The sequence below is a fragment of the Bradyrhizobium murdochi genome, assembly GCF_000472965.1.
Classification (GTDB): Bacteria; Pseudomonadota; Alphaproteobacteria; order Rhizobiales; family Xanthobacteraceae; genus Bradyrhizobium; species Bradyrhizobium murdochi.
The window spans coordinates 1-54653 of record NZ_AXAU01000010.1 but is presented as its reverse complement, the minus strand read 5'-3'; the positions used below and the strand labels follow the sequence as shown (position 1 = coordinate 54653).

Below are 54653 nucleotides of genomic sequence, written 5' to 3'. Positions count from 1 at the left end.
GGGCTGCAGGAAGCGGCGATTGTCGGCCACTCGATGGGCGGCATGGTCGCGTTGGCCTATGCCGGCACCTATCCGGAAACGGTCTCGCGCCTCGTCGTGCTGGATGGCGCGTTCCTGTCGGACTCGCAGCCTGCGCCAATCGCCGAGCAGATGTCGCGCTGGATCGACCAGCTCGATCGCATCTCGGAGCATCAAGAGAGCACGTTCCTGACGATCGAGGGGGCGGCGAAGCGGTTGTCCGCGCGCAACAAGCGGCTGACGCCGGCACTGGCGCTGCATCTTGCCCGCCACGGCGTCCGCCAGGGCTCCGACGGCCTCTATCGCTGGAAGTTCGATCATCATCAGCGGGCGAGGGCACCATACCGGCTGTCGCCGGAGGACTACGTCGCTCTGTGGTCGCGCATCACCCGTCCGACCCTGTTGATGTGGGGCGACGAAAGCTTTCTGCCCGATCCCGCAGGCCTGCTCGCGCATTTCAAGAGCGCCGAACTGGAGAAGATCGCGGGCGCCGGCCACTGGCTGCACCATGATCGGCTCGAGGTGGTTCTGGCATCGCTGCGACGGTTTCTCGGGGCACCAGAGGCTGCGCTGGCGGTCGATAGCGGAATCACCGGGCTCTGAGGTCAGAATCGGCGGAGAAAATTTCATCCGCGGCCGGGATGAATGCGGCAATAATTCCACTGCCGGGCGGCCTCCTGACGAAGCGGGCGTTGCTATTTTCCCCGACATCTCGACTGGTTTGCCGCTTGAGACCATTTTCCCCGTGCGCCTTGCCCCCCGGCGCATGGAAGACGAAGAGATGCGACAAGTTCGTACATTGCTGAGCAGGGCGTCCTCCCGGATCGGGCGCCGGCTTTCCCAGATCGTGGCCATCGCCGCCGCCAGCCTGCCGTCCGCCGGCGCCTGAGGCGCGGGCGTCCTATCACTGCTCCGAAATCACGTCTAACGCTGTTAGCGCCTGATGGAGGCGCTCGACGAGCAGGTCCTCAATAGCCCCGTTCACGGTCGATCGAGTGCGGTGGACGCCGACCGGCCCGTATCGCTTCCGCCGTCGCGCGGAACGTCGCGCCGATCGCTTCCACGCTCACCTCGCAGGCATCGTGCGGTGTGACGACGATGCGAGGATACCGCCAGAACGGATGCCCCGGCGCGAGTGGCTCGGTTGCGAAGACATCGAGCGCAGCGCCGGCCAATTGCCCGTCCTCCAGCGCGGCGAGCAGGTCAGCGTCAACCAGATGTTCACCGCGTCCGACCTGTATCAGGTAGCCGCCGCGATACATTCGGGCGAATGTCGTGCGGTTCAGAATGCCTTTGGTCTCCGGCGTCAGTGGCAGCAGGTTCACGAGGACCTCGGTCTGGCCGAGCATGGCATCGAGGCCCGCCGTGCCATGGAAGCTGCACACGCCCTGCGGCGTCTGCTTCGCAGTCCGGCTCCACGCCATCACCGGAAAACCGAGTAAAGCGAGATCGGCGGCGACCCGACGGCCGATTTCGCCAAAGCCCAAAATGCCGACCGGCACGTCCTGCGCCCGGCGCTGGCCGAGGCGCTGCCAGCGTTCCTCGCGCTGCTGCGCCTGATAGGTTGCAAAGCGCCGCTGATGGCCGATCACGTGCCAGGCAACAAAGCCCGACATCATCTGCGCCTGCGCCGGATCGACGACACGGATCACGTCCACGTCGGGCCGCAGGCTAGGACAGGCCAAAATGTTGTCGACGCCGGCGCCGATCGAGCACACGGCCTGCAGGTTGGGGTAGCGCTCGAAGGCGTCGTCCGGCGGATGCCAGGCCACCGCCAGCCGGACATCCGTTGCCGGACCGTCGTGGGGGTGGCTGACGATTTCGATGCAGTCGGCCGCGCGCATGAATTGCGGGCCGAGATAGAAGCGGAGATCGAGGCTCCTGCTGACGAGAACACAACGCATCGTTCAAGCGGCCTTGTTCACGCAGCCTTGTTCATGCAGCCTTAGACGATGACGTTTGCCCGGGTACCGCGGAAAGCAGCTCGCGCGTGTAGGCATGCTCGGGGGCCGCGAACAGGAGCGATGCGGATTTCAGCTCGACGATCGCGCCTTGCTGCATGACGGCGATGCGGTCGCAAATCTGCGCGGCCACGCGCAGATCGTGAGTAATGAACAGCATCGACAGGCCAAGGCGGGCCTTTAGATCTTCCAGGAGGTCCAGAACCTGCGCTTGCACGGAGACGTCGAGCGCGGAGACGGCTTCGTCGGCGACCAGGATTTCCGGGTCGAGCGCGAGCGCCCGCGCAATTCCGATGCGCTGGCGTTGCCCGCCGGAGAATTCATGCGGAAAGCGTTCCATCGCGCTCGCATTGAGGCCGACGAGGCTGAGCAACTCGCCGGCGCGTTTTCGCGCTGTCGCCGGTTTGACGCCATGCGCAATCGGCCCGTCGGTGATGATGTTGCCGACTTTCCGGCGCGGATTGAGCGAGGCGAACGGATCCTGAAATACCATCTGGATGCGACGGCGCTGCTCGCGCAAAGCCTTGCCGCCGATCCGGGTGAGATCGACGTCGCCAATACGCACGGTGCCAGCGTCGGCCTCGATCAGGCGCATCACGAGGCGGGCGACCGACGATTTTCCCGAACCGGATTCGCCGACCAGCCCAAGCGTCTCGCCGCGAAAAATGTCGAAGCTGACGTCCTTGGCCGCTTGTACGCGGCGCTCGCTGCGGAACCAGCCGCCGCCGCTGACATACGTCTTGCCAAGCCCGATCACTTCCACCGCCTTGCTGCGGTCGGGCAGAGGCGTCCGCGGCGGCGGCTGCAGGGTGGGAACGGCGGCGAGCAGCGCACGGGTATAGGGATGTTGCGCGCGGAGCAGCACGTCGTCGGCCGTGCCTTGTTCGACGACCTTGCCGTGCTGAAGCACGACGACGCGATCGGCAATCTCGGCGACGACGCCAAAGTCATGGGTGATGAACATGACCGCCATGTTGCGGCGGCGCTGCAGGTCGCGGATCAGCTTGAGAATCTGCGCCTGCGTTGTGACGTCGAGCGCCGTCGTCGGCTCGTCGGCCACCAGCACGGTCGGCTCTAGTGCCAATGCCATAGCAATCATGGCACGCTGGCGCTGGCCGCCGGACAGTTGATGGGGATAGGCGCGCACCGCGCGCTCGGGATCGGGCAGGCCGACTTCGCGGATCAAAGCGAGGGCTTTCTGCTGCCGCTCCTTCGGCGTCAATAGGCCATGCGCCTCGAACATTTCGGCGATCTGCTCGCCGATGCGCATCAATGGATTGAGCGCCGTCATCGGCTCCTGGAACACCATCGCGATGCCGCGGCCGCGAAACGCCAGCCATTCCGCCGGGCTGAGCGACAAGAGGTTCTTTCCCTCGAACAGAATCTCTCCGGATTCTGCCGTCACCGTATCCGGCAGCAGCCCCATCAGCGCGTGGGCGCACATCGATTTGCCAGAGCCGGATTCACCGACCACGCAGAGGATTTTTCCGGCGGTGAGATCGAACGAAACGTCGTCCACGGCGTGGGCACGGTCACCGCCCGGCGGCAGCGCCAGCTTCAGGTTCTTGACGACGACGGTCATGCTCAGCGCCCTCCCTTGGCGAGGCGAGGGTTGAGCGCGTCGTTGAGGCCTTCGCCGATCAGGTTCAGCGCCAGCACCGAAACCAGAATGGCGATGCCGGGGAATACCGTGATCCACCAGGCCTGACGGATCACGGTGCGGCCGGCGCCCACCATGTAGCCCCACGACATCAGGTTGGGATCGCCGAGACCGAGGAAGGAGAGCGAGGACTCCAGAAGGATCGCGGTTGCAACCATCAGCGAGGCAAGCACGATGACGGGCGACAGCGCGTTGGGCAGGATCTCGCGCCAGATGATCCACCAGTTGGTCTGGCCGGTCACCACCGCCGCCTGGACATATTCGCGGGTGCGCAGCGACAGCACCTCGCCGCGCACCAGTCGTGCTACCGGCGGCCAGCTCACGATGGCGATGGCGGCCACGATCGAGACGATGGACGGTTGCATGATCGCGACGAGCACGATCGCCAGCGCGAAACTCGGAACGGTCTGGAAAAATTCGGTGAACCGCATCAGGGCATCGTCGATCTTGCCGCCGAAATATCCAGCCACCGCGCCCAGCGGAATGCCGACCGCGAGCGAGGCCAGCGTCGAAATGAGGCCGACCAGCAGCGAGACGCGCGCGCCATAGATGATGCCGGCCATCACGTCGCGGCCGAGCGCGTCGGTGCCGAGCGGAAAGCCGGCCAGCGTGAACGGCGGCAGGAACGGCCGTTGCACCATGCGCCACGGCGAGGTCGGAAACAGAAGGGGACCGAACAGCGCGACGGCGACGGCGACGATGAGGATCGTGATGCCGATCATGCTGCCGGGATTGCGCAACAGCATTCGCGAAACCTGTTTCATGCGGCGAACTCGATGCGGGGATCGACGGAGCGATAGACGAGGTCCGTGATCAGGTTGAAGGCCAGCACCATGGCCGAGCAGACGACGAAAACGCCGAGCAATAGATTGTAGTCGCGCTGCAGCAGCGCCTCGTACATCAGTCGGCCGATGCCGGGCCAGGCGAACACGGTTTCGGTCAGCACGGCGCCGCCGACCAGCGTCCCGGCCTGCAGGCCGGCCAGGGTGACGACCGGCAACAGCGCGTTGCGCAGCACGTGACGGCGCTGGATCACGGCATCCGACAGGCCCTTGGCGCGCGCGGTCTTGACGAAGTCGAGCCGGCTAACCTCCAGCATCGAGGCGCGCGTCATGCGGGCGTAGGTCGCCATGAAGAACAGCCCGATCGTCGTCGCCGGCAGGATCAGATGGGCGGCGACGTCGAGGACATGCGCAAGGCCGGTGTAGCCTGCGCCGACCGTTTCGTAACCAAAACTCGGTAGCCAATCCATCGTGACCGAAAACAACAGAATCGCCATCAACGCGACCCAGAACAGCGGCGTGGCGTAGAAGATCAGCGCCGCGATCGTAATTGCGGTGTCGGCCCAGGTGCCGGCAAAGCGCGCGGCCAATGCGCCGAACAGGATGCCGAAGGCGAGCGAGATCGCAAACGCGGTGCCCGTCAGCAACAGCGTCGCCGGCAGGCGATCGAGGATCAGCTTCGAGACCGGCATCTGCTGGCGAAACGAAAATCCGAGATCGAGGCTGACGATGCCTTTGACATAGAGGAACAGTTGCACCGGCAGCGGCTGGTCGAGGCCGAATTTCTCTCGGAGTTGGGCGATGAAGAGCTGGTCGCCCGCGCCGGCTTCGCCCGCCATCACCACCGCCGGATCGCCCGGCGCCATCCGGATAAGGAAGAAGTTCATGACGACAAGCGCGAGAAGAACGACGATAGCTTTCGCGATCCGCTGGGCTATGAAGGAGATCATGGGCTGTCGCTGGCGTTGGAGGCGCGGTGTTCGGGCGTCAGGATTGAACCCTGACACCCGACGAGGCGGCGATTACTTCTCGATCCAGGCGTCGCGGAAACCGTCGTTGACGCCGATGCCGGTCGTGATCAGGTTCTTGACGCTGCAGCGGGTGATGGTCGGGAATTGCAGTTCGAGCATCCACGCCACCGGCACGTCCTCCACAAGGATCTTCTGCGCCTTGGCGTAGATTTCCTCGCGCGCCGCATCGGGGAAGGCGACCGCGCCGTCGGCGAACAGCTTATCGATCTCCGGATTCGAATAGCCTTCGACGTTATTGAACGGCGAGCCCTTGGCGATCTGGCTCGAGACATAGTTGCGGCCGACGCCGAGCGCGGGATCGCCGTACTGGTAGAGATAAGTGAACGCGATGTCGTAGTCCCACTCGCTGACCTTCTGATTCCAGCCGGGGACGTCGGTTGCGATCATCTCGACATTGATCCCGACATCCTGCAGGTTCTGACGAACCATCTCGGCCCAGCGCTGCCACGTCTCGCCGTAAGGTAGCGGCAGCATGCGGAGCTTCTCACCCTTGTAGCCGGCTTCCTTGAGCAAGGCCTTCGCCTTGGCCGGATCGTAGTCGTATTTCGGCACCGCGCTGGTGTAGTACTTGATCGCCGAGCCGGATGGACCCGTTGCGATCTTGCCGAGGCCGTTCCAGACCACGTCCTTGGCCATGTTGCGATCGATTGCAAACATCAGCGCCTGGCGGAATTTCTTGTTCGCCGTGGGACCTGAGCGGTTGTTGAGCCAGAGCCAGGAATGCGGGCTAAAGAATTCCCAGCCCGCCCCGGTGACGCAGGTGTTCTTCAGCTTGCTCAAGCGCGGCACGTCGAAATTCTCCACCGAGCCGCCCGGCAGCACGTCGACCTTGCCGGTCTCATAGGCGACCGAGCGCGCGGCGGCATCCGGGATGACGTGCCAATAGATCTCGTCGATGTTGGGCTTGCCCTTGACGTGGTAGTTCGGATTCTTGACGAGGCGGATGAACGAACCCTTCTGCCATTCCCTAAACATGAAGGGGCCGGTACCAACAGGCGTGTTGTTGGCGGGGTTGGTCTTGAAGTCAGTGCCTTCGTAGAGGTGCTTCGGGATCATCGGCAGCGAGCCGACTTCGAAGATGCCGATGAACGGGCCGAACGGCTGCTTCAGCGTGAAGACGACGGTGGATTCATCCGGCGCTTCCACCTTTTCGAGCTGCGCAAGATTGCCGCGCGCACGCGCATGGGTCTGCTTCAAGAACTCGATCGAGAACAGAACGTCGGCCGAGGTGAACGGCTTGCCGTCATGCCAGGTCACGCCCTTCACGAGCTTGAACGTGTAGATCTTGCCGTCCTCACTGACTGACCAGCTTTCGGCGAGGCCGGGCAGGGGATCGAGCTTGGGGCTGTAGCGCAGCAGGCCTTCATAGATATTGCCGGCCACCATCTGCGTTGGGCCGTTCTGCACCAGGCCCATCATCAGGCTCGGCGGCTCGGGCTGGATCACGGCATTGACGACGCCGCCTGCTTTCGGCCCCTCGGCCACCGCCGCGGTGCTCAGCATGCACATCGTGGCGAAGCTCATCAAAATCTTGCGCTTGGACATCGCATACCTCGTTTAAAGAAAGGGTTTTTTTGGCGCTCTCACTTCGGCGAGGGCGGGTCTGTCAGTTGGCAAAGTCGGGATCGGTCCGCTCGAGCATCCGCTTGAAGGCCGCCCATTCGCTGTCGGGCACGCCATTTGTTTCGATCGCGTCGTAGAAGCTTGCGTATTGGCCGGCCGTCTTGCGGGCGACGGCTGCGGATAGCTCGACGACCTCAGCACCCGATGACTGGATTGCCAGTTGGGCGCGGCAGGAGCGCTCTAGATTGTGCATCAGCTTGAAGGCCTCGGCGACGGAGCGCCCGCAGGTCAGCATGCCGTGATTGCGCAAGACCAGCACGAACTTGTCGCCGAGATCGGCGACCAGGCGCGACCGTTCGTCGAGATCGAGCGCGATGCCTTCATAGTCGTGATAGGCGAGGCAATCAGTAAACTGCAGCGACCATTGATTGAGCGGCAGCAGCCCCTGCTTCTGGCAGGCAACGGCTATGCCCGCGACCGTGTGCGTGTGCAGGACGCAGATCGCGTCATGGCGCGCCGCGTGGATCGCACTGTGAATCGTAAAACCCGCCGGGTTGATGCCGAGCCCCGTGGGATCGTCGATGACGTTTCCGTCGAGATCGACCGTCACCAGGTTGGACGCCGTGACTTCCTCGAAACGCAAACCGTAGGAGTTGATGAGAAAGAGGTCTTGCCGGCCCGGAAGGCGGACGGAGATGTGGGTGTAGATGCTGTCGTCGAGACCGAGCCGGTGAATCAGCCGGTAGGCCGCCGCGAGGTCGATCCGGATTTGCAGGGTCTGGTCGTCCACCGCCGGCCAGGCCTTCGCGGTGTGGTGGGCTACGCTTGTCATTTCCGCCTTATCCATTTTCAACTTTTTCAGCTTGCGTGCCGCGCAGCATCTGGGCAAGATTAAAGTGTCGACAATCGACGATTAAAAAATAACCACGGACTGGCGCGGGTTTAGCCGATGCGGCCTATGTCTCTTCCGGTTGGATTACCGGCACTTGCGGATAGCGATCTGGTCGGCCAGATCGCTCGAATCCTGATGCAGGCCATTGTTCAGGGGCGGTTGCCTCCTGGCTCTAAGGTGGTGGAGGCAGGGGTTGCCCGGGAATTAGGCGTCAGCCGTGCGCCGGTGCGCGAAGCGGCGCGCCTTCTGGAGAAACAGGGGCTGCTGGTCGCGAGCCCGCGCCGCGGCTTTTTCGTCCGCAAACTCGAAATCAGAAATATCGACGAGATCTACGATCTGCGTCTGTGCATCGAACGCCATGCCAGCGTGCTGGCGGCGAAGCGCCTCTCTTCGGAGTCGCGAGATTTGCTACGGCGGCAAATCGACGTTCTGCACCGGACCGCCGATCTCGACGACCCGGCCCGGCAGGTGGAAGAGGACTATCGCTTTCACCGGCTGATTTTTGAAATCGCGGATAACCGCCGCCTTTTGCGATTGTTCGATGATCTCGCAGCAGAGCTGCGCATGGTCATCGGCCTGATCGGCCGCCTTTACGACGACCCGCATGAGATCGCGAGGACCCACGAGCCGCTGCTGGCGGCGATCGAAGCCGGTTATCCGGAGCGCATCACCGCGCATGTCGACTACCATATCGGCCACGCCTGGCGCGAAGTCGGCAGGCTGGTGCGAGAACTCTCGCCGCCGCTCGGCAATCCCACTGAGCCGAGCAGCATCCTGTTTCCAACCGTCGGAGTGTCCGTGTGAAGGCCGTCTACACCGAACTGCATCGAAGCCACGATCCGCAATTCTTCCTGGTGCGCGGCGTGATCAAACGCACCACCGAGCAGCCCGAGCGTGCCGACCGGTTGCTGGCCGGACTTAAGGCCGGCAAGCACAGCCTCGTCGAGCCGACGGTGTTCGGCCAAGGCCCGCGGGCGCGCGTTCACAGCGCGGAATATCTGCGTTTTCTGGAGGAAGCCTGGGACGCCTGGGTCGCGCTCGGCGATTCCGGTTCGGAGATGATCGCCAACATCCACCCGGTTCGCTACGGCGCCACATACCCAACCCATATCGTCGGCCGCCTCGGCTGGCACGCGGCGGATACGGCAGCTCCGATCGGCAAGGGCACTTACGCCGCCGCCTGTGCCGCCACCGATGTTGCCACGACCGCGGCGCAACTCGTCATGGATGGCGAAGACGCTGTCTATGCGCTGTGCCGGCCGCCGGGCCATCACGCCTATGCCGACATGTCGGGTGGCTTCTGTTTCTTCAACAACAGCGCGGTGGCAGCGGCGCAGCTTCGGCTGCAGCATGAGCGCGTCGCAATCCTCGATATCGACGTGCATCACGGCAACGGCACACAGGGCATCTTCTACGAGCGCTCCGACGTGCTGACGGTATCGATCCATGCCGATCCCGTCTTCTTCTATCCGTTCGTGTGGGGATATGCGCATGAGCGCGGCGCCGGTCCGGGCCTTGGCGCCAATCTGAACATCCCGCTGCCGAAGGGCACCGGGGATGATGATTACATCAAGGCGCTCGGCGACGCCGAAAAAACCATCCGCGCGTTTGCGCCCGGCGCGCTGGTGGTGGCGCTCGGCCTCGATGCCTCGGAGCACGATCCGCTCGCCGGTCTTGCGGTGACCACGGCCGGCTTCCGGCGCATCGGCGCCGCGATCGCGCGGCTCGGCTTGCCGACGGTTTTCGTCCAGGAAGGCGGTTATCTCTCGGATATTCTCGGCGCCAATCTCACCGCTGTGCTCGGCGGCTTCGAGGAGGCACGTTAGTCAGCACATGCGTCTCCCGCCACACCTGCTTGCAGGCGATCTCCTGCCGGACAATTATCGACATTGGCCTGCGGCCGGTTTACGCTTCGGAAGCGCGACGCAGAGAGGAGAGATCGCAATGCTCTATGCCTTGCTGGCTCTCATGGCACCGCTTTGGAGCAGATCTCGGGATCGGACGGCCGAAGGCGAGGCGCCTGATACATTGGTCTCGCGGCTTCTGGTGTTGGTTGCCACCGTTCTTTTCGCGGTCCTGTCGATTCTCATCATCGATCTGTATCGTGACGAATTGCATGCGCTCGGCCTTGCCGGCGGCGCAGAGCGGATCGACGCGATCTTTATGAGCCCGTGAGCTGCCGGGCTGCGACTATTCGATGACGATGCGCGGCGGTGGCCGGTGCGCCGCGCCGGTTACGATCGCGGTCCAGACTTCACGCGCAATACTCACATATTGCTTGGCGTGAACGCCGTCGGGCTCGACGGCGACGATCGGCCGGCCATCGTCGGAGGTCTGGCGAATCTGCATATCCAGCGGTATCTCGCCGAGATAGGGAACGCCGCGGCGTTCGGCTTCCGTTCGCGCGCCGCCGTGGCCGAAGATCGGCGTGACGTGGTTGCAGGTCGGGCAGCAGAAGCTCGACATGTTCTCGATCAGGCCCAGGATCGGAATGCTCACCTTCTGAAACATGGCGATGCCGCGCCGCGCGTCGATCAGCGCGAGGTCCTGTGGCGTCGAGACGATGATCGCGCCGGCGAGCGGCGCCTGTTGCGCCATGGTGAGCTGCGCGTCGCCGGTGCCGGGCGGCAGGTCGACGACGAGGATATCGAGGTCGCCCCATGCGACTTCGCGCAGCATCTGCGTGATCGCCGAGATCACCATCGGCCCGCGCCAGATCATGGCGTTGTCTTCCTCGACCAGAAAGCCGATCGACATCACCTTGACGCCGAACCGCTCCAGCGGCTCCAGCATGCGCGGGCCGAGTTGGCGCGGCTTGCCGCGCAGTCCGAACAGTTTTTGTTGTGACGGACCGTAGATGTCGGCATCGAGAATGCCGGTCTTCAGTCCGAGCGCCGCGAAGCCGAGCGCGAGATTGCACGAGGTGGTGGATTTGCCGACGCCGCCCTTGCCGGAGGCGACGGCGATGACGTGCTTGACGCCGGGAATACCGGCGGCCTTCGACGTCGCGCGGGCCTTGAGATCCAGAGGGGTGGCGGACACTTGCTGCTCACGATCCAAGCGGATCGTCCTTCTTCACTTCGCGCGCGCGCAGATAATCTTCGGTCGACATGACCGGCGGGCGCTGCGGCGCCGCATGCGGGTCGAAGCTTTCGTTCACCACCGCTTCGACGCGGCAATCCGCGCACATCTTGATGACGTCGAGGCGCTTCGCGTTGGCGCCCTGGAACATCCAGTGCCGCTCGCCGCCGAGCTTGGCCAGCACGCGATCGATCGAGCTCTTGGTGCCGAACGGTTTGCCGCAAGCGATGCAGTTGAACGGCTCTTCCTCCTTCAGCACGCGCTGCGGCGTGTTCCAGGCCTGGAAGTCGAGACGCGGTTCGATGCTGATGACCTTTTCCGGGCAGGTGGATTGGCAAAGCCCGCACTGCACGCAGAGGCTTTCGGTGAAGCGCAGCATCGCGCGATCGGGGTTATCTGATAGCGCGCCAGTCGGGCAGGCGGTAACGCAGGCATGGCAGAGCGTGCAGCCGTCGACATTCAGCTTCACGGTGCCGAAGGGAGCGCCCGGCGCCAGCGGCACGACCTCGACGGGCGTGGGCGCCGCGAGGTGCAGCTCGCGAAATGTCGTTTCGAGCACGCCGCGCTTCGCCCCGCGCGGCACAAAGCCGGCTGGCTTTTGCGTTGCTATCCCGCGGGGGGCAGCATCCAGCGTGGCGCGCAGTTGGTCCGGATCGTCGGTTTCGATGATCTGGACGATCCCGGCACCGAAGCCGAGCGCGCTAACGATCCGATCCGACGTCTCGACCGCGCGGCGAAGTGCCGTGATATCGTGGCGAGGTTTTGCGCGCGTTAGCAGCGCGACGCCGCTGCCGCCATAGGCGAAGACGGAAGCGATGATCTCCGGTCCGACCTGCGTTACTTCGTTGACGCGCAGCGGCAGTATGTTGGCCGGCAAGCCCTCGCCGAACCGCGCCAGGGCATCGATGATGTCCTCGCCATGCTCGCCGTCATGAAACAAGACCACGGCATCGCCGCCGCCCGCCTTGCGGTAAGTCTGCAGCAGCGTGCGCAGCCGCCGCATCAGCGCGTCTGCGCTCGGCAATGCATAGGACGCCGCGCCGGTCGGACATACCGACGCGCAGGAGCCGCAGCCGGCGCAGACATTGGCGTCGATTGCGACGGCGTTCCCGTTCGGCGTGATCGCACCGGTCGGACAGAGGTCGAGGCAACGCGTGCATCCGGTAATGGACGAGCGCGAATGCGCGCAGAGCGACGGCTCGAAATTGACAAACCGCGGCTTGTCGAAGGTGCCAACCAAGCCGCCGGCATCTGCGATCGCGCGCTCGACCGCGGCCTTGTCGCGCGGATCGGCGCGCAAATAGCCGGGACGCAGTTCATGCGCGGGGAACAGCGCTGTGCCGCCGGAGAGATCGAGGATCAGATCGCAGGTCGAAGTAGCGCCATTGCGCGAAGGGCCGAAGATGAGCTTGGCGCGCGAGGAGGGGGACGGCAGCGCGTAGTCGTCGATCGCAAGCTCGAATTGCCCGAGATGGCCGCGAGCGTTGCGGATCGTGCCTTTGAGAACAGGAAACTCGTTGCTGCGGCGTGGGACCACATCGCCGGGCTTTGTCAGCAGCACGGTAATGTCCAGACGATCGGCGAGACGCTGCGCCGCCTCGATGGCGATTTCGTCCCGGCCATAGATCAGTGCAACGCCGCTACTCTCGAGCGTCACCAGCGAGAGCGGGGGCATTTCTTCGCCCGCCGCAGCAATCAGCGCGGCTGCTTTCGGACCGGCTGCCGCGGCATCCTTCGACCAGCCGCCGGTTTCGCGGATGTTGACGAAGTTGAGCTGGGCTTGCGGGGTGTTCTCCGCCACTTCCCGAAACAGCGGCGCTTCCTGGGTGCAGGCAACCGTAATCGGCGCGCCCTCGGCGAGCGCCTCCTTGAAGCGGTCGAGTTCGAGCCCGCAGAGCTGATTTGCCTGCGTGATCTTGCTCGCGCAGCCACGGCCGATCGCATCCGCATCGAGCGGCATGGTCTTCTCGCAACTGCAAATCAGGAGGCGCGACGTCGACGCACTCATTTTGAAATACCTTGAACCCGGAGCATCAAGCGGGTTGTTGCTTCATCCTACGGTTCTGCGGTAACCGCTCGGACGGATATCTGCAAGATATAGATATCGAGGCCGCTCGCGTGGCCAACTTGCACGGAATAGCATACACAAGCGGCTCGTGGAGCAATTAGGGATTAGCCGCTCGTGATCGTTCGTCCAAGAGATATGGAACAGACGCTCGATTTGCCACCCGGTTATACTTTGGTCGCGTTGCGCGAGCTCGGCGACGCCTTTGCCCATGCTCGCGAGATCGCGGCGGAGGCGGGGGCCGGAACGCTGGTATGGGTGCGCCGCTACGACCTGGTCGAGTTCGCGGTGGTGCTTGAACCCGACGAGCCGCTCAGGTCGGCGCGGCGGGCGTTCTTTGCCGGCATGAATGCGCTGGCGGATGCGATTGCGGCTCATTGTCCGCCGGAACGAGAGGTCAGTTTCGACTGGCCCGACGCGATCCGGTTTGACGCGGGATTGCTGGGCGGCGGACGGCTCGGCTGGCCCGCTGAATGCACCGAAGACGACATACCGTCTTGGCTCGTTTTCGGCGTGATCCTGCGCGCTGCCGCCATGGCGCATGTTCCGGAAGTGCAGGCGGCCTCGGGTGTGTCCTTGCTGAGCGAAGGTTTCGAGATGGTCGATACCGATGCGATCATCGAAAGCTTCACCCGGCATCTGATGACCGCGTTCGATCGCTGGAAAGAGCGCGGTTTCGAGGCGATCGCGCGGGACTATCTAGAACGGCTTCCCAAGGGCAAGGCCGGCGAGCGCCGAGGCATTGAGGTCAACGGAGATCTCCTAGTCACCATGCCGGCTGGCGGCGGAGCGCCGGAGCGGAACAGTCTTGTGGATGCGCTGGCAAGAGCCAGTTGGTATGATCCGCCGGCGCGCGGTCCGAAATTCGGATGAGGCGGATATGTTGAAGTTTCCGCGAACCATCAGGCTGGACCCGTCCGATACCTTCGTCTTCGAACGGGCGGCGGAACCCGGCGAATGGGCGGTTTCAGGCGCGTTCGTTTTTTGGAACCAGGATCCGGCGACGCTCGGCCAGAAACAGCGCGTGGCGCTGCGTTCCGGCTTTCTCGGGATCGACAGTCTCGGATGGTCGACGCTTGCCATCGTCACCGAAGCCAGCGAAGCGGAACGGGAGGCGATGATCGAGCGACTTGCAAGCCAGTTGCTGGAGAAATTCGGGGCGCCCGATGCGGATGCCGCGCGTCTTGCCGCCGAGGAAGAGATCGCGTTCGCAGCTTCCTTGTGCGAACACCCGCCGCAGACGTTGCTTGCCGTTCAGCGCAGCGTCGAAAACGGCGAGATCCGCGAACGCTTTCGTACCCTTAAAGCCCGCCCGGCTGCTGCGGACGCCGACCGGTTGCACGCCCATGCCAGCGCCTTTACCTTCCATGAAATCGAAGGCGATGTTGAACCTGCCGAAGAGGTCGATCTTCTCGGGCTGATCAGGACCGACGCCAGGACGACGGATCGTACATGAGAGAATTTTGGGTTGCCTCGGGCCATCACCTCACACGCCGCGCCGATCACGGCGGGCTGGTCGCGACGCCCGAACTCATCATGGCCTATCTGGCGCGGCCCGAATTGATGCCGCCGGCCGACGCCTGCGAGGCAGAGCGCCATTTGCATGGGAGCCTGATGGCCGATCCGCTGCGCCCGGTCTCGAAGGCTGATATCGCCGCGCTCGCCGACGCCGATGCGCGCGAAAACTGGTCCTTCATGGTGAATTTCCGCGACTGGCTGATGGCGGCGCCGTCGCTGGAGGCGGTCTATGTCGCGCTCGCCCGCAAGGGTGCCGGCGATCTGCCGCCGATCTTCCTGTCGCAATTGTGCCACCTCATCCTGCGCAACGCGCTCGAAGGCTGCGACGACACTTATATATTGCGTGCCGCGGAGCTGTTCTATCGCAGCCAACTGGCCGCCGTTCACGAAGGCACGTTGTTGCTCGCCGATGCGGAAGTCATCGAAGCGGAGCAGCATGCCCAGCACGACCTGCATTCATCGCCGCTCACGGCCATGCTGCAGCAGCCGAAGTCGTTCGGCGAGATGGACGTCATGGACGACGAAAACGCCTGGACCTACTGGTCGCGGTCGGATGCGCATGCGATGGTGATGAACATCGGCGGCAACAAGAATGCGCGGGCCGGGCTCTGCCGGGTCATCGAGCGGTGGATCGCTCATCTGCTCGGCATCACCGTCAGCGTCGAAACCATCGCCGCGATCGAGGATCGCGACTGGCGCTGGTTCATAGGCCTCGACAGTGAGGCGACGCGGATCGGCAATGCGCTGTGGCACGGCGAGCGGCTGGAGGGCGGCATTGCCGAACGCATCGTAGCGCTGATGCGCCTGACGTTCGAAGATGCGCGGCTGGTGGACGAGCGGGTCGGCGACAAGCCGGTTTACCTCATCCTCGCCATGGGCGCGGACAAGGTGGTGAGACTAAAGCCGCAAAATCTGGTTGCGGGGCTGCCGCTGGCCGCGGCCGCGAATGCCACATGATCCACCGAATGGAGGATGGGACATGGCGATGACGGAAGCATCCCGCGAGGTCGGCGTGGTGGTGCGGCGCCGTTCGATCGACAATCCCTGGATCGACCAGTTGTGGTCGCCGGCAATGATCCTGGATGAGGTGCCCGCGACCGCACCCTGGACTGCGCTGTCCACTGAAGCCGACGCGACGATCTATTATGCCGGCTCGGCCAGCATAGACCTGTTCAGCTCGGAAACGGCGAATTATCGCGATAACCTTGCCGATGGGGAGCCGCGGATCTGGGTCGCGTTGCGGCGCCAGGATGGTGGTCCTGAGCTTGAGCTGACGAAAGTGACCGCCGATCCGACCGAAGGGGAGGCGATGTTCGAAAGCGGCTGCGACGTGATCGGCACCGTGCCGATGCCGCCTGAGATCGCGTCATGGATTGCCGCCTTCGTCGATCGATTCCATGTCGAGCGTGTGTTTCACAAGCGCAAGCGGGATCGCGCCAGCGGCGATCGGCCGCGCGTGCCGGGCGGCGGGCCGGACGAGAAGATGGGTCGCAAATGAGTGGTCCGGACCAAGCCGATCGGGACAAGGGCTTTCTGGCGCGATGGTCGCAGCGCAAGCAGGAAGCCAAGCAGACCGAGCCGAAGCGGGACACGCCGGCTGCCGAAAGCGGCGATTCGCCAGCTCCGCCGCCCGCGCAAACCGAAGCGGTCGAGCCGGAGTTCGATCTTTCGACGCTGCCAAACCTCGAGGAGCTGACGGAGACCAGCGATATCACCGCCTTCCTTCGCAAAGGCGTTCCCGAACATTTGCGGAATGCGGCTTTGCGAAAATCCTGGGCGCTGGATCCCGCGATTCGCAACTATGTCAGCCCGGCGCTCGAATATGCCTATGACTGGAATACGCCGGGCGGGGTGCCCGGCGGCGGCGAGCTCGGCGCAGGCGTCGACATGGCGCGGCTGGTCGCGCAAATCATGGGCGAGCCCACGGCCGAAACAACGAATTCCGAGGCAAATTCCGGAACTGAAGTGGCAGGTCCTTCGCCACAGCCCGCTGAACGTGAACTCTCGGCAAAATCGCAGAAAGACCTTCCTGAGGAGTCTCTGCGACGGCCTGATGAACCGACGACGGAAACGGAACTCGTTACACAGGCGAAACGGGATACAGGGGAACCCGCGTCGGTGGGCGAATCCGAGGCAGCGAAATCTGTTGCATCGCAGCAACGAGTGCGACGCCATGGCACCGCAAAACCAATTGTTTAGACAAAAGTATTTGCGGACATAGGCCTCGCCTATGCTACAAATTTCTCCCTGGAATAATTCCAGTTCTAAAGTGTGTGCCTGAATAAGAGGCACTCGGGCGCGGGCGGGGAGAATTCGGTAGCACCATGCGTGATGCCGGGCTGGAACTAGCAATCAAGGCAGCAGGTGGCGTCGGGTCGCTGGCGCGGGGGCTCGGCATTGCGCAGCCCTCCGTTTCCGCATGGTCGCGCATTCCTGCCGAGCGGGTTCTCGCTGTCGAGGCGCTGACGCAGGTGGACCGTCTCGCGCTGCGTCCCGATCTCTACGGATCGTCCGAGGATCAGGTGACATCGAAATCTGAAATCGACGAGATCGACCAACTGCGTGCCGCGGAATACGGCCTGTTGTCGTTGCTGCTCGGCAAGGCGCCGGATGCGGAAACGCTGCAACGGGTTGCCACGCTGAAGGGCGACGGCTCCGATCTCGGCATGGCGCATGTCGAACTCGCGTCCGCCGCTGCAGCGACGGACGACCGCGCCGTCAGCAAGGAGTTCTTCGATCTCTTCATCGGGCTCGGCCGCGGCGAGCTGCTGCCCTATGCCTCCTATTATCTGACCGGCTTTCTTCACGAGCGCCCGCTGGCGCGGGTGCGCGAGGATCTGCGTGCGCTCGGAATCGAGCGCGCAGGTACCTCGCGGGAGCCGGAAGACCATATCGCTATCCTGCTCGAGGTCATGGCGGGCCTCGCACGCGGCGACTTCGAAGCCGAATTCGCCGAGCAGGCGCGCTTTTTCGAGCGCCATCTCAAGCCGTGGGCGGCGCGGATGTTCGCCGATCTGGAAATGTTGCAATCGGCGCGCTTCTACCGCGCCGTCGGCCGCACCGGCCGTGTCTTCATGGAATTGGAATCAGAGGCCTTCACGCTGTCCGAGTGACGGTGAAAGGCGACGAGAATAGGAGAGATCGCAATGAGCAAGCCATCTGAGAGTAAGGGAAAGTCACAGGCCGCGGGGGTGGATCGGCGTAGCCTGTTTCTGATGGGCGGTTCGGCGGTCGCTGCAGCAGCCGTTGTGCCGCTTGCGGGCACCGAGGCGGCTGCGGACGAGTCGCAGGCCGAGCGCGTCAAGGCGCGCTACAAGGAAAGCGATCACGTCAAGAATTTCTATCGCGTCAACCGCTACTGATGGGACCACGCACATGTTGATGAAGCGAAGAGACGGATCCGCGGGCAGGGCGCGTTTGCAGGGTATCGCCGCCGGCCTCGCGTCAGGAGTTCTCGACCGCCGTACGTTTCTGCAGCGGTCCGGTCTGGCGGCCGGCGCGGGCGCCGCGATCGGCCTGATGCCGCTCGGCTCGGTGCGCAAGGCGCAGGCAGGGCCCGAGAAGGTCGGTGCGCCCACTGAAATCAGAAAGAATATCTGCACGCATTGTTCGGTCGGTTGCACCGTGATCGCCGAAGTGCAGAACGGGGTCTGGGTCGGCCAGGAGCCGGCCTGGGACAGCCCGATCAACCGCGGCTCGCATTGCGCCAAGGGCGCCGCCGTGCGCGAACTCGTCCATGGCGACCGCCGGCTGAAATATCCGATGAAGCTGGTCAACGGCGAGTGGCAGAAGATCTCGTGGGATCAGGCCATCAACGAGATCGGCGACAAGATGCTGGAGATCCGCGCCAAGTCTGGCGCCGATTCCGTCTATCTGCTCGGCTCCGCGAAGTTCTCCAACGAGGGTGGCTACCTGTTCCGCAAGTTCGCGGCGTTCTGGGGCACCAATTCGATCGACCACCAGGCCCGCATCTGTCATTCGACCACCGTCGCCGGCGTCGCCAATACCTGGGGCTACGGCGCGATGACGAATTCCTACAACGACATGCGCAACTCGAAGACCATCGTCTTCATGGGATCGAACGCCGCCGAAGCCCACCCGGTTTCGTTGCAGCACATCCTTTCCGGCAAGGAGCTGAACCGCGCCAACGTGTTCGTGCTCGATCCGCGCTTCACCCGCACCGCGGCGCATGCAACCGAATATGTGAGATTCCGCGGCGGCACCGATATTGCCGTGATCTGGGGCATGTTGCACCACATCTTTAACAATGGCTGGGAAGACAAGGAATTCATCAAGCAACGCGTCTACGGCATGGACCAGATCCGCGCCGAAGTTGCGAAGTGGACCCCGGAAGAGGTCGAACGCGTTACCGGCATTCCCGGCGAGCAACTGAAGAAAGTTGCCGAGACCTTTGCCAAGCAGAAGCCATCGACCATTGTCTGGTGCATGGGCGGTACCCAGCACACTGTTGGCACCGCCAACGTTCGCGCTTATTGCAACCTGTTGCTGGCGACCGGCAATGTCGGCTCCTTCGGCTCGGGCGCCAACATCTTCCGCGGCCATTGCAACGTGCAGGGCGCGACAGATATCGGCCTCGATATCGTGACGCTGCCGCTTTATTACGGGCTGGTCGAAGGTGCCTGGAAGCACTGGGCGCGGGTCTGGGAAGTCGAATACGATTACCTGCAGTCGCGCTTCGACGAAGTCCCGGCGAAGGCAGGCCGTCCGGCACGCACCCGCAAGCAGAACATGGAACTGCCGGGCATTCCGTGGACCCGCTGGTTCGATGCGACGCTGTCCAACCCCGATGACGTCGATCAGCGTGACGCCGTGAAGGGCGTGGTCATCATGGGCCACGGTGGCAATACCGTGCCGCGCATGACGGAGATGGTGAAGGGGCTCGAAAAGCTCGAACTGCTCGTGGTCGCCGATCCGCATCCGACCACGTTCGCCGCGATCTCCGGTCGCAAGGACGGCACTTATCTGCTGCCGGCCTGCACCCAGTTCGAGACCTCGGGCTCGCGTACGGCCTCCAACCGCTCGCTGCAGTGGGGCGAGCAGATCGTCAAGCCGATCTTCGAATCGAAGGACGACTACGAGATCATCTACCGGCTGTCGGAAAAGCTCGGTTTCGCCGACAAGATGTTCAAGAACATCAAGGTCGAGAACAAGCGGCCGGTACCTGAGGATCTGCTCCGCGAAATCAACCGTGGCGGCTTCTCGACCGGCTATTCCGGCCAGTCGCCGGAGCGGCTGAAGGCGCACATGAAGAACCAGGGCAAATTCGACCTGGTGACCCTGCGCGCCAAGGCGGACGAGCCGGAGATCGGCGGCGACTATTACGGCCTGCCGTGGCCGTGCTGGGGCACGCCGCAGATCCGACATCCGGGCACGCACACGCTCTACAACACCAACCTTCATGCCAAGGACGGCGGCGGCACGTTCCGCGCGCGCTTCGGCGTGGTCTACGAGGAGAAGCAGCCGGACGGCTCGGTCAAGAACGTCAACATGCTGTCCGAAGGCTCCTACAGCAAGGGGTCGGAGCTCACCGACGGCTATCCCGAGTTCACCTATGGCGTGCTCAAGAAGCTCGGCTGGGACAAGGATCTGACCGCGGACGAGCTTGCGACCATCAACAAGATCGGCGGCAACAACCCTGATGGCGTCGGCTGGGCGGTCGATCTGTCGGGCGGTATCATCCGCGTCACGCTGGAGCATGGCGTGATGGCGTATGGCAACGGCAAAGCCCGCGCGGTGGCGTGGAATCTGCCGGATCCCGTGCCGGTCCATCGCGAGCCGATCTACACCGCGCGGCCCGATCTCGTCGCGAAATATCCGACGCGTCCGGACGGGCGTCAGTTCCGCATGGCCAATGTGGGCTTCTCGATCCAGAAGGCGGCGGTCGAGAAGGGGCTCGCCAAGCAATTCCCGATCATCCTGACGTCGGGACGCCTCGTTGAATACGAAGGTGGCGGCGAAGAAACCCGATCCAATAAATGGCTCGCGGAATTGCAGCAGGACATGTTCGTGGAGGTCAACACCTCGGATGCCGCCGAGCGCGGCATCAAGGATGGCGGCTGGGTTTGGGTTTACGGTCCGGAAAACAGCTCGAAGGCCCGCGTCAAGGCGCTGGTCACCGACCGCGTCGGCAAGGGGGTGGCGTTCATGCCATTCCACTTCTCCGGCTGGTTCCAGGGCGTCGACCAACGCGGCAAATATCCGAAGGGTTCAGACCCGATCGTGCTGGGCGAAAGCGTCAACACGATCACGTCCTACGGCTACGACCCGGTCACCGGCATGCACGAGGGCAAGGTGACCCTGTGCCAGATCCAAGCGGCGTGAGAGGAGAATAGATCATGGCTCGCGTCAAATTTCTTTGTGATGCCGACCGTTGCATCGAGTGCAATGCGTGCGTGACCGCCTGCAAGAACGAACATGAAGTGCCGTGGGGCATCAATCGCCGCCGCGTCGTCACCATCAATGACGGCAAGCCCGGCGAACGCTCGGTCTCCATGGCCTGCATGCACTGCACGGATGCGCCGTGCGCCGCGGTTTGCCCGGTGTCGTGCTTCTACACCACCGCCGACGGCGTCGTGCTGCACTCCAAGGATCTGTGCATCGGGTGCGGCTACTGCTTCTACGCCTGTCCGTTCGGCGCGCCGCAATATCCGAAGGTCGGCAACTTCGGATCGCGCGGCAAGATGGACAAGTGCACCTACTGCGCGGGCGGACCGGAAGCCGACTCGACGCCGGCCGAATACGCCAAATACGGCGCCAACCGTCTGGCCGAAGGCAAGCTGCCGATTTGCGCCGAGATGTGCTCGACCAAATCACTACTTGCCGGGGACGGCGCGATCATCGCCGAGATCTATAAGGAGCGGGTGATGAAGCGCGGCTATGGCTCCGGTATGTGGGGCTGGAAGACCGCCTACAGCGATTCGCCGACCGGCTGATGCAACGGCCGCCGCGCTTCGGCGCGGCGGCATCAGGGTAATTCCGATAACCGAAAGGCGTTGTGCAAATGCCAGGCTCATCTTCAATTCTCAGGTTCGCAAATCTCAAATTCGCGGTTTTCAAGCCGCTGCTTGCCGCGCTCGCGCTGTTGTTCGTGTTCGCACAGCCTGCGGCCGCACAGATTTCCTTCAAGCCGACCGCCGAGGCCGTTCAGGAAGACAAGCTTCTGAACGCGCTGAAGGAGGGCGACAAGATCACCGGGCGCGTATCGATCCCCGACAGAACTGCGGCCAATCTGATTCAGCCCGCAGGGCGCGACTGGCGCGACTTCCAGCGCAGCAAACTGCCCTGGATCGGCGGCATTTCCATCCTCGGCATGTTGGCCGTGCTCGCGATCTTCCTGATGGTGCGCGGTCGGATTCGCGTGCACCAGGGATTTTCGGGCAAGACGATGCTGCGCTTCGCGAGCTTCGAGCGGTTCACGCACTGGCTTACCGCAAGCTGCTTCATCATCCTGGCGCTCTCGGGCCTGAACGTCAGCTTCGGACGCACCCTGATCCTGCCGCTGTTCGGCCCCGACGCTTTTGCGACCATGTCGGCCTGGGCGAAGCTTGCGCACAACTACCTGGCATTCCCTTTCATGCTGGGGCTTGCGATCATGTTCCTGATCTGGATCAAGGACAACATTCCGGGCAAGCTCGATTGGGAATGGCTCAAGCAGGGCGGGGGCCTTCTCTCTGACGACAAGCATCCGCCAGCCAAGCGTTTCAACGCGGGCCAGAAGGGGATTTTCTGGATCGTGATCATCGGCGGCGTGCTGATGTCGGTGTCCGGTTGGTTCCTGCTGTTCCCGTATCTTCCGGGCAACGTCACGGCACTCCAGTTCTGGACCGTGATCCACGCCGTGATCGCGATGCTCTTCATCGCCGCCATGCTGGCGCACATCTATATCGGCTCGATCGGCATGGAGGGGGCGTTTGATGCAATGGGAACCGGTGAGGTCGATCTGAACTGGGCCAAGGAGCATCACGCGATCTGGGTCAAGGAACAGCAGGCAAAGGGCGAAGCTCCATCTGATGGCACGGCCCGCGCAGTACCGGCCGAATAGTCCGGTCTGGCGCAAGCAAAACGTGAGGAAGTGACATGAAATCCTTTGTTGCGGCAGTAGCATTCGCAGTCGTTGCTGCTGTTGGCGTTGCGATAGTGCTCAACAACTTTCAGGAGTCGAGCTCCGTCGCCTTTACGACCACGGGCGCCAGGGTCGGCGATCCCGGCCATAATCTGATCGGCCCGAGCTGACGCCGGCGGTGGGCGCGCTTGACGTCACGCTGGCGTGGCCGGTCGAAATCCGCCTGCCGAAGGATCGCCGCAGCTTGCGTGTTACCTTCGACGACGGACGCACATTCGATCTCTCCGCCGAATTGCTTCGGGTGACCAGCCCGTCGGCCGAAGTGCGGGGGCATTCCGAGGCCGAGCGCAAGACCGTCGGCGGCAAACGCAATGTCACCATTCTTTCGGTCGATCCTGTCGGCAATTATGCCGTCAGAATAGGGTTCGACGACATGCACGCGACCGGCATCTACTCCTGGGCGTTTTTGCGCGATCTCGGCGAGAATGCCGAGCGGCGCTTTCAGGACTACCTCGACGACCTGCAGGCCAAGGGGCTCGACCGCGACCGGCCGGGCGTACGCTGAGGGCCAGCGGTAATGGCATCCAGCGATTTGGCGAAAGCTTCACGTCGCAACGCAGTCCGGTCGCAGCTTCTGGCGCTTGCGGCTGTGCTGATCGCGCTGCCGATCGGCGCAACCGCCGCCGTCGCGCAACTGCGCGGCCATGGCGGGCCGGTTCGGGCGCTGGCGATCTCGGCCGACGGTCAAAGCGTGATCTCCGGCAGTTTCGATTCAACCGCGATCCGCTGGTCGCTGACGCGCAATGCGGCCGAGCAGGTACTTCGTTTCCATTCCGACGCGGTCAACGCGATCGCGCTGCTCGGGGAGGGACGCGCAGCGACCGCCGGCGCTGACGGTCGCATCGCCATCTGGACCTTTGGCAAGGCAGAGCCCGACGCGGTGCTCGAAGGCCACACGTCGCCGATCGTGGCGCTTGCCGTATCGCCTGATGGCGCGACGCTCGCATCGGCCTCATGGGATCACACGGTGCGACTCTGGCCGCTCGCAGGCGGCGCGCCGCGCGTGCTCGATGAGCATACGCAGAACGTCAACGGCGTGGCGTTTACGGCCGACGGCCGCACGCTGGTCAGCGTCAGCTACGACCTCAGCGTTCGCATCTGGCCGCTGTCGGGCGCGCAGCCGCCGACGGTCGTTCCGATGCCGACACCGCTCAACGCCGTGGCCGTAGGCCGTGACGGTGAAATCGCGGTCGGCGGTGCCGACGGCAAGGTTTACCTCCTGACCGCCAGCGGCGCGCGCGCTGGCGAGGTTGCGGCGGGGCCAAGGCCGGTGATCTCGATTGCGATTTCACCTGATGGCGCGCATGTGGCCGCCGCGGGCATCGGTGGCACGGTCGCGGTGATCGACCGCAAGGCACGCACGCTCGCGCGCACGCTGGTCGGCCCGGGCCTTCCGGTCTGGTCGGTCGTATTCGCGCCCGACAGCCGCACGCTGCTCACGGGCGGCGCTGACAACATCATCCGGCGCTGGAACGCCGCGACAGGCGAGCCGGTCGATCCGCTTCTCGTCGAAACGGCAGGAGATCCGCTCGCCGCCTATGCTGGCGATCACGGCGCGGAGGTCTTTCGCGCCTGTGTGGCCTGCCATACGCTTGGCGCCGATCAGGTCAACCGCGCAGGCCCCACGCTCGCCGGCATCTTCGGGCGACGAATTGCAACCGCGCCCGGATATAATTTTTCCGAAGCGCTCAAGCGCCTCGATATCGTCTGGACGCCGGAGACGGTCTCCAAACTGTTCGAAGTCGGGCCGCAGGCCTACACGCCCGGCACCAAGATGCCGGAGCAGCGCATCGGCTCGGAGCAGGACCGCGCCGCGCTGGTGCAATTCCTCGAGCGGGCGACAAAGCGATAGCGCGCTCGGCGCGGCGATTATTCCGGTTGCGTCAAGGTTTCGCAGGCGTCGAGAAGACCAGCGACATATCCTCATACTCCTCGATCGGAAGCCTGGTGACGCCCGCGGCGGCCGGAGATTTCTTCGACAAAGCCGCGCCGGTGGTTACGGTGGAACGTTCATTGGAAATTGAATATGAGCGGATCGTGGTTACGGCAGCGAGCAGGGCGACTGCCACGAATCCGGAAATCAACAGATGCTTCATGGAAAACTCCGTTGGTTCGACATGCAGTGTGGCTTGCAGCACTGCATTACGGCCAACGGTCACGCGCGAGTGTGGCCTGCGTCACCTATCACGATCTTGTTTTTGACGATCGGGCTGGTTCCCTTGCCCGTAACGAAACGCGCCTCCGCATTTGCTGAACGTTTCCAGCGGCGAACTGCACAGAGCGGAATCTGCTCACGGAGCAGGACGGCGACCGGTCCGCGGGTTGAGCGGACCCGTTGGCCGCCGCCTCAAGGCTTCCGGCAGGAATTTTTCGTCCGGAGCGGCAACGGCGCTGGAGCGAACGTCCGCCGCGGATTGGGCGCGTTCGTGCTCAGTCTGATTGTCCTTGAACCTTCGCTTGACGTCGAGGCCATCAACAGGATCGTTGACGCCGTGTTGAATGTCCCTGAAGTCGTCCACAAAATCCTCCCCGACTTCCATAAATCCATACGTTCGGGAAACGCGGACCGGAGAATCAGGTTCCACCTGCGTCCGTCGAGAGGCGCCGCTAAATTGAAGCATTAAATGGAACCGGCTGTGCCACGCCCAATTGATTCCAGATGAAGCGAGATGGAGCGGCAGATGAACGACAGCACCGTCAAGAAGGTATCCAGCAAAACCGCGCCCAAGGGAACGATGGGTCAAACCTATCTCGTTTCCGGCAAACGCCTCTCGATGCGCTTATGGGAAAACGAACAGCCGCAAACCGATATATCTCGGCCGAGAGATTACGAAACGGTGGGCTATGTCGTGAATGGACGTGCTGAACTTGTTATCGAGGGCCAGACGATAAAGCTGGAGCCAGGTGACTCCTGGCTGGTGCCTGCGCATGCCGAACACAGCTATCGCATTCTCGAACCATTTACGGCCGTGGAGGCAACCGCACCGCCCGCGCAAGTGCATGGCCGCGACGAAGTAAAAGCGTAGTCGGGCACACAACAAGATTTTGGGAGAACGTGATGGGACTCGAAGCAGTCTATTTCATCGGAGCGTTCGTGCTTCTTACCGCGCTGATCTATGGGACGCTGAGCTATCGTTATCGCAACAGGGCCGCGACGCGGGCCGGCGATGAAATCGTGAAGCAGCGGTATCGAGAGAACCAGGGCTGAGGCCGGAAAATTCGATTCTCTAACAGGAGTATCTTCGTAACCCGGATGAGCGAAGCGACAGACAGGTGCCCGAGACGACCCGGATGACGCTTCGCTCATCCAGGTTATGACTCTACATCACATCCGACTACGACGATCTACATCCGACTTCGCTGGACTTGCGGGCATCACAGCACGCCTTGCGCGTCCTCGGCGCCGAGTGGGGTCTTATAACCGCCGTCGCGACCGGGGACGCCGATATGAATCTCGTGCCCTTGGCGCATCGCCAGCGACGCGGCAGCGACGGCCGCCTCGAAGGCTGCTTCCTTCGTGTCATATCTATTTTGCGCATTCCCGTCATGGAGGACCGTCCAGCCATTCGGCTCGGAGACGATCATGTATTCGGCCAATCCCATCGGAGCCTCCCTTGCCGTTCGCAAGGCCAACGTCGAGACGGTTGCCGGGTTCCGGGGACATGCCTGCAGGGGACGGTCAGGCTTTCGGGGGACGTCCACGCTTGGCAAATGTCAGTCCCTGCATGTCGGCCGCGTTCTGTAGAAGACCTGCGCGCTTCAAAGCTTCGCTTCGTGCAGGACCATGAGGCATGGCCCGCGCCTTCTCCAGCGCCGCCAGCGCTTCAGAATGCAGGTCCCGCTGGGGCCGATCTTCGACCTTTTTCTTGTCCATTCAGAAAGATTAGGAGGCGGGAACAGCGCCTGTCTGTACGATTCTGGACGTTGGAACCCTGATCCACCGATTTATCGGAACTAAATCCCGTGCATTCCGCTTCCAATTCTGGAGGTGTCCCAATGAGCAAGGAAAAGTCCACCGATGATCCACGCCAGCAGACCGACTGGGGATCACACAAGCAGACTGACAAGCCGTGGAAAGAGAAGCCGGAGAAGGAGCAGAGGTCGTCGTCGAAAATAGACTTGGAAAAGTGGCATGAGACCAACACCCATTAGTTACTGCGTCTATGGCGCAGTAAACTTAGCCCGCCACTGTGGGATGGATGGAGACGCTGCAGATGCTTGAAGAGAAATTGAAGGAAGCAATCGTTGCTGAACTGAAACGGCAGGCAGCGAATGATCCGCGGACGCTGAGCATCGATGACTCCGAAGGCCTCGTCGTCAAGGGCAAGATCGATCTGGACGATCTGACGATGGTGATCGCGGGAGCTGTTGCCGGAGGACCGTGAGCGTTTCCGCACAGGCTGCCATCCGCTACTGCAGGAACGGAGATTGTCGCCGGGCGTTCTTTCAAAAAATGGTTGGACGCGAAGATGACGGAACCGCTGCCCCTGTTGATAGAGAGTTCGATTGAAATCGCCTGGGACTATCTCGAGCGTACGGGAGAGCTGGGTGATGCGATGGTGGCCGGCCGCTTTCTCAGCGACACGATAGAACTGATGGTGCGGCGTGGCGAGCGGCGGCGGTTGATGCTGGCCAACAAGGCAATCGCGGCCTATCAGCAATTCAGGCGGCAGCAGTCCGAACGTCCGGTGCTTGCGTCGGCCTGATGGCGCGTTTGTATCGTCCAGCAGTGCGGCGCCCAGCATTGGCTCATTACAGGAACGGCTTTCCACCGGTAACCGCAATCGTCGCGCCGGAGACGTAGCTGGAAAGCGGATCGGCCAGCATGACATAGGCGGTCGCCAGTTCGACCGGCTGGCCCGGACGCATTATGGGAACTTGCTTGCCAAAATTCTGCACGGAGTCCTCAGGCAGGGTGGAGGGGATGAGCGGTGTCCAGATCGGCCCGGGCGCGACGGCATTGGCGCGAATGCCCTTCTCAGCCAGCATCTGCGCCAGCCCTGCCGTGAAATTGTGGATCGCTCCCTTGGTCGTCGCATAGGCCAGCAGGCTAGGGTTGGGCACATCCGAATTGATCGATGCGGTATTGATAATGCAGCTTCCCGGCTTCATGTGGCTGACGGCCGCTTTGGTAAGATAGAACATCGCGTGGATGTTGACCTTGAAGGTCAACTCCCATTCCTCGTCGCTGATATCCTCGATGGACTTGAAGCTGGCTTGATGCGCGGCGTTGTTGACGAGGATGTCGATGCCGCCGAATGCCGATACGGCCTTCGCGATCACAGCCCGGCAGTGGTGGGGGTGCTGGATGTCGCCCGAAACAAGAACGGCCTTTCTGCCGGCTTCCGTCACCAGCCGTTCGGTTTCGCGAGCATCGTCATGCTCCTCGAGATATGAGATCAAAACGTCGGCGCCCTCCCTGGCGAAGGCAATAGCGACCGCGCGGCCGATGCCGCTATCACCTCCGGTGATGACCGCCTTCTTGCCTTTGAGCCGGCCGCTGCCTTTGTAGGAAGTTTCGCCGTGGTCTGGCAGCGGATTCATCGCGCCGGTCGTGCCCGGCATCGGCTGATGCTGGCTGGGAAAAGGTGGCCGCGGATAGTGCAGCATTGTATCTCTCTCCCAAAAACGCGGCGGCTCCGCGGCTAGGTGAGGCGGTGGAGGTTTCCCAACGGATTGAGCTTGCTGGGGTCCTTATCCTCATCCTCGATCTTGCGCTGTTCCGCCTTGGCTTCCTCTTGCAACTTTCCGTCGCCGACGACTTCGGCGATGACTTCCTTGGTCTTCCCCGCAACTCGGCGGGTCGTCCGTTTAATGGTACCCATAATCGTGACCTGCGCTGTGGTGGGGTCCGGTCCAGGTCAATGTCCGACCGGCGCCTTCGTTCCTGAGCGCGGGTAGGCCGCGACGTCGCGCTCCTGATCGCGCGGGCTGTAGGAACGTTGCGATACGCATCGGGCTTGGTTTAGTTCAGGAGAGAAGGTGATGCCACGATTTGCGCCAAGCGACCTCGATGCGCTGATCATCGGCGGCGGGCCGGCCGGGTTGACTTGCGCGATTTACTTGGCGCGCTACCGGCGCAAAGTCGTCGTCGTCGATAGCAGGGAAAGCCGGGCAGCGTTGATCCCAGCAACGCATAACTATCCCGGCTTTGCCGACGGAATTGCCGGCCCGAAATTGTTGGAATCGCTCGCCGCGCAGGCAAAGACTTACGGTGTCGAGATCATCGCCGATCGGGTTACGGAGTTGCAGCTCGCCAGGAGCGGCTTCGAGGCGACTTGCTCGCAACGTACCATCACGGCAAAACGGGCCGTGCTGGCAAGCGGATTGATCGACCGCGACCTCGGAAATCCTGATCTGCAACAGGCCATCGGCTACGGGTTAGTCCGTTACTGCCCGATATGCGACGGGTTCGAGGCAACGGACCTGCGCATCGGAGTGCTGGGCAGCGCCAATGATGCGGGCATAAAAGCGCTATTTCTGCGCACCTATTCCAGATACGTCACGCTGCTGACGCTGGACGGCAATGGCTGTGGCGAGCCGCTCTCGCGCGAGTTGTCAGAGGCGGACATTCGCTTGCTAACGGCCCGCGCCGTCGCCTTCCGCAGGCAGGACAAGCAAATGACCGTGTCACTGAGCGACGGAACGGTCGAAGCGTTCGACGTGATCTATCCGGTTTTGGGCTGCGAGGTGCGCTCCGAGTTGGGACGGAAACTCGGTGCCAGCCATAACGACGCCGGCTGCCTTCACGTCGATGCACATCAACGCACGAACGTGCCGGGATTGTACGCTGTCGGAGATGCCGTTTCAGACCTGCACCAGATCGCGGTCGCAACAGGTCACGCTGCCGTCGCCGCCACCGATATCCATAACGGCTTGCCGCGCAATTTCCGCTGACGGCCGGCTATGGAATTCTACGGCTAATCCTCTATGTCGTACACGGCTAGCGGGCTTACCGCGGGAGCGTTGAGTGGCGTCCCGTCGAATGCGAAGTGAGATCCGTGGCAGGGGCAGTCCCAACATGTCTCAAAAGAATTCCAATGCAGATGGCAGCCGATATGCGTGCAAGCGGCCGACCGGGTATAGAGTTTGCCAGAGGAATCGCGATAGGCAGCGATCTTGCTGAGGCCGTGTCGTATGATGGCGCCGTGTCCGGCCTCTAAGTCGCTCACCGAGTTTAGTTCGCCCGGCGCGAGATATTCGGCGAAATTCTTCACCGGGGTCAGGTTCTCTTTCAGGAAATTGCCGATGGCCGCAGGGGTCTTGCGCGAGGGGGCGTAGACCTCGGTCCATTTGGCGTCGCGGCCCAGGATCAATGCCGCATTGATCATGGCGCCCGCCACCCCGTGCGTCATGCCTTGACCGGAATCGCCGGTGTGCACGTAGATATTCTCGCTCCCCGGATTTTTGCCGATGAAGCCCGCATAGTCGATGGTCTCGAGAACTTGCCCCGACCAGCGGTTGGTAACCTCCTGAACGTCAGGAATGAGATTGCGCGTCCAGGCTTCGAGGGCCTGAAAACGCATCTCGGCATCGTCAGCTTCACCGCTCTTGTGATCTTCACCTCCGACGATGAGATAGTCGGTCTGATCCTCGCCCGGCTGCAGCCGCACATAGTGGTAGGGATCCAGCGTGTCCCAGTACAAGGCGTCCGGGATCGTCCCCTTCCGGATCGAGAATGCCATTGCATAGGTGCGATAGGGCGCCATCTTCGTATGCAAGGCAAATCGATCCACGATCGGCGAGTTCGTCGCCACGACCGCGGCCCGGGCAATGACCTTGCCGCCGCCGGTTGAGACGACCACTTTGCCATCGTCACGTTCTTCGACGGACTCGACCACCGTGCCGGCATGGAACGTCCCGTCCTTCGCTTCAATAACCGCGGCAAGCCCCTTGAGATATTTGAGCGGATGAAACGTACCCTGCCGCGGGTAGCGCAACACGTGTTGTTGCTCGCAGTGAGAGAAGGGGACGCCGACCAGCCGATGGACGGGCGTGCCAACTTTGCGAGCGGCATCAAGCTCATCCTCAATGATTTTCGAATCCGTATTGAGCGCCTGAAAGAGATAGCCGTCGAGCCGACGGAAATCGCAATCGATGGATTCTTTCTTATGCACCGCTTCGACGCGATCGATCGCAGCCGCCTGGCTTTCATGGAACAGACGCGAAAGTACCTCGCCGCGCAGTCGGATCATCGCCGATGTCAGATCGTCGCACAGCGAGCCGAGATGCGCCGTGGTTCGCGCCGTCATGCCGCCGGCGATATCGCCGCGGTCGATCACAATGACCCGCGAGCCTTCGATCGCCAGTTCGTAGGCGGTGGAGATTCCTGCGATGCCAGCGCCAATGACGACGACGTCGCATTCCTTGTCGCCCTGCAGCGGTGCTGCGTTGGGAGCGACCGCAACGTCCATCCACAGCGACCTGCTGCGGCGATCGGCGAGATGGCTCATCCGAAAACTCGATAACCAGAAAATAGTTTGAAGGGCCAACGGCAGATCGACGCGTTGGTTCCCCGGCTTTGCCGCGACCAGGCGTGTCACATTAGCTCGATCAGGCGTCGGGCATCGGCCGGCGCGGCGCTCTTCTGGTCATTGTCGAAGTAGACGAACACGTCGCAGCCCTGCCTTTTCCAGGACCTGATGCGACGGGCCCAACCGGCAAGGGCGGCCTCGCCATAGTGATCTCGATAGCGGCCTCCGGGCCCATGCCCGCGGACATATACGAAATCGGCGGTGCGCTTCCATGGCGCCGGTGCGTCATGATGGTCGGAAATACAAAGCGAGACGTTTTGCTCCCGCAGCAGCCGGATGATCCTGGGCTCGTACCAGCTCGGATGCCTGAATTCGAAGCTGTACCGGCGCTTCTTCGAGAGCAGCTTGAAAAACGAGGCAAGCCGGTCGGCGTTGGCTGGGAAATTCGGTGGTAGTTGAAACAGCACCGGTCCCGCCTTCCTGCCGAGCAGGGAGAGGCGGCTTTCGAGCAGTTCGAGGCTGTTGACCGAATTCTCCGAGAGCCGCTTCCAATGCGTGATGAATTTGGATGCCTTCCAGGCGAATACGAAATTGCTTCCCGTCTGCGCACGCCAGCCCTTTACAGCTTCCGGTGTCGGCGTCCGGTAAAACACCCCGTTCAGTTCGGTGGTCGGGAATTGACCGGCGTAAAACTGCAATTGCTCCTTGAGCGGCAGTCCCTTGGGAAAGAACGGCCCGCGCCAGGAATCATAGTGCCAACCCGACGTGCCGATCAGGACGCGCGGCATGGCATCACGGCTTCACGACGACCTTGATGAAGCCGTCCTTCTCGTGCTCGCAGCAAGCGTGGTCCGGGGCCTCTTCGACGTCGTCCAGCTCCACGAGAAAGGCCAGCAACAGGTCTTCCTGTGGCTGCGCGGCATCCCGTGCGGCTTCCCGGTACAGGGCCATTTCGTTCTCGGTCGAGCGTCGGGCCCGGAGCCGCGCCTTGCCATCCCAGAGAGGTGCACCGTTCGAGGTCAAGCCGGCGATATCCTGACGCAGCCAATGCTCGTGACAAAGCTGCTGAGATTCCCGCAAGTTCTTGGCTTCGAAAGCGAGGGTGGGTCTTCCGCCAATATCCAGGGTAAAAATCGCGGGCAGCAACGTCATCGAAGCCAACCCATATGTCTGATGAAGGGGTCGACGGCGCTGAAGGCCATAAGTGCGGACATTCCGACCCGCATCGCACTTCGCGTCAGGTTCATGATGGCGGCCTGATGTTATCTGTCAGGCGGTTCAGTTCTTCTGAATCGAGCGGGTCTGCAACGAACCTGATTTCGGTAGCGTTACATTTTGCGCATTCGAAGGTTCGCTTTTCGGAACGGTCGGCACCCGGAGCAACGTCGGCCAGTCGCATTCGGGTCAGGCATCTGACGCAATGCGGACATTCGATGGGTAAGAGGGCGGCGAACATTGGCTAGCCTCGATACAAGATTAACCCACCTACGAATTGTCGTCTGTCGGATCCCTGACATATGCCCTTGCGGCAATGCGGAGCGAAACGCAGGAGAATTTCCTGCAGTGCGAAAGGCGGTCGAACCCGCCGGGTCAAGCAAGCTGCAAAGGAACCATAGGGAATATCACTGATTGATACGGAGCTGTTGCGGGACTTGGCAAGATGGCGAAGAAAGCGAAGAAGCGCAAATATTCAAAGGGCGCGGCAAAGAAGGTAGGCCGCGCCATGAAGAAGCGCAAAGCCGGCACGCTGAAGAGCGGTCGATCCGGCAAGAAGGTAAAGAGCAGGAAACAGGCGATCGCAATCGGTCTGTCCCAAGCCCGAAAAAGGGGCGCCAAGGTGCCCAAGAAGCGCTCGAAGAAGAAGTCCTAGTCCGATCGGGGCAGATCAGCGGCGGGATACGCTATCATCCAATCGTCAAGCAGTTCATCCGCGGAATCGTCGAGCGCACGAGGCCGATAGCGCTCGGGGTTTCGGAACGACGAGATTTTTCGGCTTCGCGAAAACGTTGGCTTTCGTGTCATCGGTCTGCGCCGCTCCGTCGGCATCCGTCCGCGGGACGACGATTAGAACGGCGAGCGGTTGACCGGGGTTCCTGTCACCCCGCGCAAAATCGACGGGACGTCTGCCGGCTTTTCCGCAGATTAAACCTGCGCATGCTGCCCGCCGGGACGTGAAATTCGGCTCAACGCCGCACCCGTCCCGTTGCCGCCTTGCACCAGCGCGATGTCGCCCAGCGCAATGATGCCGACGAGCCGCTTGTCGCGATTGAGCACGGGCAGGCGACGGACCTGGATGTCACCCATGTTGGCGCACACCTCGTCGAGATCCTGGTCTTCGTAGCAGTACTTGACGTCGGCCGTCATCACGTCGCCAACCCGCGCCTCCGGGCCTCGGCCCATGCCGATCCCGCGGATCGCGATATCGCGGTCGGAAATCATGCCGATCAGGCGTTCATTGTCAGTTACCGGGAGCAACCCGACACCGAGCGCCGCCATGGCCTGCGAGGCGTCTCTCAACGTGTCATCGGGAGTGCAGAGTTGAACCTCAGGTGTCATCGCATCGGAAACTTTCATGTGAGTCTCTCCGCTTGCCGGTTCTTCACGCGCTAACAGGCACGTCGGATCGCTGTTCCAAGGGCAAATGAAATAATCCGACACTGGTGGAGAGACCTCAGACGAGCCCGAAGTCTCTCCTCGATTATCCTACCAGCGGTTGCTGTCCACGCCGACGCCCACGCTTACGCCAGGTGCCCGGAAACCAACGCCGGCTCGCGGCCCGTCGTCCCAATCTCGATCGCGATAGTATCGACGCTCGATATAGCGCTCGCGCGGTGCGTAGGCGTATGAATCGCGGACGATGACGCGGCTGCTGCCGCGGGTGCGATAACAGCGTCCGTCTTCGTCACAGACCATGCGGACCTGTTGTATCAGGTCGGAGTTTTTGTATTCGCTGTCGGTGTAGACATCAGACGCATTTGCACTGCCCGTCAGGAGCAGACCCGTGCCGGCCAGCAGGCCGATTGCGATCTTCCTCATTTAAGTTCCTCTCGTTCGAATGCTGCCCGCGGGCTCAAAGCCTCGTACCCGCTTTGGTTCCGGGAGCTAAGTCAATGGAGGAGAAAGTTCCTGTAGAGGCAACCAGCCAGAAATTCATGCGTTGGGCCACATGGAGCACCGAATATGACCTCTGAAGCGAAACCACGCATTTCTCACAACGCGCTTGTTCTCATCGGCGATGGCAAAAAGGCCCTCTTTCTCCGTAACAAAGGCACCCCGCAGCAACTCAATTTGGAGGTCGAGCACGTGCTTGAGCAGGAAAATCCGGCGACGCGCGAACAGGGAACCGATCGTCCCGGGCGGTCCGTCCAGAGCGTCGGCGCGGCTCGAAGCGCAATGGAGCAAGCCGACTGGCATTATATCGCCGAAGAGCGGTTCGCTGGCACCATCGCCGACGCGCTCTATCGGCTTGCCCACGGCAATCGCTTCGAAAAATTGGTTGTGGTCGCACCGGCCAAAGTTCTGGGCAACCTTCGACAGGCGTTTCATGCCGAAGTGGCAGAGCGGATCGTAGGCGAGATTCCGAAGCAGTTAACTTCCCATCCGATACCCGATATCGAAAGGCTGATGGCGGCTTAGCTCTCGCATGTCCCGGACGCGGCGCAGCGCTTAGCGCTGCACCGCAGAGCCGGGACCCACCGCCGAGCGTGTGGACCCCGGATCAGCAGCGTACCACGCCGCTACCGCGGCGCGCTGCGCAGCATCCGGGGAACGCCGGCCACCGACGGTTCAGTTTTGACTCAGGTCACCGGACCGGGATTGAACAGCGCGAGCGCGTTGGTCAGCTTCCAGTGCTCGGCCCAGGTCTCGCGGCCGCTCGCCACGTCGAGGATCTGGCGGAATATCTCCCAGCCGACGTCCTCGATCGTCGCATCGCCGGTTGCAATGCTGCCGGCATCGATGTCGATCAAGTCGTGCCAGCGTTGCTTCAGCTCGCTGCGGGTCGAGACCTTGATGACCGGCACGGCGGCAAGTCCATAGGGCGTGCCGCGGCCGGTGGTGAAGACATGCAGCATCATGCCGGAGGCTAATTGCAGTGTACCGCAGACAAAATCGCTTGCCGGAGTCGCCGCAAAAATCAGCCCCTTTTGTTTGACACGTTCGCCCGGTGCCAGCACGCCCGAGATCGGGCTGGTGCCGGACTTGATCACCGAGCCCATCGCCTTCTCGACGATGTTGGAGAGGCCTCCCTTCTTGTTGCCCGGCGTGGTGTTGGCGCTGCGGTCGGCTTCGCCGCCGGCGAGATAGCGGTCATACCAGGCCATCTCGCGCACCAGCGCGTCGGCAACGTCCTGGGTCGCTGCGCGCGGCGTCAAAAGATGGATCGCGTCGCGCACCTCCGTCACTTCAGAGAACATCACAGTGGCGCCAGCGCGCACCAGCAGATCCGCAGCAAAACCCAGCGCAGGATTGGCAGTGACACCCGAGAACGCATCGCTGCCGCCGCATTGCATGCCGACCACCAGCGCCGAGGCCGGGCAGGTTTCACGGCGGCGCCGGTCCAAAATCTTGAGGCGCGCATCGGCCATCTGCACGATGTCCTCGACGATCTCGCCAAAGCCGGTGAGGCCTTCGTCCTGCATGCGCATGATCTCGTCATCGGCGCTCATGCCCTCGGGCAGCAGCAGTTCGGGCTGCAGCTTCTCGCAGCCGAGGCCAACGATCATCACCTCGCCGCCGAAATTGGGATTGCGCGCCAGGTTCTGCAGCGTGCGGATCGGTACGGCAGCGCCCGGTGCGTTGATCGCAACGCCGCAGCCATAGGCATGCGTGACCGCAACGACGTCGTCGACGTTGGGATATTTCGGCAATAGCTCCTTGCGAATCCGCTCCAGTGCGAATTCGACGGTGCCGGCGACGCATTGCACGCTGGTCGAGATCGCGAGGATGTTGCGGGTGCCGACCGAACCGTCGGCATTGCGATAGCCTTCGAACGTGTAGCCTTCCAGCGGCGGCAGCCGGATCGCACCGTCGTTCGGCCTTGGCAGATTATCGAACGAGGGCGCGTCGGGCATCTGCACCAGCGATTCCTTGACCCAGCTCCCCTTGGCGATCGGCGCTGCGGCATGGCCGATGATTTCGCCGTAGCGGCGAATGGCTGCGCCTTCTGCGATATCAGCGAGGGCAACCTTGTGGCCTTGCGGGATCTGTTCGATCAGCCGCAAACCGCACGAGAACTCGGCGCCCGGATGCAGACCTCCGCGGTTCGCGACGATCGCGACGTTATCGTCCGCGTGCATGCGGATGTAGAGCGGTTTCGCGGTGACGGGCTGCATATCGAATCCTTGTTCGCGGGCGGTATCAGACAACGCGTAGCTGCGCTGTGTGAGTGAGGCAATCAAGGTCAAACCGCGCGCGTGATCAAGCAGCGCCGGCAAGGCGCCGGGCGGTGAGGGCTCGGCCTTCTGGGGAGCAAATGCTCGGTTTGGAGGCAAATAGTCAAATAATATGACTAGTCAGGACTGATCTTCCGTGAAATATTCCCGGCGCTGCCGCCAATGGACAGCGCTAGAGGTGCTTTGATACCGATTTCGGTGATGCGAGGCACCCTGACAACATTTTGGGAGAATGCGCCTCATGACCTCCAAAGCCCTCCTTGCGGCCACCGCGCTGGTCGCCATCACCCTCTCGCTGCCGGCAGCCGCCGCTGAATTGACCGTCGGCTTCTCCCAGATCGGATCCGAATCCGGCTGGCGGGCTGCGGAGACCTCGGTCTCCAAATCGGAGGCCGCCAAGCGCAAGGTTACGCTCAAGATCGCCGACGCCCAGCAGAAGCAGGAGAACCAGATCAAGGCGATCCGTTCCTTCATCGCCCAGGGCGTCGACGCGATCTTCCTCGCGCCGGTCGTGTCGAGTGGATGGGATGCGGTGTTGAAGGAGGCGAAGGAAGCCAAGATTCCGGTCGTGCTGCTCGACCGTGACATCGATCCGTCGGGCAAGGAGCTGTATCTCACCGCCGTCACCTCTGACAGCGTGCATGAAGGTGCGGTCGCCGGCGAATGGCTGGCGAAGACGGTAGCCGGAAAAGCATGCAACGTCGTCGAGCTGCAGGGCACGGTCGGCGCGAGCGTCGCGACCAACCGCAAGAAGGGTTTTGACAGCGTCGTCGCCAAGAACGCCAATCTCAAGGTGGTGCGCAGCCAGACCGGCGACTTCACCCGCGCCAAGGGCAAAGAGGTGATGGAAAGCTTCATCAAGGCCGAAGGCGGCGGCAAGAACATCTGCGCGGTCTATGCGCACAACGACGACATGATGGTCGGCGCGATCCAGGCGATGAAGGAGGCCGGCCTCAAGCCGGGTAAGGACATCCTGACGGTGTCGATCGATGCGGTGCCTGATATTTTCAAGGCCATCGCGGCCGGCGAGGCCAACGCCACCGTGGAGCTGACGCCAAACATGGCGGGGCCGGCATTGGACGCCATCATGGCTTACAAGGCCAAGGGAACGGTGCCGCCGAAGTGGATCCAGACGGAATCGAAGCTCTACACGGCGGCCGACGATCCGCAGAAGATCTATGACAGCAAGAAGGGCCTCGGCTACTGACCGTCCGGCGTTGCGCCGCTGGGCCGGAGCTAACTCGAGGCCCGGCGGCGAAAGCCTTCTCAACGAATCCGCCTCATAAGGCGCACATGCCAGGCGTTCGCGGTCGCGCGAACGTCGGTGGGAGTAATGCCGGCATGAATGCAGCTTCCGACCCGGGCCCGGCTCTGCTGGAAGTGCGGGGCCTGAGCAAGAGTTTTGGCACGCTGCGGGCTCTGCAGGAGGTGGATTTCACCTTGCAGGCCGGTGAAATCCACGCGCTGCTCGGCGAGAACGGCGCAGGCAAGTCGACGCTGATCAAGGCGGTGACCGGTGTCTTCCCGCGCGATGCCGGCATTGTCAGGCTCAGTGGCACCGAGGTTGCGCTGCGCTCGGCCAAGGCAGCGGTCGATGCGGGGATTGCGACCGTCTATCAGGAGGTCAATCTGCTCCTGAACCTGTCGGTGGCGCAAAACCTCTATCTCGGCAGGCAGCCGACGCGGTTCGGTTTGGTGCGCGAGGCCGAGATGCGCCGGAACGCCACCGCGCTGCTGGCCGAGTTCGATCTGCATATCGACGTCGCCGAGCCGCTCGGTACCTATTCGGTCGCGGTGCAGCACATCGCCGCGATCGCCCGCGCCGTCGACCAGTCGGCGCGCGTGCTGATCCTCGACGAGCCGACCGCGAGCCTCGATCGCCACGAAGTCGAGATCCTGTTCGCGGTGATGCGCAAGCTGGCCACGCGTGGGATCGGCGTCGTCTTCGTCACGCATTTTCTCGATCAGGTCTACGAGATCTGCGACCGCATCACGGTCCTGCGCAATGGCCGGCTGATCGGTGAGCGGAAGACGGACGAACTGCCGCGGATCGAGTTGATCCGCATGATGCTCGGCCGCGAACTCGCCGAGACGACGAGTGAGCGCGCGGCTGCGCAGGTGCGGCAGGCGGGGGAGCTCTGCGCGCGCTTCGAGGGTTACGGCAAGACCGGCTATGTTGCGCCGTTCGATCTCGCGCTTCGCCGCGGCGAGGTGGTTGGCCTGGCCGGCCTGCTCGGATCGGGGCGCACCGAAACCGCGCGGCTGGTGTTTGGCGCCGAGCGCGCCGATAGCGGCGGCGCCACGGTCGACGGCAAGCCGGTCCGGCTGCAATCGCCGCGCGATGCGGTTGCCCATGGCTTCGGCTATTGCCCCGAAGAGCGCAAGACCGAGGGCATCATTGCTGACCTGACCGTGCGCGAAAACATCGTGCTGGCGCTGCAGGCCAAGCGCGGCCTCGCAAAACCGCTGTCTCGCTCCGAACAGGACGAGATCGCGATGCGGTTCATCCGCCTGCTCGACATTCGCCCGCCGGAGCCGGAGCGGCCGATCGGGCTATTGTCGGGCGGCAACCAGCAGAAGGTGCTGCTCGCCCGCTGGCTCGCCACGGCGCCGCGCGTTCTGGTGCTGGACGAGCCGACCCGCGGCATCGATGTCGGTGCGCATGCCGAGATCATCCGCCTGATCCGCGAACTGTGCGACGACGGCCTAGCGCTCCTGGTGATTTCTTCCGAGCTCGATGAGATCGTGACCTATTCCGACCGGGTGATCGTGCTGCGCGATCGCAGCCACATCGACGAGCTGGAAGGGGAAGCCATCGACATCTCCAATATTCTTGCGGCGATTGCAGCTAGCAGCACCATTGGCGCGGAAGCCGGGTAAGCATGATGCCAACCATGATGCAAAGACTGCTGCAAGGCCGTGGCCTCGCTCAGATTGTCGCCTTGCTGGTGATCCTTGCGATCGACCGTGCGGTCTCGCCGCAATTCTTCGACGTGCGGATGCAGGACGGACGGCTGTTCGGCAGCCTGATCGACGTCTTGAACCGCGGCGCGCCGGTCGCGCTACTTGCGCTTGGCATGGTGCTGGTCATCGCCACGCGCGGTATCGATCTGTCGGTGGGGGCGGTCATGGCGATTGCCGGCGCCATTGCCGCGAGCCTGGCCGATGCCTACGGCCTGCCGTTGGCGCTTGCCGCCGCGCTCGGCGCCGGGTTGCTGTGCGGATTGTGGAATGGCTTCCTTGTGGCGGTGCTCGGCATCCAGCCGATCGTCGCCACGCTGATCCTGATGGTGGCGGGTCGCGGTGTCGCGCAGCTTATTACCGAGGGACGGATCGTCACCTTCACTGCGTCCGACCTGGTCTGGCTCGGTAACGGCGCCGTGCTCGGCGTGCCGACGCCGGTTGTGGTCGTCTTCGGCATGCTGGTTGTCACCGGCGCGGTGGTCCGCGGCTCGGCGCTTGGCCTGTTGATCGAGGCGACCGGCGGCAACGCAAGGGCGAGCGAACTGGCCGGGATCGGCACCCGCGCCATGATCCTCGCGGTCTATGTCTGGTGCGGCCTGTGCGCGGCGCTTGCCGGCGTTATCGCCGCCGCCGACATCATGGGCGCGGACGCCAACAATGCCGGGCTCTGGCTTGAACTCGATGCCATTCTGGCCGTCGTGATCGGCGGCACTTCGCTGTTCGGCGGACGCTTTAGCCTCGTGCTGGCGATGGTCGGCGCACTAATCATTCAGGCCATGAACACCGGGATTTTGCTGTCGGGCTATCCGCCGGAGTTCAATCTCCTCGTAAAAGCGGCCGTCGTGTTGATCGTCCTGCTGCTGCAGTCGCCGCGCTTCGCCAGTGCCGGGGCCGTGCTGGGGAGGGCGCGACAATGAGGCGGCTGCCGCCGGTCGCGATAACGGCCATCGTTTTCGTCGTCGGATTTGCGCTCTGCACGGCGCAATTCCCCAATTTTGCTTCCACCCGCGTGGCGGCCAATCTGCTGACCGACAATGCCTTTCTCGGCATCGTCGCCACCGGCATGACCTTCGTGATCATTTCCGGGGGCATCGACTTGTCGGTCGGCTCGGTGATCGGCTTTACCACCGTTTTCGTCGCGCTGGCGATCGAGCGCCTCGGCGTGCCGCCGCTGGTCGCTTTCGCCGCGATCCTGATGCTATGCGCCGCCTTTGGCGCGGCCATGGGCGCCATCATTCACGTCTTCGACATGCCGCCCTTCATCGTCACGCTGGCCGGCATGTTCCTCGCCCGCGGCGCCAGCTTTCTGATGTCGACGGAATCGACGCCGATCAGCGCGCCGCTCTATTCGACGGTATCGGATTTCGCGCTGCGGCTGCCCGGGGGAGGCCGCCTCACCGCCATTGCCCTGATCATGCTGGCGGTGGTTGCGGCGGGCGCCGTGCTGCTGCATTTCACCCGCTTCGGGGCCAACGTCTATGCGCTCGGCGGCAGCCGCGCGACCACCGCACTGATGGGCATACCGGTCGGATCGATGACGGTGCGCATCTACATGCTGTCGAGCGTGCTTGCGGGGCTCGCCGGCATTGTGTTCTCCTTCTACACGGCGGCGGGCTACTCCTTGTCCGCGGTCGGCGTCGAACTCGATTCGATCGCGGCCGTGGTGATTGGCGGCACCTTGCTGACCGGCGGTCAGGGATCGGTGGTCGGCACGTTGCTGGGTGTGATGATTCAGGGCCTGATCCAGACCTACATCAATTTCGATGGAACCTTGTCGAGCTGGTGGACCAAGATCGTGACCGGTATCCTGCTTTTCGCTTTTATCGCCCTGCAGCAGGCCATGCTCGGCATCGCCCGTCGCGCCGGCCCCCGTAAGGCAGGAGTTCTCAAACCATGACCTCCCGGCTTGTCGTTATCCCGACGCGGCGCGCGCATTCCAACCACGCCGAGGTCGCCCGCAGCATCGGCATCGACATCATCGCCGGCCGCTACGCCGAAGGCGTCCGCCTTCCGGGCGACGCCGAACTCACGGCGATGTTCGGCGTTTCTCGGCCGGTGTTGCGCGAGAGCGTCAAAACCCTGGTCGCCAAGGGGCTGCTCACCACCAAGGCGCGGGTCGGCACCGTGGTGCGCGAGCGCGGCGCCTGGAACATGTTCGACGCCGACGTGCTGGCCTGGCATCTCGATGCCGGCATTGACCGGCGCTTTCTCAACGATCTCGCCGAAATCCGGCTTGCGGTTGAGCCGAGAGCGGCGGCGCTCGCCGCCAGCCGCCGCTCGGAGGCCGACATCGCCGAACTCAATCGGAGCATGGAGCGGATGCGGCGTGAGGCTTCCGACTCCGTCGGTTTTGCCGACGGCGATCTTGCCCTGCATCTAGCCGTCGCCAACGCGTCCGGCAATCTGTTCATGCGCTCGATCGGCAACGTCATCGAGGCGGCGTTGCGCGCTTCGTTCCTGCTCAGCGCCCCGGTCGAAACGCAGGACCGCGAGACCGTGCTGCTGTGGCATCAGCGCATCGTCGATGCGATCGCCAGCGGCGATGCCGAGGCAGCCACCGCGGCCATGACCGAGGTGATCCACAACGGATTGCGCCGTCATGAGGACGTTTCGCCATCGTCCGGCGCCGCGCCTGCGGTCTCCGCGGTGGTCGAGCCTGGAGAGCAATCATGAACCCGCTTCGTGTCGCCATCGTCGGCTTCGGCAAGATCGCACGCGACCAGCACGTGCCGGCGATTGCTGCAACCGACGGTGTGGAGCTGGTTGCCGTCGCGAGCCGCAATGCCTCGCTTCCCGGCGTGCCGCATGCGGCGACGCTCGATGAACTCCTGCGCGACGGTCCGCCGATCGACGCGGTGGCGCTGTGCACCCCGCCGCAGGTTCGCCACGCACAGGCGGCAACGGCACTTGCTGCCGGCAAGCATGTGATGCTGGAAAAGCCGCCCGGCGCCACGGTGGCTGAGATCAATCCGCTCGTGACCGCCGCGACGACCGCGCGACGCACGCTGTTCGCGACATGGCACTCGCGCTTTGCTCCGGCTGTCGAGCCTGCGCGGCAATTGTTGGCTGACCGGAAGGTCACGGCTGTCCACATTGCGTGGAAGGAAGACGTGCGGGTCTGGCATCCCGGGCAGGCCTGGATCTTTGAGCCGGGCGGGCTCGGCGTGTTCGACCCCGGCATCAACGCGCTTTCGATCCTGACGCGTATTTTGCCGCAGCCATTGTTCGTGACCTCGGCCGACCTCGCGTTCCCCGCCAATCGCGACGCGCCGATCGCCGCGACCCTTGCACTCAGTGACGCGCAGGGGCTGAAAATCACGGCCGAGTTCGACTTCCGCCAGACCGGCCCGCAAAGCTGGGACATCCATCTCGATACCGACGGCGGTCCCGTCACCTTGTCCATGGGCGGGGCGAGGTTGAGGGCAGGGGGCAAACAACTCGTCGATGCCGCGGACGCTGAATATGCCGGGCTCTATCACCGCTTTCGCGAACTCGCCGCAACCGGCGACAGCGACGTCGATCTTGCGCCGCTGCAACTCGTCGCCGACGCGTTCCTGCTGGGGCGCCGCCGCACGGTTGAGCCATTCGAGGACGAGACATGAGCACGCCGTCCGTTCCTCGCGTGGCACGTTCCCGCTTCGGAATCCTGCCTGACGGCAGCGAAGTCGAGCGCATCGTCTTGCAATATGATGGCGGACTGGAAGCGCGCATCATCACCTATGGTGCAAGCCTGCAGGCCTTGCTGGTGCCGGATGTCGCCGGACGTCGCGACGACATCGTGCTCGGTCATGACGCCTTCGAGGGATATCTCGCCCGGCGGCAGTTCTTCGGCGCCACCGTCGGGCGTTACGCCAACCGCATCGCCGGCGCGCGCTTTGCGCTCGATGGCGCTGAGGTGCAGCTCGCGGCCAACAACGGGCCCAATGCATTGCATGGCGGGTTGGAGGGCTTCGATCGCCGCAACTGGCGGATTGTCCGGATCGAGGACGGCGATCGCCCGGCCGTGACGCTCGCCTACACCAGCGCCGATGGCGAGGAGGGATATCCCGGCGCGCTCGATGTAGAGGTGACCTGGCGTCTCACCGGGCCGATGGAACTCTCCCTGGACATGACGGCGCGGACCGATCGTCCCACCGTGGTCAATCTCACCAATCACAGCTTCTTCAATCTGGCGGGTGCATGCTCGGGCCGGAACATTCTCGATCACCGCCTCACCGTGGCGGCGGACCATTTCCTTGCCATCGATGCCGGCGCGATCCCGCTGCCGGAGCCACCTTCCGCGGTGGGCGGTACGCCGTTCGACTTCCGTACAGGCATCGAGATCGGCGCGAGGATCCGCAACGATCATCCGCAGCTCCGTGTTGGCCGCGGTTATGATCACAATTTCTGTCTCGCGCCGCCAAGTGGCGAGCCTCGCTTCGCCGCACGGCTCGTAGCGCCAACATCCGGCCGCGTGCTCGAACTGTTCACCAACCAGCCCGGCCTGCAGGTCTATTCCGGAAACTTTCTCGACGGCTCCACCGCTGGAAAAGGCGGCCGCCTGTATCGGCAGTCCGATGCCATCTGCCTCGAGCCGCACGCGTGGCCCGATACGCCCAATCGACCGGACTTCCCGACGGCACGGCTTTCGCCGGGCGAGGTCCATCGCCACTCCACGCTGTATCGCTTCACGCATGCGATCCAGGGCGCAATCGGGACACAATCCGTGGTAGAGTTGCCCGGGGAGAGCGGGCGATGATTGGTGGTTGCAAGAAGGAAGAGGTGCCGACGACCGTTCTCTGCAGCGAGCGGTGCCATCTTGGCGAGGGGCCGACCTACGACGTCGCCACCGATACGGCGTGGTGGTTCGATATCATCGGGAGCCGGCTGTTCGAGGCGCAGCTCGATACCGGGCGGACCACCATCCATTCCCTCGGAGTTATGGGCAGCGCGCTTGGGCGGATCGACGCGCATCGGCAGTTGCTCGTCGCTGATGACGGCCTCTATATCCGCGATACCGCGGATGGACGGATGACGCTGTACCGCCCGCTGGAAGCCGACAATGCCGCGACGCGTTCGAACGATGCACGGGTGCACCCGTCCGGCACCTTCTGGATCGGCACCATGGGCCGCCAGGCCGAGCGCGGACTGGGCGCCATCTACGCGCTGCACGGCGGCGAGCTATCGCGCCTTTATGATCACATCACGATTCCCAACGCGATCTGCTTCTCGGCGGATGGAACCATCGGCTATTTCGCCGACACGGGGGAGAACGTGCTGTTGCGCGTCGAGCTCGATGCGGCGACCGGCCTGCCGCGCGGCACGCCCGCCCCGTTGATCACGCGGCGAGGCGGCGGCATCGACGGTGCGGTGGTCGATGCCGACGGGCTGATCTGGAACGCGCGCTGGGGTGGCGGCTGCATTGACGTCTACAGCCCGCAAGGCGAGCATCTGCGCAGTCTCCGCGTTCCGGCACGGCAATCGAGTTGTCCCGCTTTTGTCGGCCGAGATTTTTCGCGCCTGCTCGTTACCTCGGCCTGGCAGGGGATGGGAGAAGACGCGAAACGCGCCGACCCCGATCATGGCCGCACCTTCCTGCTCGACGTTGCAGCGCGTGGCCGCCCCGAACCAAACGTCAAACTTGCAACGGATTGATGGAGGAATACGAGGCGCGGCACAAACGCGCAGAGCGATTGAGTTTCGAGAACCGCAGCCAGCGGTCTGAAAATCCAGGAATCACAGATCCTCGGTGATCAAGGGAGAGAAGCATGATTAGTCTGAAAACCACATTGTCGGCCTTGGCGCTGGCAGCGACCATGGCGACGACGTCGGTGACCGGCGCGTTCGCCCAAAGCAAGGGCACCGTCGGCATCGCGATGCCGACCAAATCGTCGGCGCGCTGGATCGACGACGGCAACAACATCGTCAAGATCCTGAAGGAGCGCGGCTACGGCACCGACCTGCAATATGCCGAGGACGACATTCCGAACCAGCTCTCGCAGGTCGAGAACATGGTGACCAAGGGCGCCAAGGTGCTGGTGATCGCGGCGATCGACGGCACCACGCTGTCCGACGTGCTGAAGCAGGCCAAGGCCAAGGGGATCATCGTGATCGCCTATGACCGGTTGATCCGCGACACGCCCAATGTCGATTACTACGCCACCTTCGACAATTTCCAGGTCGGTGTGCTGCAGGCTCAATCGATCGAGCAGAAGCTGGGGCTGAAGGAAGGCAAGGGGCCCTTCAACATCGAACTGTTCGGAGGCTCGCCGGACGACAACAACGCCTACTTCTTCTACAACGGCTCGATGTCGGTGCTGCAGCCCTATATCGACAGCGGCAAGCTGGTGATTGGCAGCGGCCAGAAGGGTATGGACAAGGTCTCGACCCTGCGCTGGGACGGCGCCACGGCCCAGGCGCGGATGGACAACCTGCTGAGCGCGTTCTACGGCCGCAAGCGGGTCGATGCGGTGCTCTCGCCCTATGACGGCCTTTCCATCGGCATTCTCTCGTCGCTGAAGGGCGTCGGCTACGGCAGCGGCGACATGCCGATGCCGATCGTCAGTGGCCAGGATGCCGAGGTGCCATCGATCAAATCGATGCTGCGCGGCGAGCAGTATTCGACCATCTTCAAGGACACCCGCGATCTCGCCCGCGTCACCGCCGACATGGTGGACGCGGCCCTCAGCGGCAAGGAAGTCACCGTCAACGATACCAAGACCTACAACAACGGCGTCAAGGTGGTACCGTCCTATCTCCTGAAGCCCGTCGTCGTCGACAAGAGCAACTGGGAGAAGGTGCTGATCGACAGCGGCTATTACAAGAAATCGCAGATCGACTGAGCAGGACAGCGGCGCCGGTGATAACCGGCGTCGCCACTCGCCTGTCTGTGCGGGCAGGCAGAGAGATAAGGATATGATGGTGCGATGACCGCAATTCTCGAAATGCGCGGCGTAAGCAAGAGCTTTGCCGGCGTGCAAGCCCTGCGCGACGTCAACTTCACGGTGGAGGCGGGGCAGATCCATGCGCTGGTCGGCGAGAATGGCGCCGGCAAGTCGACCCTGATGAAGGTCCTCAGCGGCGTTTATGCCCACGGCGATTACGAAGGCAGCATCATATTCGACGGCGAGGAGCGGCGCTTTCGCGACGTCAATGATTCCGAGGCGCTCGGCATCATCATCATCCATCAGGAGCTGGCGCTGATTCCGCTGATGTCGATCGCGGAGAACATCTTCCTGTCGCATCCGCCCTCGCGCCTCGGCGTGATCGACCGCGACACGGTTTATCGCCGCACCCAGGAACTGCTGGCCCAGGTCGGCCTCACGGAGATGCCCGATACGCTGGTGACGGACCTCGGCGTCGGCAAGCAGCAACTGGTGGAGATCGCCAAGGCTTTGTCCAAGAGGGTGCGATTGTTGATCCTCGACGAGCCGACTGCCAGCCTGAACGAGAATGACAGCGCTGCATTGCTGGACCGTCTGCTCGCCTTCCGCGCCCAGGGCATCGCCTCGATCCTGATCTCGCACAAATTATCGGAGGTCGCCCGCGTCGCCGACCGGATCACGGTGCTGCGCGACGGCCGCACTGTCGACAGCATCGATTGTCGGGCCGAACCCGTGGAAGAGGACCGGGTCATCCGCAGCATGGTCAATCGCGACCTGGCGCATCGCTTTCCGCAACGCACCGCATCCATCGGCGCACCGGTTTTCGCGGTGCAGGACTGGACGGTGCATCACCCGCTGCACAGGGACCGCAGGGTTATCAAGGGCGTCGATTTCGAAGTCCGGCGCGGCGAGGTGGTCGGGATCGCCGGGCTGATGGGTGCCGGCCGTACCGAATTCGCCATGAGCCTGTTTGGCCGAGCCTGGGGCGAGCGGATCAGCGGGCGTGTCTGGCTCGATGGAAGGGAGGTCAACTTGACGAGTGTGGCTGCGGCGATCGACGCCGGCCTTGCTTACGTCACCGAAGATCGCAAGGAGCTCGGCCTGATCTTGGATGCCGACGTCCGCAAGAACATTACGCTGGCGAGCCTGAGCCGCGTGGCGCGCCAGGGCAGGATCGATGACATGGCCGAGCTGCGTGTCGCGAGCGAATACCGCAACCGGATGCGGATTCGCTGTTCCGACGTCTATCAGGAGACCGGGCAGCTCTCCGGCGGCAATCAGCAGAAGGTGGTGCTGTCGAAATGGCTGATGACCGATCCGAAAGTATTAATCCTCGACGAGCCTACGCGCGGCATCGATGTCGGGGCAAAGTATGAAATCTATTGTATCATCAACGAGCTTGCCGAGGCGGGCAAAGGGGTGGTGATGATCTCGTCGGAAATGCCGGAGCTGCTCGGGGTCTGCGACCGTATCTGCGTGATGAATGACGGCGCTTTGGTCGGAGAATTCGGCGCTGCGGAAGCCACCCAGGAAGGGATCATGCGCGCCATCATGCGCAACAAGGAAATGCACAAGAAGGTACTTCAAGGAGATTTGCGGCCATGACCGACAAGACGGTTGCGCTGCCTGGGCACGCCGGATTCATCAAGAACAATTTGCGCAACTACGGCATGCTACTGTCGCTGTTTGCGATCATGTTGTTCTTCCAGGTCATGACCGACGGCACGCTGCTGCAGCCGCTGAACCTGACCAATCTGGTCCTGCAGAACAGCTACATCGTGATCATGGCGCTCGGCATGCTCTTGATCATCGTCACCGGCCACATTGACCTGTCGGTCGGCTCGGTCGCGGGCTTTGTCGGCGCCGTCGCAGCCGTGCTGATGGTGCGCTATCACGTTGCCTATCCGCTGGCCTTCATCGCCTGCCTGCTGGTGGGCGCCCTGATCGGCGCCGCGCAAGGCTATTGGGTTGCCTATTTCAAGATCCCGTCCTTTATCGTGACGCTGGCCGGCATGCTGGTGTTCAAGGGGCTTGCGCTTGCCATCCTGGCGGGACAGTCGGTCGGGCCATTTCCGCCGACCTTCCAGAAACTGTCCTCGGGCTTCATCCCGGAACTGTTTCCCGGTGCCGGCACGCTTTATCCGACGTCGCTGTTGATCGGTGCGGTATTGGCGGTGGCCCTGGTCTATACCAGTGCCAAGAGCCGGGCGCGGCAGGCCTCGCACGGCATCGAGGTCGAGCCGTTTGGTTTCTTCGTTGCCAAGAGCGCGGTGCTGTTTGCCGTGATCGTGTTCTTCGCCGGCCTGATCGCCTCGCATCGCGGCCTGCCCAATGTACTGGTGATCATGACGGCGCTGATCGCGCTCTATGGCTTCGTCACCACCCGCACCGTGATCGGCCGCCACATCTATGCCATCGGCGGCAACGCCAGGGCCGCCAGCCTGTCCGGCATCAAGACCGAACGGCTGACGTTTCTGACCTTCGTCAATATGGGCGTGCTGGCGGCTCTCGCCGGCCTCGTGTTCGCCGCGCGGCTCAATACGGCGACGCCGAAGGCCGGCGCCGGCTTCGAGCTCGACGTCATCGCCGCCTGTTTCATCGGCGGCGCGTCAGCCTATGGCGGCGTCGGCAAGGTCGGCGGCGCCGTGATCGGCGCCATGATCATGGGCGTCATGAACAACGGTATGTCCATCCTCGGCATCGGCATCGACTACCAGCAGGTGATCAAGGGCCTGGTGCTGCTCGGCGCCGTCTGCCTGGACGTCTACAACCAGCGGCGATAGGGCGCTGCGGCTACGCGGCCGCCAGCTCCCGCCTCGCGAACTCGCTGGTCTTGAGACGCGCGACGAGTGCCGTCAGTTCCTCGGTCTCGGCGGGCGTCAGGTCTGTCAGTGGTGAACGCACATGGCCGCTGTCACGGCCGATCACCTTCATCCCCGCCTTGATGATCGAGACGGCATAGCCGCGTTTGCGATTGCGGATCGCGATCAGGGGGAGGATGAAATCGCGCAGCCCCGCCTGCACCGTCTCGCGGTCGCGGCGGCGCACGGCCGCGTAGAATTTGGTCGAGAACTCCGGGACGAAGTTGAATACCGCGGAGGAATAAGTGGTTACGCCCATTTCCAGATAAGGCAGTGCAAAAGTCTCGGCCGTCGGCAATCCGCCGATATAGGTCAGCCGGTCGCCCATGCGCAGGTGGATGCGGGTCATCAGCTCGATGTCGCCGATACCATCTTTATAGCCGACCAGGTTGGGGCAGCGCTGGCACAGTCTCTCGAGCGTATCCTCGTTCAGGATCGCATTATCGCGGTTGTAGACGATGACACCGAGCTTGGTCGCGTTGCACACCGCTTCAACATGGGCCGCCAGTCCTTCCTGTTCCGAAAAGACCAGATATGGCGGCAGCAGCAGCAAGCCGTCGGCGCCGGCCGCCTCGACCCCAATGGCAAGTTGCGTTGCCACCGCGGTGCCATGGCCGATCCCGGCGAGCACCGGCACGCGTCCCTTGGTCTCGTCCACAGCCGTTGCCACGACCTTCGCGACCTCGGCCGGACTCAGCGAGAAGAATTCGCCGGTGCCGCCGGCGGCAAACAGACCCGCCACCTCATACCCGCACAGCCAGTCGAGATTGGAGCGGTAGCGGGTCTCGTTGAACGTATTGTCGGGCCGAAATGGTGTAACGGGGAACGATAGCAGGCCATCGCCGATCCGGCTAGCCATCTCCTTGGGGGTCATCTTGCTCATGCTCTGGTCCTTCAGCGGCTTACGCCGAAGGATTAATGCAAGATGCCCACGGACGGAGACCCAATCACTGTATCGATCGATCCATTGATTGCATCGAGCCGGGTTGGCCGGCAAGGTCTCGGGCAATGCCGGCAATGACGGGGAGAAGCGGATTGTCATTGTCGCCGCGCCGGACAAAGAACAATTCGGCCGGGCGCTGCCACTGCATCAGGACGGGCCGCAGCACGGCGCCGCTGAAGCGCAGATTCGCCGCGGTCTCGGGGACTAACGCCACGCCGACACCCGAATGCACCATGGCAAGGATCGAATGGATCTGCGCAAGATGCTGCGCGTAATTCGGCACTAGATTTGCGCGTGAGAACAGCTCGACCAGGAGATCGTGGAAATAGCGGGCTTCATAGGGCTCGTACATGATGAAGGGCTCGCTTGCGAGATCCTCCAGACGTAGCTCGTCCGCCTGAGCCAGCGGATGGTCGCTCGGCAGCGCCGCGACCAGCGGCTCCGCCGTCACGCGGAAGGCGTCAAGACCACCGCGCGGTATCGGCGGGCGGAGCAGGCCGAAATCGATCTCGCCGGAATCGAGCCGCTTGAGCTGGTCGCTGGAGACCATTTCCTTCAGCGATATCTCGATATCGGGAAGTTCACGCCGGCAGGCCGCGACCAGCGCCGGCACGTAGCTGTAGGCGGATGTGGCCGTGAAGCCGATATTGATCGATCCGGCCTTGCCGCTTGCCATCCGCCGGGCCAGCACGGCCGCGCTTTCCGCGAGCTTGAGGAGATGCCGCGCATCGACCAGAAAACGCTGCCCCGCCGGCGTCAGCCGGACGGCGCGGTTACTGCGCTCCAGCAGCGTCACATCGAGGACGCGTTCGAGAATCTGGATCTGGCGGCTGAGCGGCGGCTGCGTCATGTTCAGCCGCAGCGCGGCGCGCCCGAAATGCAGTTCTTCCGCAACTGCAACAAAGCAGCGCAACTGGCTCAGCTCAAACATGAAATCTGCATTTTCAACCTGAGACGAAGGGCCGGTGACCGGCCGGATGTCCGACTTCTACCGGCTGAAGCGCGGCCGATCCATCCAAAAAAGGTATCGACCTATCCGCAGACTAATTCATAGGCCACTCTGCCCATGACCTATCATTCCTCCCCAACGCTGCCTCGAAGGTCTGCAGCCTGCCGGTGAAAGCGGCGGGATCGCGCTGAATTGCGCTTTGAAACGGAGGAACGACCGATGTCTATGCCATCTCTCGCCCGGGCGATTGCCGCCGCTGTCCTTACGGTGTGTGCCTTGGCGCCAAGCGGAGCCGGCGCTCAGAATTTTGAGCGGCCCGTGCGGCTGATCGTGCCGTTCGCTCCCGGCGGCACCTCGGACATTTTGGCGCGCCTGATCAGCCCAAAACTATCCGCCGCCATCGGTCAGTCGGTCGTGGTCGAGAACAAGCCGGGCGCAGCGGGCAATCTCGGGGCCGACGCCGTCGCCAAGGCGCAGCCCGACGGCCACACCCTGTTGCTGATGGATGTCGGATCGCTGGCAACGGCGCCCAGCCTGTTTTCCGATCTCACGTTCGACGTTCAGAAGGACCTCGCGCCCATTTCCATGGTGATGTTCGGCCCCTACGTCCTGGCCGTCCATGAATCGGTCCCGGCAAAGACCTCCAAGGAGCTGATTGAATACGCCAAGGCCAATCCGAACAAGCTCACCGTCGCCAATTCCGGCGTCGGCGGTGCCAATCATATCACCGCCGTGGTGATGGCGAAGGAACTAGGAATTCAGTGGAAGAACGTACCCTACAAGGGCGGGGCGGCCGCCTCGCGCGCCGTGGTGTCCGGGGAGAGCGGCGTGATCATCAACGGCGCGGCGGCGACGATGCCCTTTGTGACAAACAAGCAGCTTGTCGGACTTGCCGTCACCGGCGAGCAGCGTATTACCTCGGCTCCCGATCTGCCGACTTTCAAGGAGGCCGGCCTGCCCGGCGGCGACGCCGGGACCTGGCAGGGCATCCTGACCACGGGTGGCACGCCGCCCGCCATGGTCGCGCGATTGAACGCCGAAATCCGCAAGATCCTGGAGCTGCCCGAGATTCAGCAGAAGATCGCCGAGCAGGGTGGCGTGGTGCGCGGCCAATCGCCGGAGGAATTCCGCAACTGGCTCAAGGATGCGACGACGCGCTGGGGCACGATCATTCGCGAGGCCGGCATCAAGGGCAGCTAAGGGCGGGCCGATGACGCGTTCCCGGATCGACTTACAGGATCTGCTGTTTGGCCTGTTCCTCGTGGCGGTGGCGACGGGTACGCTCGTCGCCACGCGCAATCTGACGGTCGGTCACGCCGCCGATATGGGGCCGGGCTACATGCCCCGCGTCGTCGCACTCGCGCTGATGGCGTTCGGCCTTTTCTTCAGCGGGCGTGGGCTCTGGCGCGCGGGTCGCGGCATCGCGCCCGTTCAGTTGCGGCCGCTGCTGGCGATCCTGGCTTCTGTCGGCGTTTTCGCGCTGACGGCGGAGCGGTTGGGCCTCGCGATCGCCTCCGTCGCCGCCGTGATGCTCGCCAGCTTCGCCACGCGAGAAGGCCGGCTTGTCGAGACCGTGGCGTTTGCCGTCGTGCTTTCGGGCGCCGCCGTTCTTCTGTTCGTCAAGTTGCTGGGCTTGCCGATCCCGATCTGGCCCCGCTAGGGCGGCAGGCTTCGCAGGCAGACGCATATGGAACTGTTTGACAATCTGCTGATGGGTCTTTCGACGGCCCTTCAACTCAACAATTTGTTGTTCTGCCTGATCGGCGTGGTCATCGGGACCGCGATCGGCGTGCTGCCCGGCATCGGTCCGATTCCCACCGTGGCGTTGCTGTTGCCCTTCACCTTCGGCCTGTCGCCCGCGAGCGCCATGATCATGCTGGCCGGCATCTTCTACGGCGCGCAGTATGGCGGCTCGACCACCGCCATCCTGGTCAATGTGCCGGGCGAGACGTCGTCGGTCGTCACCTGTATCGACGGTCACGAGATGGCCAAGCAGGGCAGGGCCGGAACCGCGCTGGCCATTGCCGCGATCGCTTCGTTCTTTGCCGGTACGATGGCGACGATCGTGATCGCGGTCCTCAGCGTGCCGTTGTCGGTGCTGGCGCTCAAATTCACCGCGGTCGAATATTTCAGTCTCCTCGTGCTCGGCCTGATTGCCGCGGTCGTGCTCGCGCATGGTTCGGTCGCCAAATCGCTGGCGATGGTGCTGCTAGGACTCTTGCTCGGCCTCGTCGGGATCGATGTCTCCTCGGGCGTCGCGCGCATGACCTTCGGCATCGCCGCTCTATCGGATGGTCTTGATTTCGTGCCGATCGCGATGGGCCTGTTCGGGCTGGGTGAAATCATCGCGAATCTGGAGAGACCCGCCGAGCGCCGCGTCGTCAGCCAGTCGATCCGCAGCCTGATCCCGAGTTGGAAAGACTTGCGGGCGGCTCTTCCGGCCGTGGTGCGCGGCACGGCGCTGGGCTCCGTGCTGGGGGTGTTGCCAGGCGGCGGCGCTGCGCTTCCGCCGTTCTCCTCCTACGCGCTGGAGAAGAAGCTCGCCCGCGATCCCTCGCGCTTCGGCAAGGGCGCCATCGAGGGCGTTGCCGGTCCGGAGGCCGCCAACAATGCCGGCGCCCAGACCAGCTTCATTCCGCTCTTGACACTCGGCATTCCCGCCAACGCTTTGATGGCGCTGATGATCGGCGCGCTGATGATGCAGGGCATCCAGCCCGGCCCGCAGATCATGACCGAGCAGCCCAAGCTCGTCTGGGGCGTTATCGCCAGCATGTGGGTCGGCAACCTGATGCTGCTGATCATCAACCTGCCGCTCATCGGCCTGTGGGTCTCGATGCTGAAGATTCCCTACCGCCTGCTGTTTCCCGCCATCGTTCTGTTCTGCTGCATCGGCACTTACGGGATCGCCAACAGCCTGTTCAATGTCTGGCTGATGATGGGCTGCGCCTTGATCGGCTATTTCTTCATTAAGATTGGCGTCGAGCCGGCGCCGCTGCTGCTCGGCCTCGTGCTCGGTCCGCAATTGGAAGAGAACTTCCGGCGTGCGATGTTGATCGCTGACGGCGATTTCACCGTCTTTCTGTCGCGGCCGATCAGCGCGGTCATTCTCGCAGTCGTCGCCGCCTTGTTGCTGGCAATGCTTTCGCCGGCAATTCTGAGAACGCGGAAAGAGGCGCTGGCGGAATGAGCGGTGTGGGCGTTAGAGCGTTTTCCAGCGAAGTGGACACCGGTTCGCGTCAAGAAAACGCGTCAAAACAAAAACCTAGAGCCCGGTTCTGATTTAATCAGAACCGAAAGGGCTCTAGCTGTGGAGCCTCAACAGGTTGTTCCCGGTTAGACCGAGTCTGCTGATGGGTGGCTTTGATCCGATACTGCCATGAGGTCTGTGCCAATTGTAGCGGTGAAGCCAGCGTGGCAGTTCGGCGGCGCGTTCGTCTGAGGTGTCGTAAGCGCGGGCATAAGCCCACTCGCGCAGGCTTGTCTGGATGAAGC

62 protein-coding genes (1 of these 62 running past the window's edge) are annotated in these 54653 nt (G+C 63.1%); 39 read left to right on the top strand and 23 right to left on the bottom strand.

The features are described from left to right. Positions 1-621: the 3' portion of an alpha/beta fold hydrolase gene (locus tag YUO_RS41155; protein WP_347335939.1), read on the top strand. The gene continues 138 nt to the left of window position 1, outside the view; the window shows 621 of its 759 coding nt (coding positions 139-759); its start codon lies off the left edge, out of view; it ends in the stop codon at positions 619-621. Between the two features lie 365 nt (positions 622-986). Here the strand turns inward: YUO_RS41155 and YUO_RS0119730 are convergent, their stop codons facing one another. The 6 genes from YUO_RS0119730 to YUO_RS0119705 all read right to left on the bottom strand — a co-directional run bounded on the left by YUO_RS0119730 (position 987) and on the right by YUO_RS0119705 (position 7847). Further along, positions 987-1862, bottom strand: coding sequence for a 2-hydroxyacid dehydrogenase (locus tag YUO_RS0119730; RefSeq protein WP_235782764.1), 876 nt, complete (start codon positions 1860-1862; stop codon positions 987-989). A gap of 91 nt (positions 1863-1953) precedes the next feature. Beyond that, the gene (locus tag YUO_RS0119725) at positions 1954-3561 is read right to left on the bottom strand and encodes an ABC transporter ATP-binding protein (protein ID WP_028348833.1); all 1608 of its coding nucleotides are present in this window, start codon (positions 3559-3561) and stop codon (positions 1954-1956) included. Between the two features lie 2 nt (positions 3562-3563). Further along, on the bottom strand, positions 3564-4403 hold the full coding sequence (locus YUO_RS0119720) for an ABC transporter permease (protein WP_028348832.1): 840 nt from the start codon (positions 4401-4403) through the stop codon (positions 3564-3566). Then, a complete protein-coding gene (locus tag YUO_RS0119715; RefSeq protein ID WP_028348831.1) occupies positions 4400-5371 on the bottom strand; it encodes an ABC transporter permease in 972 nt (323 codons plus the stop codon). Before YUO_RS0119715 ends, YUO_RS0119720 begins: the two co-directional genes overlap by 4 nt. A 72-nt stretch (positions 5372-5443) precedes the next feature. Further along, a complete protein-coding gene (locus YUO_RS0119710; protein ID WP_028348830.1) occupies positions 5444-6997 on the bottom strand; it encodes an ABC transporter substrate-binding protein in 1554 nt (517 codons plus the stop codon). Positions 6998-7058: 61 nt separating this feature from the next. Further along, positions 7059-7847 (bottom strand): class II aldolase/adducin family protein, encoded by a 789-nt coding sequence (locus YUO_RS0119705; RefSeq protein ID WP_051379539.1) that lies wholly within the window; start codon positions 7845-7847, stop codon positions 7059-7061. A 126-nt stretch (positions 7848-7973) separates the two neighbouring features. Here YUO_RS0119705 and YUO_RS41150 point away from each other — a divergent pair, with 126 nt between their 5' ends. The 3 genes from YUO_RS41150 to YUO_RS41145 all read left to right on the top strand — a co-directional run bounded on the left by YUO_RS41150 (position 7974) and on the right by YUO_RS41145 (position 10082). Further along, complete coding sequence (locus YUO_RS41150; protein WP_235782763.1) at positions 7974-8711, top strand: GntR family transcriptional regulator; 738 nt, start codon at positions 7974-7976, stop codon at positions 8709-8711. Further along, entirely contained in the window at positions 8708-9733 is a 1026-nt protein-coding gene (locus tag YUO_RS0119695; RefSeq protein ID WP_028348828.1) for a histone deacetylase family protein, read from the top strand. The genes YUO_RS41150 and YUO_RS0119695 overlap by 4 nt, the downstream gene beginning before the upstream one ends. Positions 9734-9851: 118 nt before the next feature. Beyond that, positions 9852-10082, top strand: a complete 231-nt coding sequence (locus YUO_RS41145) for a hypothetical protein (RefSeq protein WP_035727105.1) — start codon at positions 9852-9854, stop codon at positions 10080-10082. A 15-nt stretch (positions 10083-10097) separates the two neighbouring features. Here YUO_RS41145 and YUO_RS41140 read toward each other — a convergent pair whose 3' ends face one another. Further along, positions 10098-10949: an Mrp/NBP35 family ATP-binding protein gene (locus YUO_RS41140; protein ID WP_430649551.1), complete on the bottom strand. Its 852-nt coding sequence runs from the start codon at positions 10947-10949 to the stop codon at positions 10098-10100. Positions 10950-10956: 7 nt separating this feature from the next. Further along, positions 10957-12948 (bottom strand): 4Fe-4S binding protein, encoded by a 1992-nt coding sequence (locus YUO_RS0119680; RefSeq protein WP_430649553.1) that lies wholly within the window; start codon positions 12946-12948, stop codon positions 10957-10959. A gap of 243 nt (positions 12949-13191) precedes the next feature. Between YUO_RS0119680 and YUO_RS0119675 the strand changes: the two genes are divergently transcribed. From YUO_RS0119675 to YUO_RS0119615, 13 genes are all read left to right on the top strand, one after another. Further along, a complete protein-coding gene (locus tag YUO_RS0119675) occupies positions 13192-13926 on the top strand; it encodes a biotin/lipoate--protein ligase family protein (RefSeq protein ID WP_028348826.1) in 735 nt (244 codons plus the stop codon). A 7-nt stretch (positions 13927-13933) separates the two neighbouring features. Continuing rightward, the gene (locus YUO_RS0119670) at positions 13934-14509 is read left to right on the top strand and encodes a DUF6505 family protein (protein ID WP_028348825.1); all 576 of its coding nucleotides are present in this window, start codon (positions 13934-13936) and stop codon (positions 14507-14509) included. After that, positions 14506-15528, top strand: a complete 1023-nt coding sequence (locus tag YUO_RS0119665) for a DUF6352 family protein (RefSeq protein ID WP_028348824.1) — start codon at positions 14506-14508, stop codon at positions 15526-15528. Before YUO_RS0119670 ends, YUO_RS0119665 begins: the two co-directional genes overlap by 4 nt. Positions 15529-15556: 28 nt before the next feature. Further along, positions 15557-16069 carry a DUF3305 domain-containing protein gene (locus tag YUO_RS0119660; protein WP_028348823.1) on the top strand — a complete coding sequence of 171 codons (513 nt, stop codon included), beginning with the start codon at positions 15557-15559 and terminating at the stop codon, positions 16067-16069. After that, complete coding sequence (locus YUO_RS0119655) at positions 16066-16770, top strand: DUF3306 domain-containing protein (RefSeq protein WP_028348822.1); 705 nt, start codon at positions 16066-16068, stop codon at positions 16768-16770. Before YUO_RS0119660 ends, YUO_RS0119655 begins: the two co-directional genes overlap by 4 nt. A 125-nt stretch (positions 16771-16895) precedes the next feature. Then, entirely contained in the window at positions 16896-17684 is a 789-nt protein-coding gene (locus tag YUO_RS0119650; protein ID WP_028348821.1) for a molecular chaperone TorD family protein, read from the top strand. 33 nt (positions 17685-17717) lie between these two features. After that, positions 17718-17933, top strand: a complete 216-nt coding sequence (locus tag YUO_RS43850; RefSeq protein WP_051379522.1) for a hypothetical protein — start codon at positions 17718-17720, stop codon at positions 17931-17933. Between the two features lie 13 nt (positions 17934-17946). Further along, positions 17947-20913 carry a formate dehydrogenase subunit alpha gene (locus YUO_RS0119640; protein ID WP_028348820.1) on the top strand — a complete coding sequence of 989 codons (2967 nt, stop codon included), beginning with the start codon at positions 17947-17949 and terminating at the stop codon, positions 20911-20913. Between the two features lie 14 nt (positions 20914-20927). Further along, positions 20928-21524 carry a formate dehydrogenase FDH3 subunit beta gene (fdh3B, locus tag YUO_RS0119635; RefSeq protein WP_028348819.1) on the top strand — a complete coding sequence of 199 codons (597 nt, stop codon included), beginning with the start codon at positions 20928-20930 and terminating at the stop codon, positions 21522-21524. A 68-nt stretch (positions 21525-21592) separates the two neighbouring features. Beyond that, positions 21593-22633, top strand: coding sequence for a formate dehydrogenase subunit gamma (locus YUO_RS0119630; RefSeq protein ID WP_051379521.1), 1041 nt, complete (start codon positions 21593-21595; stop codon positions 22631-22633). Positions 22634-22668: 35 nt separating this feature from the next. Beyond that, on the top strand, positions 22669-22824 hold the full coding sequence (locus YUO_RS47190) for a hypothetical protein (RefSeq protein ID WP_198028055.1): 156 nt from the start codon (positions 22669-22671) through the stop codon (positions 22822-22824). An 8-nt stretch (positions 22825-22832) separates the two neighbouring features. Then, positions 22833-23219, top strand: a complete 387-nt coding sequence (locus YUO_RS0119620; RefSeq protein ID WP_051379520.1) for a gamma-butyrobetaine hydroxylase family protein — start codon at positions 22833-22835, stop codon at positions 23217-23219. A gap of 12 nt (positions 23220-23231) precedes the next feature. Then, positions 23232-24566 carry a c-type cytochrome gene (locus YUO_RS0119615; protein WP_051379519.1) on the top strand — a complete coding sequence of 445 codons (1335 nt, stop codon included), beginning with the start codon at positions 23232-23234 and terminating at the stop codon, positions 24564-24566. Positions 24567-24597: 31 nt separating this feature from the next. Here YUO_RS0119615 and YUO_RS0119610 read toward each other — a convergent pair whose 3' ends face one another. Both YUO_RS0119610 and YUO_RS0119605 read right to left on the bottom strand, forming a co-directional pair. Beyond that, entirely contained in the window at positions 24598-24810 is a 213-nt protein-coding gene (locus YUO_RS0119610) for a hypothetical protein (protein WP_028348815.1), read from the bottom strand. A 195-nt stretch (positions 24811-25005) separates the two neighbouring features. Continuing rightward, on the bottom strand, positions 25006-25233 hold the full coding sequence (locus YUO_RS0119605) for a hypothetical protein (RefSeq protein ID WP_028348814.1): 228 nt from the start codon (positions 25231-25233) through the stop codon (positions 25006-25008). Between the two features lie 162 nt (positions 25234-25395). Here YUO_RS0119605 and YUO_RS0119600 point away from each other — a divergent pair, with 162 nt between their 5' ends. Then, complete coding sequence (locus YUO_RS0119600; RefSeq protein WP_028348813.1) at positions 25396-25740, top strand: cupin domain-containing protein; 345 nt, start codon at positions 25396-25398, stop codon at positions 25738-25740. Between the two features lie 32 nt (positions 25741-25772). Beyond that, a complete protein-coding gene (locus YUO_RS46340; protein ID WP_156795607.1) occupies positions 25773-25922 on the top strand; it encodes a hypothetical protein in 150 nt (49 codons plus the stop codon). Positions 25923-26089: 167 nt separating this feature from the next. On the opposite strand, the gene YUO_RS0119590 is transcribed toward YUO_RS46340, so the two are convergent. Further along, complete coding sequence (locus YUO_RS0119590; protein WP_028348812.1) at positions 26090-26317, bottom strand: DUF2188 domain-containing protein; 228 nt, start codon at positions 26315-26317, stop codon at positions 26090-26092. Positions 26318-26393: 76 nt separating this feature from the next. Further along, positions 26394-26588 carry a hypothetical protein gene (locus YUO_RS0119585; protein ID WP_028348811.1) on the bottom strand — a complete coding sequence of 65 codons (195 nt, stop codon included), beginning with the start codon at positions 26586-26588 and terminating at the stop codon, positions 26394-26396. A gap of 122 nt (positions 26589-26710) precedes the next feature. Here YUO_RS0119585 and YUO_RS47185 point away from each other — a divergent pair, with 122 nt between their 5' ends. The 3 genes from YUO_RS47185 (at position 26711) to YUO_RS0119570 (ending at position 27420) form a co-directional block, all read left to right on the top strand. Next, a complete protein-coding gene (locus YUO_RS47185; RefSeq protein ID WP_198028054.1) occupies positions 26711-26866 on the top strand; it encodes a hypothetical protein in 156 nt (51 codons plus the stop codon). Positions 26867-26913: 47 nt separating this feature from the next. Further along, positions 26914-27099, top strand: coding sequence for a hypothetical protein (locus YUO_RS41135; protein WP_035727099.1), 186 nt, complete (start codon positions 26914-26916; stop codon positions 27097-27099). Between the two features lie 84 nt (positions 27100-27183). Further along, on the top strand, positions 27184-27420 hold the full coding sequence (locus YUO_RS0119570) for a hypothetical protein (RefSeq protein ID WP_028348810.1): 237 nt from the start codon (positions 27184-27186) through the stop codon (positions 27418-27420). A 46-nt stretch (positions 27421-27466) separates the two neighbouring features. Here the strand turns inward: YUO_RS0119570 and YUO_RS0119565 are convergent, their stop codons facing one another. After that, complete coding sequence (locus YUO_RS0119565) at positions 27467-28324, bottom strand: SDR family oxidoreductase (protein ID WP_028348809.1); 858 nt, start codon at positions 28322-28324, stop codon at positions 27467-27469. 35 nt (positions 28325-28359) lie between these two features. Next, the gene (locus YUO_RS47180; RefSeq protein ID WP_028348808.1) at positions 28360-28539 is read right to left on the bottom strand and encodes a hypothetical protein; all 180 of its coding nucleotides are present in this window, start codon (positions 28537-28539) and stop codon (positions 28360-28362) included. A gap of 160 nt (positions 28540-28699) precedes the next feature. Here YUO_RS47180 and YUO_RS0119555 point away from each other — a divergent pair, with 160 nt between their 5' ends. Then, positions 28700-29611, top strand: coding sequence for an NAD(P)/FAD-dependent oxidoreductase (locus YUO_RS0119555; protein ID WP_028348807.1), 912 nt, complete (start codon positions 28700-28702; stop codon positions 29609-29611). 23 nt (positions 29612-29634) lie between these two features. Here the strand turns inward: YUO_RS0119555 and YUO_RS0119550 are convergent, their stop codons facing one another. The 3 genes from YUO_RS0119550 to YUO_RS41130 form a co-directional block, all read right to left on the bottom strand. Further along, positions 29635-31167 carry an FAD-dependent oxidoreductase gene (locus YUO_RS0119550; RefSeq protein ID WP_028348806.1) on the bottom strand — a complete coding sequence of 511 codons (1533 nt, stop codon included), beginning with the start codon at positions 31165-31167 and terminating at the stop codon, positions 29635-29637. An 86-nt stretch (positions 31168-31253) separates the two neighbouring features. Further along, on the bottom strand, positions 31254-31976 hold the full coding sequence (locus tag YUO_RS0119545; protein WP_028348805.1) for a DUF72 domain-containing protein: 723 nt from the start codon (positions 31974-31976) through the stop codon (positions 31254-31256). 4 nt (positions 31977-31980) lie between these two features. Next, a complete protein-coding gene (locus YUO_RS41130) occupies positions 31981-32340 on the bottom strand; it encodes a hypothetical protein (RefSeq protein ID WP_063830305.1) in 360 nt (119 codons plus the stop codon). Between the two features lie 508 nt (positions 32341-32848). On the opposite strand from YUO_RS41130, the gene YUO_RS41125 reads away from it, so the two are divergent. Beyond that, positions 32849-33058 (top strand): DUF6496 domain-containing protein, encoded by a 210-nt coding sequence (locus tag YUO_RS41125; protein WP_035727096.1) that lies wholly within the window; start codon positions 32849-32851, stop codon positions 33056-33058. Between the two features lie 272 nt (positions 33059-33330). Here the strand turns inward: YUO_RS41125 and YUO_RS0119525 are convergent, their stop codons facing one another. Together YUO_RS0119525 and YUO_RS0119520 are read right to left on the bottom strand one after the other, a co-directional pair. Then, entirely contained in the window at positions 33331-33762 is a 432-nt protein-coding gene (locus tag YUO_RS0119525) for a CBS domain-containing protein (protein WP_028348804.1), read from the bottom strand. 129 nt (positions 33763-33891) lie between these two features. Further along, entirely contained in the window at positions 33892-34224 is a 333-nt protein-coding gene (locus tag YUO_RS0119520; protein ID WP_028348803.1) for a hypothetical protein, read from the bottom strand. 144 nt (positions 34225-34368) lie between these two features. Between YUO_RS0119520 and YUO_RS0119515 the strand changes: the two genes are divergently transcribed. Continuing rightward, the gene (locus YUO_RS0119515) at positions 34369-34824 is read left to right on the top strand and encodes a host attachment family protein (RefSeq protein ID WP_028348802.1); all 456 of its coding nucleotides are present in this window, start codon (positions 34369-34371) and stop codon (positions 34822-34824) included. 161 nt (positions 34825-34985) lie between these two features. On the opposite strand, the gene garD is transcribed toward YUO_RS0119515, so the two are convergent. Beyond that, complete coding sequence (gene garD / locus YUO_RS0119510) at positions 34986-36521, bottom strand: galactarate dehydratase (protein WP_028348801.1); 1536 nt, start codon at positions 36519-36521, stop codon at positions 34986-34988. A gap of 301 nt (positions 36522-36822) precedes the next feature. Between garD and ytfQ the strand changes: the two genes are divergently transcribed. The 11 genes from ytfQ to mmsB all read left to right on the top strand — a co-directional run bounded on the left by ytfQ (position 36823) and on the right by mmsB (position 49191). Further along, positions 36823-37788 carry a galactofuranose ABC transporter, galactofuranose-binding protein YtfQ gene (gene ytfQ, locus YUO_RS0119505; RefSeq protein ID WP_028348800.1) on the top strand — a complete coding sequence of 322 codons (966 nt, stop codon included), beginning with the start codon at positions 36823-36825 and terminating at the stop codon, positions 37786-37788. 134 nt (positions 37789-37922) lie between these two features. Next, positions 37923-39461: a sugar ABC transporter ATP-binding protein gene (locus YUO_RS0119500; RefSeq protein WP_028348799.1), complete on the top strand. Its 1539-nt coding sequence runs from the start codon at positions 37923-37925 to the stop codon at positions 39459-39461. A gap of 17 nt (positions 39462-39478) precedes the next feature. After that, positions 39479-40462: an ABC transporter permease gene (locus tag YUO_RS0119495; RefSeq protein ID WP_028348798.1), complete on the top strand. Its 984-nt coding sequence runs from the start codon at positions 39479-39481 to the stop codon at positions 40460-40462. Next, positions 40459-41442: a galactofuranose ABC transporter, permease protein YjfF gene (yjfF, locus tag YUO_RS0119490; protein WP_028348797.1), complete on the top strand. Its 984-nt coding sequence runs from the start codon at positions 40459-40461 to the stop codon at positions 41440-41442. Before YUO_RS0119495 ends, yjfF begins: the two co-directional genes overlap by 4 nt. Further along, positions 41439-42218, top strand: coding sequence for a FadR/GntR family transcriptional regulator (locus YUO_RS0119485; RefSeq protein WP_028348796.1), 780 nt, complete (start codon positions 41439-41441; stop codon positions 42216-42218). Before yjfF ends, YUO_RS0119485 begins: the two co-directional genes overlap by 4 nt. After that, complete coding sequence (locus YUO_RS0119480) at positions 42215-43147, top strand: Gfo/Idh/MocA family protein (protein ID WP_028348795.1); 933 nt, start codon at positions 42215-42217, stop codon at positions 43145-43147. The genes YUO_RS0119485 and YUO_RS0119480 overlap by 4 nt, the downstream gene beginning before the upstream one ends. Continuing rightward, positions 43144-44283 (top strand): aldose epimerase family protein, encoded by a 1140-nt coding sequence (locus tag YUO_RS41120; protein ID WP_051379518.1) that lies wholly within the window; start codon positions 43144-43146, stop codon positions 44281-44283. Before YUO_RS0119480 ends, YUO_RS41120 begins: the two co-directional genes overlap by 4 nt. Next, the gene (locus tag YUO_RS0119470; RefSeq protein WP_028348794.1) at positions 44280-45179 is read left to right on the top strand and encodes an SMP-30/gluconolactonase/LRE family protein; all 900 of its coding nucleotides are present in this window, start codon (positions 44280-44282) and stop codon (positions 45177-45179) included. The genes YUO_RS41120 and YUO_RS0119470 overlap by 4 nt, the downstream gene beginning before the upstream one ends. A 113-nt stretch (positions 45180-45292) precedes the next feature. Further along, complete coding sequence (gene chvE, locus YUO_RS0119465; RefSeq protein WP_028348793.1) at positions 45293-46366, top strand: multiple monosaccharide ABC transporter substrate-binding protein; 1074 nt, start codon at positions 45293-45295, stop codon at positions 46364-46366. Positions 46367-46450: 84 nt separating this feature from the next. Next, positions 46451-48013, top strand: a complete 1563-nt coding sequence (gene mmsA, locus YUO_RS0119460; protein ID WP_028348792.1) for a multiple monosaccharide ABC transporter ATP-binding protein — start codon at positions 46451-46453, stop codon at positions 48011-48013. Beyond that, positions 48010-49191: a multiple monosaccharide ABC transporter permease gene (mmsB, locus tag YUO_RS0119455; RefSeq protein ID WP_028348791.1), complete on the top strand. Its 1182-nt coding sequence runs from the start codon at positions 48010-48012 to the stop codon at positions 49189-49191. The genes mmsA and mmsB overlap by 4 nt, the downstream gene beginning before the upstream one ends. A 10-nt stretch (positions 49192-49201) precedes the next feature. Here the strand turns inward: mmsB and kdgD are convergent, their stop codons facing one another. Together kdgD and YUO_RS0119445 are read right to left on the bottom strand one after the other, a co-directional pair. Continuing rightward, complete coding sequence (kdgD, locus tag YUO_RS0119450; RefSeq protein ID WP_028348790.1) at positions 49202-50152, bottom strand: 5-dehydro-4-deoxyglucarate dehydratase; 951 nt, start codon at positions 50150-50152, stop codon at positions 49202-49204. A gap of 64 nt (positions 50153-50216) precedes the next feature. Further along, positions 50217-51143, bottom strand: coding sequence for a LysR family transcriptional regulator (locus YUO_RS0119445; RefSeq protein WP_028348789.1), 927 nt, complete (start codon positions 51141-51143; stop codon positions 50217-50219). A 237-nt stretch (positions 51144-51380) separates the two neighbouring features. Between YUO_RS0119445 and YUO_RS0119440 the strand changes: the two genes are divergently transcribed. The 3 genes from YUO_RS0119440 to YUO_RS0119430 are packed head-to-tail and all read left to right on the top strand — an operon-like array spanning position 51381 to position 54348. Further along, complete coding sequence (locus tag YUO_RS0119440; RefSeq protein WP_028348788.1) at positions 51381-52361, top strand: Bug family tripartite tricarboxylate transporter substrate binding protein; 981 nt, start codon at positions 51381-51383, stop codon at positions 52359-52361. A gap of 10 nt (positions 52362-52371) precedes the next feature. Continuing rightward, positions 52372-52821 carry a tripartite tricarboxylate transporter TctB family protein gene (locus YUO_RS0119435; protein ID WP_028348787.1) on the top strand — a complete coding sequence of 150 codons (450 nt, stop codon included), beginning with the start codon at positions 52372-52374 and terminating at the stop codon, positions 52819-52821. 27 nt (positions 52822-52848) lie between these two features. Next, on the top strand, positions 52849-54348 hold the full coding sequence (locus YUO_RS0119430; protein WP_028348786.1) for a tripartite tricarboxylate transporter permease: 1500 nt from the start codon (positions 52849-52851) through the stop codon (positions 54346-54348). A gap of 114 nt (positions 54349-54462) precedes the next feature. Here the strand turns inward: YUO_RS0119430 and YUO_RS44835 are convergent. Then, a partial coding sequence (locus YUO_RS44835; protein WP_156908692.1) for an integrase core domain-containing protein occupies positions 54463-54653 on the bottom strand: 191 nt, incomplete at its 5' end.

Coding starts and splice junctions, on each gene's coding strand:
- YUO_RS0119710 (WP_028348830.1), bottom strand. CDS start 6,997: ATGTCCAAGCGCAAGATTTTGATGAGCTTCGCCACGATGTGCATGCTG.
- YUO_RS0119640 (WP_028348820.1), top strand. CDS start 17,947: ATGTTGATGAAGCGAAGAGACGGATCCGCGGGCAGGGCGCGTTTGCAG.
- YUO_RS47180 (WP_028348808.1), bottom strand. CDS start 28,539: ATGGGTACCATTAAACGGACGACCCGCCGAGTTGCGGGGAAGACCAAG.
- YUO_RS0119585 (WP_028348811.1), bottom strand. CDS start 26,588: ATGGACAAGAAAAAGGTCGAAGATCGGCCCCAGCGGGACCTGCATTCT.
- YUO_RS0119495 (WP_028348798.1), top strand. CDS start 39,479: ATGCAAAGACTGCTGCAAGGCCGTGGCCTCGCTCAGATTGTCGCCTTG.
- YUO_RS0119565 (WP_028348809.1), bottom strand. CDS start 28,324: ATGCTGCACTATCCGCGGCCACCTTTTCCCAGCCAGCATCAGCCGATG.
- YUO_RS41120 (WP_051379518.1), top strand. CDS start 43,144: ATGAGCACGCCGTCCGTTCCTCGCGTGGCACGTTCCCGCTTCGGAATC.
- YUO_RS41130 (WP_063830305.1), bottom strand. CDS start 32,340: ATGACGTTGCTGCCCGCGATTTTTACCCTGGATATTGGCGGAAGACCC.
- YUO_RS0119520 (WP_028348803.1), bottom strand. CDS start 34,224: ATGAGGAAGATCGCAATCGGCCTGCTGGCCGGCACGGGTCTGCTCCTG.
- YUO_RS0119675 (WP_028348826.1), top strand. CDS start 13,192: ATGGAACAGACGCTCGATTTGCCACCCGGTTATACTTTGGTCGCGTTG.
- mmsA (WP_028348792.1), top strand. CDS start 46,451: ATGACCGCAATTCTCGAAATGCGCGGCGTAAGCAAGAGCTTTGCCGGC.
- YUO_RS0119545 (WP_028348805.1), bottom strand. CDS start 31,976: ATGCCGCGCGTCCTGATCGGCACGTCGGGTTGGCACTATGATTCCTGG.
- YUO_RS0119655 (WP_028348822.1), top strand. CDS start 16,066: ATGAGTGGTCCGGACCAAGCCGATCGGGACAAGGGCTTTCTGGCGCGA.
- YUO_RS0119445 (WP_028348789.1), bottom strand. CDS start 51,143: ATGTTTGAGCTGAGCCAGTTGCGCTGCTTTGTTGCAGTTGCGGAAGAA.
- YUO_RS0119435 (WP_028348787.1), top strand. CDS start 52,372: ATGACGCGTTCCCGGATCGACTTACAGGATCTGCTGTTTGGCCTGTTC.
- chvE (WP_028348793.1), top strand. CDS start 45,293: ATGATTAGTCTGAAAACCACATTGTCGGCCTTGGCGCTGGCAGCGACC.
- YUO_RS41150 (WP_235782763.1), top strand. CDS start 7,974: ATGTCTCTTCCGGTTGGATTACCGGCACTTGCGGATAGCGATCTGGTC.
- YUO_RS0119500 (WP_028348799.1), top strand. CDS start 37,923: ATGAATGCAGCTTCCGACCCGGGCCCGGCTCTGCTGGAAGTGCGGGGC.
- fdh3B (WP_028348819.1), top strand. CDS start 20,928: ATGGCTCGCGTCAAATTTCTTTGTGATGCCGACCGTTGCATCGAGTGC.
- YUO_RS0119705 (WP_051379539.1), bottom strand. CDS start 7,847: ATGACAAGCGTAGCCCACCACACCGCGAAGGCCTGGCCGGCGGTGGAC.
- YUO_RS0119725 (WP_028348833.1), bottom strand. CDS start 3,561: ATGACCGTCGTCGTCAAGAACCTGAAGCTGGCGCTGCCGCCGGGCGGT.
- ytfQ (WP_028348800.1), top strand. CDS start 36,823: ATGACCTCCAAAGCCCTCCTTGCGGCCACCGCGCTGGTCGCCATCACC.
- YUO_RS0119515 (WP_028348802.1), top strand. CDS start 34,369: ATGACCTCTGAAGCGAAACCACGCATTTCTCACAACGCGCTTGTTCTC.
- YUO_RS0119525 (WP_028348804.1), bottom strand. CDS start 33,762: ATGAAAGTTTCCGATGCGATGACACCTGAGGTTCAACTCTGCACTCCC.
- YUO_RS41135 (WP_035727099.1), top strand. CDS start 26,914: ATGGAGACGCTGCAGATGCTTGAAGAGAAATTGAAGGAAGCAATCGTT.
- YUO_RS0119660 (WP_028348823.1), top strand. CDS start 15,557: ATGACGGAAGCATCCCGCGAGGTCGGCGTGGTGGTGCGGCGCCGTTCG.
- YUO_RS0119590 (WP_028348812.1), bottom strand. CDS start 26,317: ATGGGATTGGCCGAATACATGATCGTCTCCGAGCCGAATGGCTGGACG.
- YUO_RS46340 (WP_156795607.1), top strand. CDS start 25,773: ATGGGACTCGAAGCAGTCTATTTCATCGGAGCGTTCGTGCTTCTTACC.
- YUO_RS0119480 (WP_028348795.1), top strand. CDS start 42,215: ATGAACCCGCTTCGTGTCGCCATCGTCGGCTTCGGCAAGATCGCACGC.
- garD (WP_028348801.1), bottom strand. CDS start 36,521: ATGCAGCCCGTCACCGCGAAACCGCTCTACATCCGCATGCACGCGGAC.
- mmsB (WP_028348791.1), top strand. CDS start 48,010: ATGACCGACAAGACGGTTGCGCTGCCTGGGCACGCCGGATTCATCAAG.
- YUO_RS0119730 (WP_235782764.1), bottom strand. CDS start 1,862: ATGCGCGCGGCCGACTGCATCGAAATCGTCAGCCACCCCCACGACGGT.
- YUO_RS0119555 (WP_028348807.1), top strand. CDS start 28,700: ATGCCACGATTTGCGCCAAGCGACCTCGATGCGCTGATCATCGGCGGC.
- YUO_RS0119570 (WP_028348810.1), top strand. CDS start 27,184: ATGACGGAACCGCTGCCCCTGTTGATAGAGAGTTCGATTGAAATCGCC.
- YUO_RS41145 (WP_035727105.1), top strand. CDS start 9,852: ATGCTCTATGCCTTGCTGGCTCTCATGGCACCGCTTTGGAGCAGATCT.
- YUO_RS47190 (WP_198028055.1), top strand. CDS start 22,669: ATGAAATCCTTTGTTGCGGCAGTAGCATTCGCAGTCGTTGCTGCTGTT.
- YUO_RS0119430 (WP_028348786.1), top strand. CDS start 52,849: ATGGAACTGTTTGACAATCTGCTGATGGGTCTTTCGACGGCCCTTCAA.
- YUO_RS0119610 (WP_028348815.1), bottom strand. CDS start 24,810: ATGAAGCATCTGTTGATTTCCGGATTCGTGGCAGTCGCCCTGCTCGCT.
- YUO_RS0119680 (WP_430649553.1), bottom strand. CDS start 12,948: ATGCCGCTCGATGCGGATGCGATCGGCCGTGGCTGCGCGAGCAAGATC.
- YUO_RS0119650 (WP_028348821.1), top strand. CDS start 16,896: ATGCGTGATGCCGGGCTGGAACTAGCAATCAAGGCAGCAGGTGGCGTC.
- YUO_RS0119550 (WP_028348806.1), bottom strand. CDS start 31,167: ATGAGCCATCTCGCCGATCGCCGCAGCAGGTCGCTGTGGATGGACGTT.
- kdgD (WP_028348790.1), bottom strand. CDS start 50,152: ATGAGCAAGATGACCCCCAAGGAGATGGCTAGCCGGATCGGCGATGGC.
- YUO_RS0119600 (WP_028348813.1), top strand. CDS start 25,396: ATGAACGACAGCACCGTCAAGAAGGTATCCAGCAAAACCGCGCCCAAG.
- YUO_RS0119715 (WP_028348831.1), bottom strand. CDS start 5,371: ATGATCTCCTTCATAGCCCAGCGGATCGCGAAAGCTATCGTCGTTCTT.
- YUO_RS0119485 (WP_028348796.1), top strand. CDS start 41,439: ATGACCTCCCGGCTTGTCGTTATCCCGACGCGGCGCGCGCATTCCAAC.
- YUO_RS0119670 (WP_028348825.1), top strand. CDS start 13,934: ATGTTGAAGTTTCCGCGAACCATCAGGCTGGACCCGTCCGATACCTTC.
- yjfF (WP_028348797.1), top strand. CDS start 40,459: ATGAGGCGGCTGCCGCCGGTCGCGATAACGGCCATCGTTTTCGTCGTC.
- YUO_RS0119720 (WP_028348832.1), bottom strand. CDS start 4,403: ATGAAACAGGTTTCGCGAATGCTGTTGCGCAATCCCGGCAGCATGATC.
- YUO_RS47185 (WP_198028054.1), top strand. CDS start 26,711: ATGAGCAAGGAAAAGTCCACCGATGATCCACGCCAGCAGACCGACTGG.
- YUO_RS0119440 (WP_028348788.1), top strand. CDS start 51,381: ATGTCTATGCCATCTCTCGCCCGGGCGATTGCCGCCGCTGTCCTTACG.
- YUO_RS43850 (WP_051379522.1), top strand. CDS start 17,718: ATGAGCAAGCCATCTGAGAGTAAGGGAAAGTCACAGGCCGCGGGGGTG.
- YUO_RS0119630 (WP_051379521.1), top strand. CDS start 21,593: ATGCCAGGCTCATCTTCAATTCTCAGGTTCGCAAATCTCAAATTCGCG.
- YUO_RS0119615 (WP_051379519.1), top strand. CDS start 23,232: ATGGCATCCAGCGATTTGGCGAAAGCTTCACGTCGCAACGCAGTCCGG.
- YUO_RS0119470 (WP_028348794.1), top strand. CDS start 44,280: ATGATTGGTGGTTGCAAGAAGGAAGAGGTGCCGACGACCGTTCTCTGC.
- YUO_RS41125 (WP_035727096.1), top strand. CDS start 32,849: ATGGCGAAGAAAGCGAAGAAGCGCAAATATTCAAAGGGCGCGGCAAAG.
- YUO_RS0119665 (WP_028348824.1), top strand. CDS start 14,506: ATGAGAGAATTTTGGGTTGCCTCGGGCCATCACCTCACACGCCGCGCC.